Raw genomic sequence first — 54,348 nt, 5'->3', positions numbered from 1 at the left:
GCAGCCGGTCGCCGACGGCCCGCAGCAGGGCGTCACCGGCCGAGCGGCCCAGGGAGTCGTTGACGGTCTTGAAGTCGTCGAGGTCCACGACGAGGACGGCGATGTGCTGGTACGGGGTCCCGCGCCGCTCCAGCGCGTGGTGCACCCGGTCGGCGAGCAGGGCCCGGTTGGCCAGGCCGGTCAGCTCGTCGTGGAACGCCCGGTGGGTGAGCTGGTCCTCCAGGGCCTTGCGTTCGGTGATGTCGCGGGTGGTCAGCAGGTAGCCGCTGACGTCGGCGTCGTCGACGACCCGGCCCACGGTCTCGGTCACGATGTACTGCCCGTTGGCGCGCCGCAGCCGACACTCGATGGGCCCGACCCGGCCGCCCTCGGTGACGGCGCTGCCGAGCAGGACCGTGACCCGGTGCCGGTCGTCGGGGTGGATGAGGTCGGTCAGCGGCGTGCCGAGCAGCGCGTCCGGGTGGTGATCCAGCAGGGAGCGCACCGACGGCGTCACGTACTGGATGGTCGCGTCCCGGCCGCAGATCGACAGCACGTCGGTGACCTGCTCGGTGAGCCGCTGGAACCGGTCCTCGGCGCGCCGCCGCTGGACGTCGCGCAGCGCCGCCATCAGGTCCGCCATGCGGATCAGGACCAGCACGAAGAGCACGCACGACGCGGCGAGGAACACCGCCAGCTCCGCCACCGCCGCCGACTCGACCGTGATCACGGCCGGGATGAGCAGGGCGGCGACCGCGAGCAGCACCGCGAAGCGGCCGCTGGTCAGCCGGGCCGGCCCCGGCGCCACGGGCTCGTCGAGCCGGCGCATGTCCGGGTGCAGGGCGGCGCAGCCGATGCCGAGGTAGAACAGGATCCAGCCGGCGTCGACCCAGCTGCCGGCGTGGAACCGGTCCCGCAGCGACTGCCACGCGAAGATCGCGTCGGTGGCCAGCAGCGCGAGGAGGCTGCCGAGCAGCAGCCAGAACGGCGTGTCGCGGGCGGTCCGGCCGCTGCCGAGCCGGGCCAGGACCGCCAGCACCAGCACGTCACCGAGCGGGTACGCCACCTCCGTGGCCCGCTCGAGCACCGTGCCGCCGGTGGCGTTGCTGAGGTAGGGGGCGATCAGGAACACCCAGGTCAGCAGCGACATGCCGACGGTGATGATGGCGGCGTCGAGCAGTGCGGCGCGGTCGCCGCCCGGGCTGCGCCGCCGGACCAGGATCGCCAGGGCGACCGCGAGCAGCGGGTACATCGCCAGGTAGAACACGTCGGCGAGCGACGGCCCGGGCGGCTGCCGGTGCTCCACCAGCTGCGGCCAGTAGAACAGCGCCTCGCCGACCGTGTACGACGCCAGCCCCGCGGCGATCAGCACCCACGGCAGCGGCCGCGCCGGCCGATGCCGGGCCGCGCCGGCCATGATCGCCGCGACCGCCGCGGCCGAGATCACCGTGTACAGCACGGAGCGCAGCGGCGAGTCGGGCGTGAGGAAGTACGCCGCGCCGAGCGCCACCACGACGCACACATACGCCCGGACCAGCACGGACACCCCCTCTTCCACCCAACTGATCGGCCGCCGCGGGGCCGGGTTTACGAAGTCGCACCAACGCGGCAACCCGGAACGCCGCGCCGCCCGTCCCACAGGGGTGAAGACGTCGGACGAAGCAGAGTTCCGCGACTACGCGGGGCCACGGATGGCCACCTGGCGCCGGACCGCGTTCCTGCTGTGCCGCGACTGGCACCTCGCGGACGACCTCGTGGCGACGGTGCTGGACAAGCTGTTCCGGCAGTGGCACCGCCGGGACTCGATCCACAGCCTCGACGCGTACGTCGGCGGCATGCTCGCCCGCGCCGTCGTCGACGAGCACCGCCGTCCGTGGCGGCGCGAGGTGCCCGGCGACGACCTTCCGGCGCCCGACCCGCCACGGCACGCCGACGCGACCGTCGAGCGGCTGACCCTCGACACCTACCTGGCGCAGCTCGGCCCGCGGCGGCGGGCCGTGCTGGTGCTGCGCTTCTACTGCGACCTCTCCGTCGAGGAGACCGCTGAGATCCTCGGCGTCTCCGTCGGCACCGTGAAGAGCCAGACCGCCCGCGGCCTGGAGACCCTGCGCGCCCTCGCCGCGCCACCGACCCCGACCCCGGTCCCGACCGTCAGGCAGGCATGATGAGCCACCAGCAGCTGTTCGACACCGTCCTCAGCGACGAGCCCCCGGCCCGCGACACCCTCGACACGCTCGTGCGCCGCTCCCGGCGCCGGGTCCGGCACCGCCGCCTCGCGACCGCCGGTGGCGGGGTGGCCCTCGCCGCGTTCGCCGCCGCGTTGATCCTGCCGGGGGCGGCGCCACCGGCCCTGACCGGCGCCCCGCCGAACACGTTTCCGACCGCGCCGGAGCAGACGGCGAGCGGCCTGCTCGGGCTGAAACCGGTCGAGCCCCTCGAGTCCGCCGTCGAGCGGCTCGCCGGGACGGTCCCGGTGGTGGTGGCGCAGGTCGTCCCGGGGGCGCGGGTCGTCGGGCGCCCCACCGTGGAGCGGCGGGTGGTGCCGGCCGCCGCCGGCTCGCTCGAGGAGACCTACGCGTACGTGGTGACCGCCGACGTGACCGCCGGCGGCGTGACGGGCGCGCTGCGGATCACCATGGTGCGGCAGTACGCGGCGTCGGTGACCACCTCGTGCCACCCCACCCCCCGCACGATCACCGTCAAGCCGGACCTGCTGCCGCCGTACACGGCGTACGCGTGCATCCCGGAGGACGGGGTTCCGTCGTACACGACGGAGACCCACCGCGACGAGCGGCCCGGCATGATCCGCAACGTGGCGCGGCACGAACGCGGCGACGGCAGCACCGTCGAGGTGTCCGTCAGCAACGAGCCGTCGCTCGCCGGCGATCCGCCCCTGACCGGCGTCCAGGCCGTCGAGATCGCCCGCGACCCGCGGCTCACCCTGTACCCCGCCTGACCCGGTCGGGTGGACACGGCCGCCACATCAACGGCGTGTCCGGACAAAACGGGCATACTCGTCGCTGTGCAGAGACGCTGGACCCTGCTCGCCTGCGCGCTGGTGCTGCTGACCGCGGCGGCGTGCGGCGGGGCGGACGACACGGACACCGCGGGCGGCCTGCCGGCGAGCGCCGGCGGGTCGCAGGTGTGCGTCCCGTCGGCGGTCGCGCCGCCGGCGGCCCCGTCAGCGACCCAGTCAGGCGCGGCGGACACCCCGGCCACCCCGGCCACCCCGGCCGAGGTGCAGGCGTTCCTGGGGACGCTCACCGAGTCGCAGCGGACCCAGGCCCTGCACGACGACGTCCTGGACGCGAAGCGGTGCAGCTGGTCCAGCCGGCCCGACGGCGAGTTCACCGGGCGCACCGGCCTGCGGCTCGGCGACCTCGGCGACGCGCAGCGGGCGGCCGCGCTCGCCGCGCTGCGCGGCGTCCTGTCCGCCGGCGGCTACGCCAAGGTGCTGCGGCTGATGGACGCCGAGGAGGGAGGGCGGGACGGCTTCCACATCGCGCTGTTCGGCCAGCCGTCCGGGACGCAGCGGTGGACGCTGCAGTTCGGCGGCCCGCACCTCGCGGTGCACGTGACGACGGGCGGCGGCACGGTCAGCGTCTCCCCGTACTTCAGCAGCGCGCCGCCGGCGGCCACCACCGCCAGCGGCCGGGCGGACAAGCCGTCGGCGCGCCGATCGCCGTCGCGGGAGCCGAGCCCGGACGTGTTCGCGCTGTTCAAGTCGCTCACGATCGAGCAGCAGGCCGGTGCCAGGCTGCCCGGCACCTACGACGACGTCGTCATGGGACCCGGCGCCGACACCGGCTATCCGGTGCGGGCGGGCCTGCCGTTCCCGAGACTCGACGCCGGACAGCAGGCCATGGTGCGGGCCGTCATCAAGGGCCTGGTCGGGGACGCCGCCGCCGAGCTGGCGCAGCCGCTGCTCGACCTGTACGCGACGCAGCTGGACCAGACCACGATCGGCTACGCCGGCACGGCCGACCCGAGGAGCGAGAACGCGTACTTCCGCATCGACGGCCCGCGGCTGTGGCTGGAGTGGGCCAGCACGCCCGCGGGCGGGCTGCATCAGCACGCCCTGTACCGCGACAAGGGGCTCGACTACGGCACGGGTGCCGGATGATCCGCCGCCTCCTGCAGGCCGCCGCGCTCGCGGCCGTCATCCTCGTCCTCCAGGCGTTCCTGCCGGCGTCCGCGCACGCGCACGACCCCGGCACGACGCTGCTCTCCGTCGGGTCCTCGGGCGACACCGACCTGGAGATCACGGCGCAGATCCCGTTGTCGCGGATCGACCTGGCCTACCACACCCGGCTCGACTCCGACCCGGCCCCTGCCGTGCGGGCATCCGCGAACTGGCTGGCCACCGTGGTCCGCGACCGGGTCCGGCTCACCGCCGCGGACGGCGCCACCTGGCCGGTCACCGTCGACGACGTCGCCGCGGACCGGCAGCGCGGCCTCAACACCGCCCGGGTCCGGCTCACCGCCGCGCTGCCCACCGCCGCCACCCGGGCCCGCTCCGCCGAGCTGCGGTGGGACGTGGTGACGGACGTCGTCTACTCGCACAAGGTCCTCGTCACCGCCGACGGGCGGACCTCGCTGCTCACCCACCAGACCCCGGTCGTGCGGCTCGCCGTGCCCGCCCCGCCACCGGCGTCCGTGCCGGCGGCGTCGATGCTGCACGCCGGCTTCGAGCACTTCCGGCAGGGCGCCGACCATCTGCTGTTCCTGTGCGTGATCGCCCTCGCGGCCGCCCGCCGCTCGCTGCGCCGCGCCCGGCTGCGGGCCAGGGTCACGCTCATGGCCGGGATCACCGCCATGTTCACCGCCGGGCACTCCGTGAGCCTCGCGCTCGCCTCGCTCGGCTGGGTGTCGCTGCCCACCCGGGTGGTGGACGCGGGCATCGCGCTCACCATCGTCGTGGCCGCCGCCCACGCGGTGCGCCCGGCCCTGTCGGCGCGCACCGAGCTGGCCCTGACCGCCGTCTTCGGGCTCGTCCATGGTCTGGGGTTCGCCGGTGCGTTGCAGCGCCTCGCCCTGACCGGCACCGACCTCATCCTGCCGCTGCTCAGCTTCAACCTCGGCCTGGAGGCGGCGCAGCTGCTCGCGCTGGCGCTCATCGCCGTGCCGGTCGCCGTGCTGGCCCGCTCCCCGGCGGTGTCGGTGACCCTGGCCGCGTCGGCCGCGGCGGTGGCCACCGGCTGGGTCGTGGAGCGGGCGTTCGACCTGACGAACCCGGTCCAGCCGCTCACCGGCATGCTGCTCGGCACCCCGGAACGCCTCGCCGGCGCCCTCTTCGCCGCCGCCGCGGTCCTGTTGATCGCCAGGGCGACCCGCCCGGAGGATGCTCCGCGCGAGCTTCCGTGATCCGGAAGACTTCTGGCCGCCAGAACGACAAGAAGTCTTCCGGATCATGCGGGGTCAGGACGCGAGGCGGTGGAGCAGGAGCGCCGTCATCGCCCGGACGCCGACGCCGATGGCGCGCTCGTCCGCGGTGAAGTCGAGCGCGTGCGGCACGCCCTGCTCGCCGACGCCGAGGTAGAACATCGTGCCGGGCATCCGGTGCAGGAACAGCGCGAAGTCCTCCCCGCTGAACGGCCACGCGGCGTGCATCGTCATGACCGCGTCGACGCCCGGCTGCTCGCGCAGGTGCGCCGCCGCCGCCTCGGTCAGCTCGGGCGAGCAGACCATGGCGGGGAACGGCGGCTCGGGGAACGTGATCCGCGCACCCGCCTCCGTGGCCAGCCGCCGCAGGTCGTCGCGCAGCTCGGGGTGGCGCTCCTCGGGCCAGGCCCGCACCCAGACGTCGGCGGTGACCGGGTCCGCGTCCGCCGCCAGCTGCGACCCGGTCAGGACGAACCGGGCCAGCGGCCCGTCCGGGGTCTGCAGCGCGGCCAGCAGCTCGACGAAGTCCGCGTCGGACTCGGGGCGCCGTACCGTCGACATCGCGGCGATCCGGTCCAGCAGCGCGCGTCCCGCGTCGGCGCCGGGCAGCTCCAGGTGGCACACGTCGAGCCCGGAAAGCCCGGCGCCGGGCATGGCGGCGAACACGCCGACCGGCAGGGGCCCGCAGTGCAGCGCGTACGCCTCCTCCGGCAGGTGTGGCTCCAGGACCCCGTCGTCGAGCATCGCTCTGGCGCCCTCCAGGGTCTCCTCCGCCGGCTGGAACACCACCACGACCCGCCCCGCGAACCGGTCCCGCAGCCCGGCCAGGACCTCGGCCACGCCGACCCCGACCACGGTGTGCACGTCGTGCCCGCAGATGTGCGCGCCGGCAGTGCCCTGCTCGACCGCCACGGCGTCCATGTCCGCCCGGTACAGCAGCGTCCGCCCCTCCCGTGCGCCTTCGACCACGGCGACGACGCCGTGCCCGCCGACCCCGGTCCGCACGTCCAGGCCGGCGGCGCGCAGCCGCTCGGCCACCAGCCCGGCCGTCCGCCGCTCCTCACCCGCCAGCTCCGGCCACCGGTGGATGTCACGCCGCAGCCCGATCAGCGCCTCGTCCAGCGGTGCGGCCGTTGCATCGATACATGCATGATCCCAGTTCCCCGTCATGCGGCCGAGTGTAGATCCGCTCAGCGCTGCGCCTGGGCGATCACGCCGCGGACGTACTCGGGCTGGGAGACGTGCCACAGGACGATCGGGCGCGGTCCGCGGCGACGGCGGTTGACGTTGACGCCGGCCTCGTTGAACGCGTCCGTGAGGCCCGGGAACTCGCCGAACGCGATGCTGCCCGTGCCGCCGCGGGGGCGGTCCCGCACGACCGGCGGGGCGAGGGTGCTCAGATACGCCTCCGTGCGGCGCGTGAACGGCCGCCGCGACACCTCGACGACGCGGCGGTCCGTCACCGTGTACGTGGTGGAGCGCAGCCGCAGCGCCCGCACCACCAGGCGACCGGCGACGAGATACAGCCCGTACAGGATGAACGGGATGCCCCAGAGCACGAAGAACCCCGGCGCCCCGCCCCGCATCGCGGTCCGCTCCCAGAACACGGCGAAGCCCAGGAAGAACAGCGACATCGGCACGAGGAACAGGTCGGACCGGTCGAACAGCGGGTGGTGCTGCGGTTCACCGGTCCACAGGATCCGCTCGCCGGCGTTGAGCGTGATGTCAGCGGTCACGCGGGCATTGTCCGTCAGGTCCGGCCGGCGCGATGTCCCCCGGTCACGGGCCGGTGGCCACCGGACGGTCGGGGTCGGCGATCCATTCACTCCACGATCCCGCGTACAGGCGCGGCGTGAACCCGGCCAGTTCGAGGGCGAGGACCTCGTGTGCGGCGGTCACCCCGGAGCCGCAGTAGGCCGCGACCGGCCGGTCGCCGGTGACGCCCAGCGCCACGAACCGGTCCCGCAGTTGTGCCGGCGGCAGGAACAGCCCGTCGGGGTCGCTGTTGTCGAACGTCGGCGCCGAGACCGCGCCCGGGATGTGGCCGGCGACCCGGTCGAGCGGCTCGACCTCGCCGCGGAACCGGGGCCCGAGCCGCGCGTCGAGCAGCACGCCGCCCTTGAGGAAGTCCGGCACCTCGTCGACGGTCAGCAGGTCGTCGCGGGCGTCGCCGGCGGTGAAGTCGCCGGGCGGGACCGGCACGGGGTCGCCGGACCCGGTCGGCCGGCCGGCCCGGATCCACGCGGCGATGCCGCCGTCGAGGACCCGGACGTCGTCGTGGCCCCAGTGCCGCAGCATCCACCACAGCCGGGCCGCCACCGACGCGTCCCGGTCGTCGTAGACGACCACGGAGGCGCCGGAGTCCACGCCGAGCCGCCGCATCGCCGCCTGGAACGCCGCGGCGGTCGGCAGCGGGTGCCGGCCGCCGGAGCCGGGCGGCGCGGCGAGGTCGGTGTCGAGGTCGACGAACCGGGCGCCCGGCAGGTGCGCGGCCCGGTAGCGCTCCAGCGCTGGAGGCGGCTGCGGGGTCCACCGCGCGTCGAGCAGCAGGACGCCGTCCCCGACATCCTCAACCTGAACGAGTGGACCCATCAGACCGACCTCCGACGTGTAGCGACCAGAAGGTGATCCTATGCGCAGGCGGCGTCGGTGCCGGCCACGTTGACCGCCGTCCACGCCAGCTGCACCGCCTTGTACTCCGCGCCGCAGCTGCCGTACAGGTCGGCGGCGGCCTGGAGGGTGTAGGCGCGGGCGGTGTTGCCCGGGTTCTCGGCGCTGACGTAGCTGGTGTTGGAGATGAAGTACACGTCCAGCGCGCGGTACCAGATCTTCTCCGCCTTCGCCCGGCCGATGCCGGTGACGGCGCCCGCCTTGCCGCAGATCGGCGACGTGCCGAAGGCGGTCTTGCCGGTGCCCTCGGCCAGGTTGAAGTAGAAGTGGTTGCCCACGCCCGAGGACAGGTGCGGGTCGACGTTCGGGGTCTCGGCGGACCAGCAGCTGTGCGACCTGCCGTCCAGCGCCGGGTCGAACATGTAGCGCAGCGGCGTGCCGTTGCCGAAGATGTCGATCTTCTCGCCGATCAGGTAGTCGCCGGGGTCGGCGGGGTTGGCGGCGTAGAACTCGACCATGTTGCCGAAGATGTCGCTGGTCGCCTCGTTGAGCCCGCCGGACTCGCCGGTGTAGGTGAGGTCGCCGGAGACGCTCTTCTCGGTGATGCCGTGGCTCATCTCGTGCCCGGCGATGTCCAGCTGGACCAGCGGATGAGCGTTGCCGCGGCCGTCGCCGTAGGTCATCCGGCCCTTGTCCCAGAACGCGTTGACGTACTCGTCGCCGAAGTGCACCCGCGACGGCACCCCGCGGCCGTTGTTGTTGATCCCGCGGCGGCCGTGGACGGTCTTGAAGTAGTCGTAGGTGGCCGCGGCGCCGTAGGCGGCGTCGACGGCGGCCGAGGCCGGGTCGTCGTTCGTGCCGGTGCCCCAGGTGTTGTCGGCGTCGGTGAAGAGCTTGCAGCTGCCGTTCTCGTCCTCCTGGTGCGCCATGTCGCAGACGGTGCCGCGGCCGCGCGTGGTGTCGGTGAGCCGGAACGTGGTGCCGAACCGCTGGGCGTCGATGCTGACCTTGCCGCTGTACAGGCTGTTGCCGGTGCCGGCGATCGTCTCGACCTCGTCCCAGGAGCGGACGACCCCGCCGGTGTGGGCGTCGGTGAGCACGTGCAGCCGCGACGGGGTCTGCCCGTCCTTGGCGACGCCCTCGACGACGCTCTCCCAGGTGAGCCGGCCGGTGCCGGTGGACGCGTCGACCAGCAGCCGGGGTGCGCCGGCGCCGGCGACCTTGCCGGTGAAGTGCGCCTTCGCCGCGGCCAGGGCGTCGGTGGCGGAGATCCTCGGCGTGACGTCGACCTGCAGCGGCTTGACGAGGCTGTTGGAGGCGCCCTTGTACGTGCCGCCGGGGCCGGTGTGCACGACGATGTCGCCGCCGTAGACGCGCAGCCCGCGGTAGGTGCGGGTGAACCGGACGTGGGAGCCGCCGCCGGCGCCGTCGACGCGGCTGCCGTAGAACGCGAACCGGTCCTCCGGTGTGGCCCGGACGTCGCCGCCGTGCGTGTCGAGGGCCTTGCGGGCCGGCGCGGCGGCGGGGTCCGCGGCCTCGGCCTGGGACGGGTCGACCGACGGCTCCGGGGAGGCCTCCTGCGACTCGTCGGAGGAGGCAGCGGCGCCGGAGGCGCCGGCGGACGGGGTGGACTGCGATGTAGGTGTGCATCCGGCCACCGCGACGGCGGAGACCGCCGCGACGACCGTGAGGAAATGGCGAACAGACATGGGATACAGAACGCAGGTTTCACATTGCCGGTTCGGCCGGGCGCAGGTCTTTGGCACGAAGCCGGGAGTTGCGTCGGGCACCTGTCGGATGGTTGACGCCGCCCGATATGTTCGTGGGCATCATCGAGACGGGGAGATGTGTGTTGGCAACCGCGTGGCGTCGACTCATCCGCCGGGCCGCCACGAGCCCGGGCCGGCTCACCACGCTGACCGCCGCCGTGGTCGTGCTCGCCGTCGCGTTCGGGCTGGCCGGGGTGCTCACCATGCGGGCCGGGGTGGGTCTGGTCAGCGACGTGACCGACCGCAGCGGGCCGCTCAGCCTGCAGGCGCAGGACATCTACCGGTCGCTGTCAGACGCCGACGCGACCGCCGCCAGCGCGTTCCTCGCCAACGGCGTCGAGCCGGCGGAGCTGCGCAAGCGGTACCTCGACGACATCGCCAGGGCGTCGTCGGCGCTGACGGCCGCGCTGCACAACGCCGAGGGGCGCAGCGCGGCGGCGCTCGGCGTCCTGGTCCGGCAGATCCCCGTCTACACCGGCCTGGTCGAGTCGGCCCGCACGTACAACCGGCAGGGCATCCCGCTCGGCGGCGCCTACCTGCGGGAGGCGTCGGCGCTGATGCGGCAGACGATCCTGCCGGCCGCCCAGGACCTGTTCCGGGCCGAGGCCGCGCGCCTCGCCGACGCGCAGCGGGCCGTCGCCCGGTGGCCGTGGACGGTGACCCTGCTCGGGCTGGCGCTGCTGGGCGTGCTGCTGCTGACCCAGCTGTACGTGACGCGCCTGACCAACCGGCGGCTCAACCGCGGCATGGTCCTCGCCACGGTCGCCGCGCTCGTCGCGTGCGGCTGGCTCGCGGTCGCCTCCGCGGGCGCGGCCGGCCACATCAGCGAGGGCCGCGACGCCGGGTCCGAGCAGGTCGGGTTGCTCGCCGAGGCGAGGATCACGGCGCTGCAGGCGCGCGCCGACGAGGGGCTGACGCTGATCGCCCGCGGCGACGGCAAGGCGTTCGAGCAGGACTTCACCGCCATGATGGAGGGGCTGGCCGGGCAGGACGGCCTCCTGCAGCGGGCGCGTGACCAGGCGCCCGACGCGGCGGCCCGGTCCGCGGTGGAGGCCGCGCAGCGGCACGCCGCCGACTGGCTGACCATCCACCGGCAGGTCCGCTCGCTCGACGACGGCAGCCGGCACGCCGAGGCGGTCACCCTGGCCACCTCCGGCGACGCCAGCGCGGCCGCCGCGGCCGGCCGGCTCGACGCGGCCCTCGCCGAGGGGATCGCCGGCAGCGGGCGGCACTTCGACCGGGAGGCGGCCGGTGCCGGGGACGCGCTCGGCGGCGCCGACGTGGCCGTCGCGCTGCTCGCCCTCGCCGTCGCGGCGGCCGCCGCGTTCGGCCTGAACCAGCGGATCGCGGAGTACCGATGAAGAAGCTCGCCGTGGCGGCCGCCGCCGTGCTCGTCCTCGCCGGCTGCGGGCAGACCCCGGCGGCGCCGCAGGCCGACAGCTCGGCCGCCGCGGCGGTGCCCTGGCCGCTGAACGTGCAGGACCCGGCCGTGCCGCCGTCGCCGCCGGCCACGCCGCCGCCGGCGTGCGACCCGCGGGCCAGCCTCCGGCCGCCGGCGACGCTGCCCGCGCCCGGGAAGATGCCGGCCGGCTCGGCCATGGCGACGATCGCCGCGCGGGGACGGCTGATCGTCGGCATCGACCAGAACGCGTACCTCACCAGCTACCGCGACCCGGTCACCGGCCAGGTCGTCGGCTTCGAGATCGACATCGCCCGGGAGATCGCCCGCGCGCTGCTCGGCGACCCCGACGCGATCCAGTGGCGGGCGATCACCACCGCCGACCGGATCCCGGTCCTGCAGCGGCGCGAGGTCGACATGGTCATCCGCACGATGACCGCCACCTGCGAGCGGATGCAGCAGGTCGCGTTCTCCACCGAGTACCTGACGTCCGGGCAGCGGCTGCTGGTCAACCGCGGCTCCGGCATCAAGGACTTCGCCGACCTCGGCGGCCGCAAGGTGTGCGCGACGCGGGGCAGCACCAGCATCGTCACGATCATGAAGCAGCCGTCGAAGCCGGTCGCGGTCGCCACCGACAGCACCCTCGACTGCCTGGTCATGCTGCAGCAGGGGCAGGTCGACGCGGTGTCCACCGTGGACGTGCTGCTGCTCGGCCTCGCCGCGCAGGACCCCGGCACCGAGGTCGTCGGCGCCCGGATCAGCGACGAGCCGTCCGGCGTCGCGATGCCGCTGGAAACGCCCGACCTGGTCCGCTTCGTCAACGGCGTCCTGGACCGCATCCGGGCCAACGGCACCTGGACCACCATCTACAGCACCTGGTTCGCCAAGTACGGCCCGGTGCCGCCGCCGCCGCCCGCGAAGTACGTGGACTGACCGACCATGGTCACCGCCACCGACCGCGCCGTCGCCGACCTGACTGCCGCGCACGACCGGCTCGCGGCCGCGCTGTACACCGTGGACACCCACCCGGCGCAGGTGCTGCGCGACGTGCCGTTGCACGGCGCCACCGCCGCCGCGTGGCCCGGCGCCGACGTCGCCCGGCTGTGGTCCGGGTTCGTCGCCGTCCGCGACGTCCTGGAGCAGCTGCGGGCGCTCAAGGGGCGCTCCCGCGACGTCGCCACCGCCCGCATCCTCACCACACCCGTCGCCACCGACCCGCTCGACGGCCTGCCCTCACTGCCGCCGGCCGCCCTCCTCGCCGACCTCGAACAGCGGTGTGCCGGGACGGTCGCGGTGCTCGACCGCATCGAGGCGGCCCGCACGGCGCTCACCGGCCGGATCATCGAGCTCGACACGGCCCTCGAGGCGGCCGTCGCCGCGCACCATCGGGTCGGCGCCGACCACACCCCGACCACCGGACCGCTCCAGCAGCGGCTGCGGCAGGTGTACGGCGCCGCGCTCGGCGACCCGCTCACGATCGACGAGCCGGCCTGGACGGCGCTGCGCGACGACCTCACCGCCGTGGTCCGGCGGCTCGCCGACCTCGCCGCGCTGCGCACCGCGCTGCCGGCCCGCCTGACCCGCCTCGACACGCTCCTGGACGCGCTCACCGCCGCCGAGCAGCGGGCGCGCCGGGCGTACGCGGCCGCGGCCGAGAAGATCGCCGACCCCGGCCTGCCGGACCCGCCGGACGTCCACGACCGGTTCGCCGGCGAGGTCGCCGCCGCCGTCCGCGCCACCGACGCGCTCGACCTGGACGGCTGGCCGGCCCTCGACCGGCGGCTCACCGCCCTCGACCGCGACCTGACCGCCGCCGTCACCGCCGCCGAGGACCGGGCCACCGCGGCGACCGGCCTGCTCGACCGGCGCCTCGAGCTCCGCGGCCGGCTCGAGGCGTACCGGGCGAAGGCGGTCCGCCTCGACCGCGTCGAGGACCCCGCGCTGATGTCGCGGTATCAGGCCGCCCGCGACCTGCTGTGGACCGCGCCCTGCGACCTGCGGGCGGCGACCAGGGCCGTGTTCGCCTACCAGCAAGCGCTGTCCACCGAAGGGACCACGACATGAGGTGTACGCGTGCCGGCTGCCCGGGCTCGTACGACGAGGACGGCTACTGCGACGAGTGCGGCCACAAGCAGGCCGGTGTCACGGCTCCCGTCACAGCTCCCGTCACAGAGGCCTCGACGCCTTCCGCGCCGAGCTCGTCGTCGGGCCGCACGACCGGCCGCGGGCGGGGCGCGCCCGTGCTGGCCGCGCTGCCCGTCGTGCCGCGCCGCGACCCCGCCGCCGCGGTGCTGCCCGACCCGCAGGTGCCGGAGCACCGCCGGTTCTGCGGCAACTGCGAGCAGCCCGTCGGCCGCGCCCGCGGCGACCGGCCCGGCCTCGTCGAAGGCTTCTGCACGAACTGCCGCACCCAGTACAGCTTCCGGCCGTCGCTCCCGCCTGGCGCGGTCGTCGCGGGCCGCTACGAGGTGCTCGGCGCCATCGCGTACGGCGGCCTCGGCTGGATCTACCTCGCCCGCGACCGCAACGTCGGCGACGAGGTCAGCGACCGCTGGGTCGTGCTGAAGGGCCTCATCGACTCCGGCGACCCTGACGCCACCGCGGCCGCGATCACCGAACGCCGCTTCCTGGTCGAGGTCGACCATCCGTCGATCGTGAAGATCTACGACTTCGTGTCGCACCCCGACCCGCGCAGCGGCGACCGCGTCGGCTACATCGTCATGGAGTACGTCGGCGGCCTCTCGCTGCGCGACATCTTCCTCGCCCGCCCGGTGACCGGCGGGGTCCGCCAGCCGCTGCCGCTGCCGCAGGTCATCGCCTACGCGTGCGAGATCCTGCCGGCGCTGGGTTACCTGCACGAGCGGGAGCTGCTGTACTGCGACTTCAAGCCCGACAACGCGCTGCACACCGACCAGCGGGTCAAGCTCGTCGACCTCGGCGCCGTGCGACGCGCCGACGACGACGTCAGCGCCGTGTGGGGCACGGTCGGCTACCAGGCGCCGGAGGTCGCCACCGCGGGCCCGTCCGTCGCCTCCGACCTCTACACCGTGGCCCGGGCGATGGCGGTGCTCAGCTTCGACTTCCGCGGCTTCACCACCACGTTCGTCGACCGCCTCCCCGACCCGGCGACGGTGCCGTTGCTGTCGCAGCAGGAGTCGTATCACCGGCTGCTGCTGCGCGCCACGGACCCCGTGCCGGGCCGCCGTTTCGGCTCCGCCGCGGAGATGGCCGAGCAGCTCACCGGCGTCCTGCGGCAGGTCCTCAGCGCCGCCGACGGCCAGCCCCGCCCGGCGGTGTCGAGCCAGTTCACCGGCGAACGCAAGGCCTTCGGCACCGCGGCGGGCGTCGTCACGGCCGTTGAGGCGTCCGGCGACGGGCTCGACGGCGCCGAGGTCGTCGCGGCGCTGCCCGTCCCGACCGTCGACCCCGCCGACCCGGGGGCGGCGCTGCTCGCCACGATGCAGACCGCCGATCCCGGGATGCTGCAGGCGGCCCTGGCCTCCGCCGGCGCCGACGGGGTCGAGGTCGCCCTCGCCGTGGTCCGCGCCCGGATCGCCGCCGGCGACCTCGCCGGGGCCGCCGCCGACCTTGACACGATCACCGACGCGATCACCGACGCCGACTGGCGGGTCGACTGGTACCGCGGCATGGCCGCCCTCGCCGGCGGCCGTCCCGCGGACGCCAGGGCCGCGTTCGACGCCGTCTACGCCGCGCTGCCCGGCGAGCTCGCCCCGCAGCTGGCGCTCGCCGCCGCCGCGGAGGCCGGCGGCGACACCGACACCGCCCTGCGGCTCTACGCGGCGGTCTGGCGCACCGACCACGCCTTCGTCAGCGCCGCGTTCGGGGTCGCCCGGATCCTCGCCGACCGCGACGACCTGGCGGGCGCGGTCGCGATCCTCGACGCGGTCCCGGACAGCTCCAGCCATAGCGTGCCGGCACAGGTCGCCGCGGTCAGGGCGCGCCTCGCCGCCCCGGCCGACCGGCTCGCGGAGGCCGACCTGCTCGACGTCTCGGGCCGGGTCGAACGCCTCGGCCTCGACGTCGAGCGCCGCGCCCGCCTCACCGTCGAGGCGCTGCGCGCCGCGCTCACCTGGGTCCAGGCCGGCAACGCGGGCACCGCCGCCGTGCTGACCCACCGGCTGTCGGAGCGGGACCTGCGCCTGGGCTTGGAGCGCGCCTTCCGCGTCCTGGCGAAGGTCGCCCCCGACCGGGACGCCCGCATCGACCTCGTCGACCAGGCCAACCGTGTCCGCCCCCGGACGTGGCTGTGACCGCCCCCTGCCCGTCGTGCGCCACGCCCACCGCCGCTGGCGACCGCTTCTGCGAATCCTGCGGCACTCCGCTGACCGCCGCCGCGGACGCCGCCCAATCGGATGCGTCGGCTGCTCCTGCCGCCACTCCCACGGACGCTGGCCGATCGGATGCGCTGGCTGATTCTGCCGCCACCCCCACAGACGCTGGTCAATTTGATCTACAGCACATTGGTCAGCGTATGTCTGGGCAGCGGTCTGAACCGGCCCTGGGCGCCTCCCACGCAGACGTTGGTCAATTGGACGTGGGTCACATTGATCAGCGTATGTCTGGGCAGCGGTCTGAACCGGCCCTGGGCGCCTCCCGCACAGACGTTGGTCAATTGGACGTGGGTCACATTGGTCAGCGTATGTCTGGGCAGCGGTCTGAACCGGCCCTGGGCGCCTCCCACGCAGACGTTGGTCAATTGGACGTGGGTCACATTGATCAGCGTATGTCTGGGCAGCGGTCTGAACCGGCCCTGGGCGCCTCCCGCACAGACGTTGGTCAATTGGACGTGGGTCACATTGGTCAGCGTATGTCTGGGCAGCGGTCTGAACCGGCCCTGGGCGCCTCCCACGCAGACGTTGGTCAATTGGACGCGGGTCACATTGGTCAGCGTATGTCTGGGCAGCGGTCTGAACCGGCCCTGGGCGCCTCCCACGCAGACGCTGGTCAATTGGACGCGGGTCACATTGATCGGCGTATGGGTGGGGCGGCGGCCGGGGGTGTCTGGCGGTCGTCGAAGGCCGGGGACGGGCCCTGTGGCGCGTGCGGGGGAGCGGTGGGTGAAGACGGCTACTGCGACGCCTGCGGGGCGCGGCGGACGGTCGGCCTCGACCACGCCGAGGACGAACTGCCCGGGGTCGCGGCCGTCACGGATCGGGGGTTGCGCAAGGGGCGCAACGAGGACGCGTACGCGATCGGGGTCGCCGGCGGGCGGCGGGCTGTCGTGGTCTGTGACGGGGTCTCCAGCTCGCCCGACTCCGACACCGCGGCGACCACCGCCGTCGTCGAGGCGATCGGGGTGCTCGTCGGTGGTGGGGACATCGCCGGGGCGTACCGGGCGGCGTCCGACGCCGTCGCACGGCTCGCGGCGGCGTCCGTCGACGCGCCGGCCTGCACGTTCCTCGCGGCCGTCGTCGAGGACGGGCAGGTGACCGTCGGGTGGGTCGGGGACAGCCGCGCGTACTGGCTCGACGCGGACGGCGGGGCCCGCTGCCTCACGGTCGACGACTCCCTCGCCGGGCAGCTCGCCGCCGCGGGTGTGGACGCCGCGGCGCTGCGGCTGTCGGCGCAGGCGGCGGCGCTCACCCGGTGGCTGGGTGCCGACGCGCCCGCCGGGGATCCGCACCTGGTCACCCTGCGGCCGGAGGCGGGAGGCGTGCTGCTGCTCGCCAGTGACGGGCTCACGCGGTACACCACCTGGAGCGACGACATCGACGGCACGATCGGCGCCAGGGAGCTGGCGCGCACCCTGACCACCTTCGCGCGCGACGCCGGCGGCGCGGACAACATCACCGTCGCCGCCGTCCCGATCCACTCAGCAGACCGAGGAGAGGCCCAGCCATGACCGACGTCGTCGCGGAAGTCTTCCAGAACGAGTACCTGCCGGTGGGTGCCACGGTCGCCGACGCGGTCGTCACCGTCACGGTCGGCGGCGGTCTGGGGGTGGCATCCGGTGCCCCCGCCGCCGAGGTGATCATGATTGACTGCTCCGGGTCGATGAGCGGGGAGCGGCTCGTGCAGGCGCGCAAGGCCGCCGCGGTCGCCGTCGACACGCTGCGCGACGGGGTGGCGTTCGCGGTCGTCGCGGGCACCGACTGGGCGCAGATGGTGTACCCGGACCAGCAGACCCTCGCCGTCGCCGGGCCCGCCACCCGCGCCGCGGCGAAGAGCGCGATCAAGCACCTGAAGGCCGGCGGCGGCACCCAGATCGGCACCTGGCTCACCCTGGCCCGCGAGCTGTTCCTCGCCGACCGCGCCGAGATCCGCCACGCGATCCTGCTCACCGACGGCCGCAACGGCGAGTCGGCCCGCACGTTCGACGCGGCCCTGGAGCAGTGCAAGGGCCTGTTCGTCTGCGACAGCCGCGGCGTCGGGCAGAACTGGAGCGCCGCCGAGCTCATCAAGGTCGCCGACGCGCTGCTCGGCACCGCCGACGGCATGAAGGACCCGGCGGGCCTCGAGGCCGACTTCCGCGCGATGATCGAGGCGGCGATGGGCAAGACCGTCGCCGGTGTGACGCTGCGCCTGTGGACCCCCGCCGGCGCCACGGTCCGCTTCGTCAAACAGGTCCACCCGGAGATCCTCGACCTCACCGGCCGGCGTACCGACGTCAGCGCCCGCGTCGGCGACTACCCGATCGGCGCGTGGGGCGCGGAGAGCCGCGACTACCACCTCTCCGTCGAGCTGGACCCCGGCACGATCGGTGTGCTCGGCGAGGAGAAGCTCGCCGCCCGGGTCAGCGTGGTGCGCGGGGAAGAGGTCCTCGCCAAGGGCCTCGTCCGCGCGGTCTGGACCGACGAGGACGAGAAGTCGACCCGCCTCAACCGCCGCGTCGCGCACTACTCCGGCGCCGCCGAGCTGGCCGCCGCGATCCAGGAGGGTCTGGCGGCCCGCGAGGCCGGCGACACCGTCACCGCGACCGCGCGCCTCGGCCGCGCCGTCCAGCTGGCCACCGAGTCCGGCCGCTCCGACACCGTGCAGCTGCTCGCCCGGGTCGTCGAGGTCCAGGACGCCGTGACGGGCACCGTGCAGCTGAAGCGCCGGTCCGAGAACAAGGACGTCGACATCGACGCGGAGATCGCGTCGCTCGGGTCCCGCAAGACGACCCGCGTCCGCCCGAACTGAAGGAGACCACCGTGGCCGTCTGCCCGAAGGGACACGAGTCGGAGACGACCGACTACTGCGACGAGTGCGGCGCCGCCATGAACCCGCCCGCGTCGCCCCCGTCGCCCGCGGTGGATTCGCCGCGGCGGCCGGCGGCGTGCCCCGAGTGCGGCACGCCGCTGACCGGCCGCTTCTGCGAGGTCGACGGCTACGACACCCTGGCGGTCCCGTCCACCGCCCCGCCGCGGGAGGACGCGGCCCCGCGGGAGGAGACGGCCCCGCGGGAGGAGACGGCCCCGCGGGAGGAGACGGCCCCGCGGGAGGAGACGGCCCCGCGGGAGGAGGCGGCGCCGGCGGGGGTCCCGGAGGCGGAGGCGCCGGAGCCGGCGGGCTGGCACGTGGTGGTCTCCGCCGACCGCGCCCACTTCGACCGCGTCCAGGCGTGGAACGGCGCCGACCCCACCATCGCCTACCCCCGCTTCTGCCCCGACCGCCGCTTCCCCCTCACCGGCGACCAGGTCCTCATCGGCCGCCGCAGCCGCTCCCGCGGCAGCTACCCCGACATCGACCTCGCCGGCCCGCCCGAGGACGTCGCCGTCTCCCACCTGCACGCCCTGCTCGTCTCCCAGCCCGGCGGCACCTGGGCGGTGGTCGACCTGCGCTCGGCCAACTGCACGTTCGTCAACGGCGCCGACGACCCGATCCAGCCTGAGCAGCCGGTCCCGCTCGCCGACGGCGACCACATCCACGTCGGCTCGTTCACCAGGATCACCCTGCACGCGACCCCGCTGCCGTGATTATTCGGTCGCCGCGGCCGTCCCGGGCGCGGTAGAACGGGCGGATGACCGAACACCGGCTCCCCGGCGGGCGCAGCTTCGGCGCCGTCCGCGTCGGCGACGAGGTCCGCCGCCCCGCCCAGCCATGGACGGCGACCGTACAGACGGTGCTGCGGCATCTGGAGGACGCGGGCTTCGCCGGTGCGCCACGCACCCTCGGCCTCGACGACCAGGGCCGCGAACGCCTGACGTTCCTGCCCGGCGAGACCCTGGGCGACCCCCGCCCGTGGCCGGCCTGGCTGCGCTCCGACGAAGCCCTCCGCCAGGTGGGCGGGTGGCTCCGGCAGCTGCACGCGGTGACGGCGGCGTTCCGCCCGCCCGCCGACGCCGTCTGGTTCACCGGCCGCCCCTGGCAGCCGGACCTCCTGATCGGCCACCTGGACGCGTCGCCGTGGAATGTCGTCTGGTCCGGCGACACCCTGGCGGGGTTCGTCGACTGGGACACCGCCAGCCCTTGCCAGGCCGAGGACGACCTCGCCTTCTCCGCTTTGACCTGGGTCCCCCTGTTCCCGGCGGACCTCACCGAAGAGGTCGGCTTCCCCACGCCACCCGACCGCCGCCACCGCTTCCACCTGCTTCTCGACGCGTACGGGTACCCCGCCGACCGTTCCCCGATCCGCAGCGCGATCCTCAACCGCGTCGCCCGCAACGTCGCGGTGATCCGCGAGCTCGCCGCCACCGGCGCCCCGCCCTTCCAGGCGATGCTTCCCTGGGCCGCCGACCTGGAACGCTCCGGCGCCGAGACCGCCGCCCTGCCCGACGACTTCTGGCAGCGCCCGGGCCGCTGACGGCCGTCAGCCGAAGGGGAGCCGGGCGGCCCGCGACTCCAGGTAGCGCTGCTCGGGGCGGCTGAGCGTGCGCCGCGCCGCCAGCCGGTACTGCTCCCGCGCCCCGGCCCGGTCGCCGGCCAGGTCCAGCAGGTGGGCCCGCACCGCCACCGTCCGGTGGTGCCGGGCCAGCACCGGATCCCCGGCGACCCGGTCCAGCGCGGCGAGCCCGGCCGCCGGGCCGTCGACCATGGCGAGCGCCACGATCCGGTTCAGCGTGACCATCGGGCTCGGGGCGAGGACGTGCAGCAGCCCGTACAGGGCGACGATCTGCGGCCAGTCGGTCTCCTCGGCCCGCGCCGCCTCGTCGTGCACCGCCGCGATCGCGGCCTGCAGCTGAAACGGGCCGATCGGGGCCCTCGCCAGCGTGCGGGTGATGATCGCGACGCCCTCGGCGATCGCGGCCGCGTCCCAGCGGCGCCGGTCCTGCTCGGCGAGCGGGACCAGGGTGCCGTCCGGTCCGGTCCGCGCAGGCCGGCGCGCGTCGGTGAGCAGCATCAACGCGAGCAGCCCGGCCACCTCGCCGTCGTCCGGCAGGCGCCGGTGCAGCTGCCGGGTCAGCCGGACCGCCTCCCGGGTCAGCTCGACCCGGTTCAGGGCGTCACCGGAGCTGGCGGTGTAGCCCTCGTTGAAGATCAGGTAGAGCACGTGACGGACCGCGGTGAGGCGCTCGCCGAGCTCGCCCGGCTCGGGCAGCTCGAACCGGGTGCCGGTGTCGCGGATCCGCTGCTTGGCCCGGCTGATCCGCTGGCCGACGGTGGCCTCCGGCAGCAGCAGCGCCCGGGCGATCTCCGCGGTGCTGAGCCCGCCGACCGCCCGCAGGGTGAGCGTGACCTGCGCCGGCACGCTGAGCGCGGGATGGCAGCAGAGCAGCAGCAACGCCAGCTCGTCGTCGCCGCGGACCTGCGGCTCGGGCTCGTGCTGGACCGCATCCTCGCGGCGCCGGCGGGCCGTCTCGTTGCGCAGCAGCTCCACCCGCCGGCGGCTCGCCACGGTGATCAGCCAGTTTCGCGGATGCTCCGGCACGCCGGTCTCCGGCCACTGCCCGGCGGCCGCGATCAGCGCCTCCTGCACCGCGTCCTCGCAGGCCTCGAAGTCGCCGTAGCGGCGCACCACGGCGGCCAGGACCTGCGGCGCGCATTCGCGTAACAGGTCCGGCAGCCCGGTCACAGCTCCCATTCGCTCATGTCGAGGACCGGGCGCACCTCGACGCGGGTGTACGCGGCGTCCGGCGCCTTCGCGGCCCACGCGACCGCCTCGTCGAGGTCCGCGACGTCGATCAGGTAGAAGCCGGCCAGGTGCTCCTTGACCTCGGCGTACGGGCCGTCGGAGGTGATCGTCCTGCCGTCGCGCACCGAGACCTGGGTGGCGAGGGCCGGGTCGCCCAGCCCTTCGCTGACCACCAGCACGCCGGCCTCGCGCATCTCCTCGGTCAGCCGCAGGTGACCGAGGCCGAGGTCGGTCCGCTGCTGGTCGGTCAGCGTCTCCCAGACCGCGAGGGACTGCGGGTTCGACTGGATCAGGATCATGTACTTCATGGTTTCTCCCCTTCGCTCTCACCGGGATGTCGAAACCGGCCGGCCCGGCTTCGACATCCCGGGAAAGAGAGAAAGGTAGGACCCGTCATGGACGAGATCCGGGAAGTCATCGAGGGCAAGGCCGCGCTGCTGCGGACAGGTGACGCCAAGGCCATCCTGTCGCACTACGCGCCCGGCTACGTCGAGTTCAGCCTGGCCCCGCCCCTGCGCCAGCCCGGCGACGGCCGCGACCCGGCCGTGGTGGAGGCCTGGATGGCCACCTTCGAGGCGCCGCCGCGCCGCGAGGTCACCCGGCTGGAGATCACCACGGACGGCGACGTGGCGTTCGCGACCAGCCTCGACTGCCTGACCGCCGTGCCACGCGGCTCGACCGAGAGTTTCAGCCTGTGGTTCCGGGTGACGCTGGGGCTGCGCCGCATCGACGGGCGCTGGCTGGTGACGCACGAGCACGAGTCGGTGCCGTTCGAGATGGACGGCTCGTTCCGCGCCTCGACCGGCCTGACCCCCACCGACTGACCGGTGGGGGCCGGGGATCAGGCCAGCTTCGGCAGGACGGCCTCGGCGGTGCGCTGCTCGACCTTGAGGTTGGCGGCGTCGGTCGAGGCGGAGGTGGCGTAGACGTCGACGACCTTGCCGTCGGCGTAGACGTACAGGTGGCCGGCGAGGGAGTAGGCGGCCTCGCCGATGCCGTCGACCTGCTTGGCGTCCTTGTTCTGCACGTCGAACTGGTCGCGGGTCTCGATGTTGACGGTCACGTCGAGCTGGCCGGAGCTGAGCTGCCACTGGCAGTAGCGGGCGCCGGAGGTGGCGCCGCCCTCGTTGGTCATGAGCGTGACCCGCTGGCCGGTGAGCCGGTTGACGTCGGCCTTCGTCAGCAGGGTGCAGATGTCGGGCAGGTTGACGGCGGCGGCCGACTTGGTGGGGGTGGGGGCGCTCGACGCGGCGGCGGCCGCGCCGCCGGTGGGGGTCGGGGTGTCGGTGGCCTTGTCGAGGACGCCGCACCCCGTCAGGGTCGCGGCGGTCAGCAGGGCGGTGGCGGCGGTGACGGCAAGGCGGCGCATGACGGCTCCTCAGGGGACGACGCGAAGGGGCGGCGCTTTCGGTTGCACTTGACCCTGACGGATCAACGATCGCGCCGCCCCCGCATCGGAGCCACCTGGCACTTTTCCGGGACCTTCACGACCTGGCGCGCACCACCGGGTGCTCGGTGAACTCGAAGCCGACCGAGTCCACTGGGGCGATGGTGGCGCCCGTGTCGTCGAATTCCACGGTGTACGAGCGGGTCGCCGGATCCCCGGTGTGGCAGACCCGCAGCTCGAACGTGGTGGGCCCGAGCCAGGCACCCGTGGTGGCGATCGGGTTGACCACGCCGTCCGAGGTGGTCATGGTCGACGAGGTCCAGCGGCCGGGCTCGCACGCGAACCGGTGGACGCCGTGCTCGTCGTGCAGCTCCGCGAGCCAGCCGTTCGCCGCTCGTACAACGGCGAAACCGACAATCCGGGAAGGCTGGTCGATCTCCGGACGATGGTGACGGCGGGGCGGTGCGGGTGGGTCGGCGGTGTGGAAGCGGCCCGGAATGTCCGCGCGCGGCTCGGCGGTGCCGGTGAGCGCGGGCAGCGCCAGGGGCGGCAGGTCCGCGGCGGGCGCCTCCATCAGGTGCGCGAAGACGGCGTCGAGCACGGCCTGCATGTCGGTGGTGCCGGAGGTGACCGCGACGACCGTGTCCAGCCGCGGCGAGACCACGATGAACTGCCCGAACGCGCCGTCGCCCCGGTACGCGTCGTGCCGGCACCGCCAGAACTGGAAGCCGTAACCCTGCTGCCAGTCGAGGGACTCCTGCGAGCCGGTCGGGTCCACGTTGGGGACCTGCTCGGCGGTGGCCGCGTCGATCCACTCGGCCGGCACGAGCTGGCGATCCTGCCAGCGGCCGCGCTGCAGGCACAGCTGCCCGAACGCCGCCAGGTCGCGGGTGCGCAGCGTCAGCCCCCAGCCGCCGGTGACGATCCCGCGCGGGCAGGTCTCCCAGGTGGCGGGCCCGAAGCCGAGCGGCTCGAAGAGCCGCGGGCGCAGGTAGTCCAGCACGGTCTCGCCGGTGCGCCGCTGCAGGATGGCCGACAGCGCATACGTGGCGCCGCTGTTGTAGACGAACCGGGTGCCGGGCTCGTGCACGACCGGGTGGCGCAGGAACCCGCGGACCCAGTCGTCGTCGGGGTCCGCGGCCATCGAGTCACCCGACTCGCTGTCGTGCCCGGTGGTCATCGTGAGCAGGTGCCGCACCCGCATGCCGCGCAGGTCCCCGCCCGGGAGGTGGTCCTCGACCAGGTCGTCGACGGACAGCAGCCCGTCGTCGACGGCCAGGCCGACGGCCGCCGACGTGAAGCTCTTGCTCAGCGAGTAGAGGGTCTGCGGCTGGTCGATCTCGTACGGGTGCCACGCGCCCTCCGCGACCGTCCGGCCGCCGCGCAGCAGCACGAAGCTGTGCACGCCGAGCCGCTCCGCCGCGCCGAGGAACCCTTCGATGGATGCAGTCACCATGAGAGCCTACGATGATCACGATGTCCGCTCTACGACGCGTGACCGTGCCCCGCGCCGACGTGACCCTGTCCGCCCTCGCCGGCGGCGACGGTCCACCGGTGGTCCTGCTGCACGGCCTGGCCGGCAGCGCCGCCGAGCTGGAGCCGACCGCGCTCGGGCTCCTCGACTCGTACACGGTGATCGTCCCGGACCAGCGCGGCCACGGGCACGCGACCCGCCACCCCGCCGACGTGTCCCGCCGTGCCTACGTCGACGACGTCCTCGCGGTCCTCGACGCCTTCGCTCAGGGCCCGGCCGTGCTGGTCGGCCAGTCGATGGGCGCGCACACCGCGATGCTCGTCGCGGCGTGGCACCCCGACCGGGTCCGCGGCCTGCTGATGCTGGAGGGCGGCGTCGGCGGCGACGACGGCGACTATCCGAGCCGCCTGGAGGCGTGGTTCGCGTCGTGGCCGGTGCCGTTCCCGACCAGGCAGGCCGCGGTCGAGTTCCTCGGCGGCCGCTCCCTCGCCGCCGCCTGGGCCGCTGACCTCGAAGAACGCGACGGCGCCTTCTGGCCCCGCTTCGACGGCGCGGTGATGACCGCCGCGATCAGGGGCGTCGCCGGCGAGGCCCGCTGGGACGACTGGGCCGCCGTCACCGCCCCGACCCTGCTGGTCCGCGGCGCGGCCGGCACCGGCCCCGAGGGCGAGGTGGAGCGGATGCTGGCCCTGCGCCCCGGCGTCGACCACGTCGTCGTCCCGGACGCCGGCCACGACGTCCACCTCGACCAGCCCGGCGCCTGGCTCACCGCGCTGCGCTCGTTTCTGCGGCGGCTCGCGTAGCCTCGCGCCGGCGGACCAGCTCCTCGACGGCGGACGGCAGGGTGGTTTCGAAGTCGATGAGCTTCGCCCAGGTCGGGGTGACGACGATGCGGACCATGCCGTCGTAGAGGGAGCGGACCTCGGCCTCCCACTCGACGCGCTGCTCGGGCGTCATCGCGTAGCTGCCGTTCATCTGCAGGTACTCGTCCGGGATGCCGTCGACGACGTCCAGCTCCGTCCGCCCGCGCACGAGCAGGATCCTCGGCGGGTGGACCTCGGTGTCGACGGTCAGGGCGACCATCGGGTTGGCGCGCAGCGCGTGGAGCTTCGGGGCGTTCGTCGAGGTGCACATGACGATCTCCGAGCCGTTCCAGGTGAACGCGATCGGGATGCTGCGCGGCGTGCCGTCCTTGGCGACGTAGGCGAGGCGGCACAGGTCGCGGGCCAGCAGCTCCTGGCTGATCGGCCGGTTCAGGATCTCGGTGATCTCGGCGGGGTGCATGGTGGTGGCTCCTTCGTCGGTGTCGTGCGTCCCCCTGGGACGGAGCCGGTCCGGCCGTTTCGACAAGTAGGGTGGCGCGGTGCGGCAGTGGCGGTACAGCAGCGTCGGGGACGTCGAGGTCGCGCGCACGATCGGGGCCGGGCCGCTGCTGATCGGGGCGCACTTCCACGACGCCGTGCAGGTCACGGTGGTCACGTCGGGGCGGCGGGCGTTCGGCGGTCCCGCCGGCCCCGTCGAGGCGGAGGCCGGGCACGCGATCGTCATCCCGGCGTACCTGGCGCACGCCGCAGCCCCGATGGCCGCGGGGGACGACAGCGTCAACGTGTACCTGCCGGCCGGCGTGTTCGAGGGCGCCGCGCCGGTGGTCGTGCCGGTGCCGCCCGGCGTCGAGCGGCTGCCGCCACCGGGGATGGCGGCGGCGCTGCGCGCGGTGCTGGCAGTGGTGTCGGCGGTGGCGCCGGTCCCGAGCCGCAGAGCCCGGCCGACCGCGCTCGCGGCGGCCGTCATGGGCACGGACGCCGACCTGCGGACGCTCGCCGCGCGGTTCACGCTGTCCCGGGAGGCCGTGATCCGCCGGTTCGCCCGCGAGACCGGGATGACGCCGCACGCGTTCCGCGTGGTAGCCCGGCTGAACGTCGCGCGGCGGCTGCTCCGGGCGGGGATGGCGCCGGCCGAGGCGGCGGCCCGGTCCGGGTTCGCCGACCAGAGCCACCTGGGCCGGCAGTTCCGCGCCGTGTTCGGCACGACGCCGGGGCGCTACCGCACTTTCGTTCCAGACAGCCGGTGACGAAGCGGCCAGGATCGGCGGCATGGAGCTGATCGTGCTGCTGGGGGCGGGACTGCTGGGTGGCGTCGTCAACGCGCTGGCCGGTGGGGCGACGCTGCTGACCTTCCCGGCGCTCATGGCGGCCGGCCTGCCGCCGGTCGTGGCGAACGCGTCCAACGCCGTGGCGCTCTCGCCCAGCCATCTCGCCGCCGCCGTCGCCGACCGGGACAGCCGCCCCGCCGCCGACCGCCGGCTCCGGGGTGAGGTCGCCGTCGCGGTCGCCGGTGGCGCGGCCGGGTCGCTGCTGCTGCTGGTCCTGCCCGCCCGGCAGTTCCAGGCGGCGGTGCCCGTCCTCGTCGCCGCCGGCACCGTCCTGTTCGCCGCCGCACCCCGCCTGCGCTTGCGCGGGGAGGCGGGCCGCCTGTCGTTGTGGGTGGCGTGCGTCTACGGCGGCTTCTTCGGCGCGGGCCTCGGTGTCATCCTCAGCGCGCTGCTCACGATGGGGGCCGGCGCCGACGCGCGGCGGGTCAACGCCCGCAAGAACGTCCTCGCCTCGGCGGCGAGCCTCACGGCGGTGGTGGTCTTCGCCGGTACGGGCATCGTCGCGTGGCCGGAGACCACGGCGATGCTGGCCGGCGCGCTGGCGGGCGGATGGCTCGGCGGGCGCGCCGCCGGAGTCATGCGGGCCGGCGCGGTGCGGGCGGCCGTGATCGCCTGCGGGTCCGTGCTGACGGTCGTCTACGCGCTGCGGTACTGGTGAACGAACCTCAGCCGATGCGGATGACCATGACCTCGTCGTCGGCGACGTCCGCGACGCAGTCGTGGAGCAGGATGATGACGTCGCGCCCGGCGGCGCCCGCGTCGGCGGGGTCGATGTCGATGCGGTCCTCGGCGAACCGGTCGCGGAACTCCGCGTCGCCGAAGGCGTCGGGGTCGAGGCGCGGCAGGAAGGTGCGGTGCCGCGGGGTCAGCAGGACGGTGAACTTGTCGTCGTCCTCGGGCACGTCGTGGAGCAGCTGCTCGTGCTCGGACGTGTGCAGGGTGATGCCGCGGTCGCCGAGCAGCTCCAGCACCGGCAGGATCACGTAGGCCGACCAGTCGAAGGACACGCGCAGCGGCGTGCCGAGCTTCTCCAGCACGGCCGCGGGATCGCGGGTGAACTCAGGGACCGAAGCTGCCTTGAGGGAGTTGAAGGTGGCCACTGCCGACATGGCGCTGACCGTACCGCAGGCCCGGATCGACCCACTGCGGGGGCGTCGCGGAAGCCAGGATCCGGCGGTGCAGCAGGACCGCGCCGACCAGTACCGCGGGCGCCGTGACCAGGTACAGCACGGCGCCGGGCGCGGCGAAGATCTCGGGGATCGGCACGATCACGAGGAACCGCAGCGACAGCACGGGCAGGATCAGCGCGATCACGCTCATCATGCCGAAGCCGGTGACGTAGGAGCGGTGCCGCCACGCGAACCGCAGGTGCTGCTTCGCGCCGTGGACGCCGTGGTGGTGCAGCGACACGGCGAGCACCAGGACCCCGACGAGGAAGCCGTTGAAGAACAGCCCGACCCCGAACGCGACGGCGATGTTGAAGCCGGGCAGCAGCAGCAACGGCAGGAAGACCAGCCAGCCGACGTGCAGGACCACCGTCACGACGGCGGTCTGGCGCAGGCACACCAGCGACGCCCGCCACCAGGACGGCGGGGTGACGCCGCCGCCGGTCAGAGCGACCACGCTGCGGGTCATGAACGGCAGGAAGAACGCGCCGAAGAACATCGTCACCGGCACCGTCAGCGCCGTGATGAGCAGGTGGAACGCGGTCTCGGCCACCCACCGCATGACCCAGCCGAGGGCCCAGCGCAGCGCCGACGGCCAGCTCGCGACGAACCCGAGCAGCCAGTCGACGGCGGCGTTGATCACCATCGAGACGCCCTTCTCGACGCCGAGGAGGCAGACCGCGGTCAGCGCGACCGGCAGCAGCGCCCACAGCCACAGCCGGGGGCTGCGGACGAAGAGCGCGAGCCCGCGCCAGAAGAAGCCGATGCCGATGAAGAACCGGCCGACGCTGCTCGCGGCCCGCTTGGCGCCGGCGACGGTGTGCCGGGTCGCGGTCCCGGCGGCGCCGGCGACCCGGACGGCGGCCGCCTGCGCCGCGGCCTGCGCGGCCTGCGCCGCCTGGGCGGCGACCTGAGCGGCCTGCCCGGCCTGCGCCGCGGCCTGGGCGAGCCGGTCCCCCCGGACCCCGCTGGGCGTTTCCAGGTCCGACGAGGCGCCCGACGGCGAGCCCGACGAAGGGCTGGGCACGAAGGGCGCCGCGTACGGCGCGGCCGGCGGGCGCAGCTGTTCGTCCAAGACGTGCCTCCTCGCTGTCGGCGGGGGAGCGACAAGACGCAGAGCGTAGCGGCTCGCCAGGCCGGCCCGCAGGGTACCTCGTTCGTGTGTACCGCTGAACAGCCATGACTTCGTAAGGTCATCGGGTGGTGACGGACGGCGCGGCAGGGCTCGGCATCGACTTCGGCACCTCCACCACCGTCGCCATGCTCGCCGGCGCCGACGGGGTCGCCCGGCCGCTGCTGTTCGACGCGAGCCCGCTGCTGTCCTCGGCCGTGTTCGCCCCACCCGGCGGCGACCTGCTGACCGGCGCGGACGCGGAGCGGGCGGCGGTCGCGTTCCCCGCCGCGTACGAGCCCAACCCGAAGCGCCGCGTCGACGAGCGGACCGTGCTGCTCGGCGAGCGGGAGGTGACCGTCGTCGACCTCGTCGCCGCCGTCCTGCGCCGGGTCGCCGTGGAGGCCGAACGGTCCACCGGCGTGCCGCCGCCGACCGTGGTGCTGACCCACCCGGCGACCTGGGGACAGACCCGCCTCGCCGTCCTCGCCGAGAGCGCGGATCGGGCCGGCCTCGGCGCCGTCCGGTTCGTGCCGGAGCCGGTGGCGGCCGCCGCGTACCTCACCGGGACCCTGCGGCAGGAGCTCCCGCCGGGACGGTGCCTGGTCGTCTACGACCTGGGCGCCGGCACGTTCGACGTCAGCGCGGTCCGGGCGACCGGCGGCGGCTTCGAGGTCGTCATGTCGGCCGGGATCGCGGACGTCGGCGGGCTCGACCTCGACGCGGCCGTCGTCGGCCTGGCCCGGGAGACCGCGGGGCCCGCGGTGTGGCAGCGGCTGGACCGGCCGCAGACCCAGCCGGACCAGGAGGCCCGCCACCAGCTGTGGCACGGCGCGCGGGCGGTCAAGGAGCAGCTGTCCCGGCACGCGACCGGCGACCTGCGGATCCCGGTCGCGGCCGCGACGATCCACGTGACCAGGGAGGAGTTCGAGGCGGTCGCGCTGCCGTACCTGCGGCGGACCGTCGAGGTGACGCTGCGGACCCTCGGCGCCGCCGGCATCGACACCGGCGAGGTCGCCGGGCTGTTCCTCGTCGGCGGCGGCTCGCGGGTGCCGCTCGCGGCGACGCTGCTGCACCGGGCGACCCGCATCGCGCCGAGCATCCTGGACCATCCGGAGCTCGTGGTCGCCGCCGGCAGCCTGCACGCGCCATCTCCCGAGGACCCGCACACGGACCAGCCTCTGGACCCGCACATTCCCGGCCAGCGGCAGCCGAGCGTGCCCCTCGACGTGCCGCCGACCGCGCCGTTCGACGCGCTGCCGCCGGGGCTCGTGCTGCCGGAGCCCGCGACCGCCGTGCTGCCGGAGCCGCGCCTGCCGATCGACGGGGCGGTGTTCGAGCCGCTGCCGCTGGCGGAGCCCGCCTGGGAGAGCGAACCGGTGATCGACCCCGTCGCCCCGGCCACCCGGCCGGCGCGCACGGTCGCGGACTGGGTGCGCCGCGGCGGCGTGTGGGCGGCCCTCGCCGCCCTCGCCGCGGGGGTCGCCGCGGTCGCCGCGTGGTGGCCCGGCCCGGACCGGCCACGGCCGGAGCCGCAGCACGCCGGTCCCGCCCCCGCGGTAGGGCTCGGGGCCGCCACCGAACTGCCCGGCCACGGCGGCGCGATCCTAGCCCTCGCGTTCGCGCCCGACAGCGCCACGCTGCTGTCCGGCGGCGGCGACTCGGCCGTCCGGCTCTGGGACGTCGCCGGGCACGCCGAGCGGGGCGGCCCGCTCACCGGCCACACCAACCCGGTCCGCGCGGTCCGGTTCGGCCCCGACGGGACCACGTTCGCGACCGGCGGCTACGAGTGCGGCCGCAGGTGGCGTACCGACGCGGCAACCGCGACCGGAGCGACGACGACGGTCCCGGCGACCACCGGTGCCGCGCGCCCGACCGCAGGGATCGTCGACATCGCCTACCAGCGCGGCGGCACCCCGGTCGCGGTCGGCTTCGCCGGCGGGAGCTACCGCCTGTGGGACCTCGCCGCCGGCACCGAGCTCGGCCCGCTCGACCAGCAGCCGGACCTCACCGGCGGCACGATCGCCGGCACGACCGCCGACGCCGTGCTCGACCCCGGTGGCCGGTGGGCCGCGTTCGCCCACGACCGCACCGTCGAGGTCCACACCGTCGACGGCCGCCACCGCCTGGCGGCGCTGACCACCAGCCCTGCGACCCGCCTCGCGTTCAGCCCCGACGGCCAGACCCTGGCGGTCGCCGCGTTCACCGGGGGCGCGGCCGTCGTCGAGCTGTGGGACCCGGCCGCCGGCACGCTCACCGCCACCGCCGGCGACCTCGGCCACACCGCGCGCATCACGTCGCTCCTGTACGACCAGCGCGCCGCACTCATCGCCTCCGGCGACGCCACCGGCCGGGTCGTCCTGCTCGACGCCCGCACCCGCCGGCGGATCGCCACCACCGGCCCGACCGGCGCCCCGATCCAGGCCCTCGCCTTCAGCCCCGACGGCGGCTGGCTCGCCACCGGCGACAGCCGGGGCATGATCCGCCTGCACCCGATCCGCCGCTGAGGTCCGGTGTGCTCCGGGCCCTGCCGGGTCGGGACGCGGCTACGCTGCGCGGGTGCTGCCGGTGCTGTTCCTCGACGTCGACGGTCCGCTGATCCCGTTCGGCGCGGTCGGCGCGCGCTCCGCCCCGGCGCCCGGCGGCGGCAACCCGCTGCTGTCCCGCATCGATCCCGCCCACGGCGCCTGGCTCGCGGCGCTGCCGTGCGAGCTGGTCTGGGCGACCACCTGGATGGACGACGCCAACGAGGTCGTCGCGCCGCGGCTCGGCCTGCCCCGGCTGCCGGTCGTGGACTTCCCCGACGAGGACCCGCCGGGCCGGGTGCACTGGAAGACGCCCGGGCTCTTGGCCTTCGCGGCCGGTCGGCCGTTCGCCTGGCTCGACGACGAGATCGGCGCCGCCGACCGGGACTGGGTCGCCGCCCACCACCCCGCCCCGGCCCTGCTGCACGCCGTCGACGCCCGGCACGGCCTCACCCGCGCCGACGTCTCCACCGTGGCGGCGTGGCTCGGACGCTTCAGCCCGTGAACCGCTCCACGTCGCCCTCCGCCACGGCGGCGTCGAAGGCCTTGGCGTCGACCGATCGCCGCCGGTCGGCTGCCCGGTCGGTCGCCGTTCCCGCACGCTACCGGGTTTTCTGTCGTACCCGGGCGGCATGATGGGGGTATGACCGAGTCGGTGTGGGACTATCCACGGCCTCCCCGGGTCGAGCCGACGGCGCGGCACATCGTCGTCCGGCATGCGGGGCAGATCGTCGCGGACACGCGTGCGGCGCTGAGGGTGCTCGAGACGTCGCATCCGCCGGTGTACTACGTGCCGCCCGCCGACGTGGCGGTGCCCCTCCAGCCGACGCCGCACCAGACGTTCTGCGAGTTCAAGGGCGTCGCCACCTACTGGGACGTCGCGGGGGTGGCCGGCGGCGCATGGTCGTATGAGGAGCCGGCGAGCGGATACGAGGCACTGCGGGGCATGCTCGCGTTCTACCCGTCCAGGTTCGACGAGTGCACGGTCGACGGCGAGCGGGTCACACCCCAGCCGGGCGACTTCTACGGCGGCTGGCTCACCAGCGACATCACCGGCCCGATCAAGGGAGGCCCCGGCACGCTCGACTGGTAGGAGCGCGATCGAGGGCGGCCCCTGGACATGACCTCGGGTGATCCGGTGAGGGCAGTTCTCGCGGTGTCCCTTGGGACAGTGCCGCGGCGTCCGGTGGGGGCAGTTTTCCGCGATGTCCCGTGGAGGGCAGTTGTTCGCGGTGTGCCGTGGGGCGGTCCCGCGGTGTCGGGTGGGGGCACCTTTGGGGGCAGTTCTTTCGCGGTGTCCCGTGGGGCGGTCCCGCGGTGTTGGGCGGGGCAGCTTTTCGCCGTGTCCCGTGGGGCGGCTCCGCGGTGTCGGGCGGGGCAGCTTTCGCCGTGTCCCGCGGGGTGGTTCGCGGTGTCCGGTGGGGGACTGTCCCGCTGCGTCAGGTGGAGGACAGTCCGGCGACCGCCGGGTGGTGGGACCGGTTAGGCTCGCCGACCGTGACAGGTTTCCGGCTCGGGGTCGACTTCGGCACGTCCACGACGATCGCGATGCTGCGGCGGCCCGACGGGCGGGTGCAGCCGTTGCTGTTCGACGGGTCGCCGTTGCTGTCGTCGGCGGTGCTGCTCGGGCCGGACGGGAGGCTGCACACGGGCCGGGACGCCGCGCACCTGGCGCGCAGCGCGCCGGAGCGGCTGGAGCCCAACCCGAAGCGGCGCGTCGACGACACCAGGGTGCTGCTCGGCGACGCGGAGGTCGGGGTCCGGGAACTCGTGGCGGCGGTGCTGCAGCGGGTCGCGACGGAGGCCGCCAGGGTCGCCGGGCCCGTCACGGCCGTCACGCTGACGCACCCCGCCAACTGGGGCGCCGGCCGGCGCGCGGTGCTGGTCGACGCGGCGCGGCAGGTGGGGTTCGCCGACGTGGACCTCGTGGGCGAGCCGGTCGCGGCGGCGACCTACCTGGCCGCCACCCGCGGCGGTGAACTTCCCGTAGGGGCCTGCGTCGTCGTGTACGACCTGGGCGCCGGCACCTGCGACGTCACCGTCCTGCGGCGGTCGCCGCACGGCTTCGAGCCGGTCGCGTCCGACGGGCTCAACGACGTCGGCGGGCTCGACGTGGACGCCACGGTCGTCGCGTTCCTGGAGGCCACGTACGGCACGCTGTGGTCCGACGCGGCCGGCCGCCGGCAGCTGTGGGACGACGTGCGCTCGGCGAAGGAGATGCTGTCGCGGGCCAGCGGCACCGTCGTCATGGTGCCTGCGCTCGGCAAGGAGGTGCCGCTGGGGCGCGAGCAGCTGGAGGGGCTCGCCCGGCCGGTGTTGCGCCAGACGGTCTCGATGACCAGGTCGCTGCTGACCGAGGCGGCCGTGCCAGCGTCGGCGATCGCGGGGCTGTTCCTCGTCGGCGGGTCGAGCCGGATCCCGCTCGTGGCGACCATGCTGCACGAGTCGATCGGGATCGCGCCGATCGTCGCCGAGCAGCCGGAGCTCGTCGTCGCCGAAGGCGCCCTGCACGCGACGGGTAGCCCGGCCGGCGCGGTCCCGGGCTCCCCGGTGTCCGGCCTGCCCGCGACGCCGAACCGGCCAGGCCCGGGCCAGCAGCCGTTCCAGCCGGCGGGGACGCAGCCTACGGGTTCGCCGGCGCACGGTTTCCCGGGAGCGGCGCCGGCCTCGCCCGCACCGGTCGCGTTCCAGCCCGGCCACCAGACCACCGGCGTCCCCGTCTCCGGCACCCCGTTCTCAGCGGCGCCGTTCCCGGCAGGCCCGGCGGCGGGTCCGCCCGCGACAGCCCCGTTCCCAGGACGCCCGACGTCGGGTCCGCCGACGACGGCGCCGTTCCCGGGAGGGCCGACGTCGGGTCCGCCCGCGACGGGGCCGTTCCCGGGACGCCCGACCTCGCCGCCGACGACGGGGATCTACGACACCGGCGCGTACACGGGCGGGATGCCCGCCGCCGCGTTCCCCGACTCCACCGTCGCCGGCGGCATGCGACCGGCGCCGATGCCGGTGTCCGCCAGCCCGTACGCGTCCGCGCCCACGTCCGCGACGCCCGGCGGGCCGCCGTCGGCGACGCCCACCCCGCTGCCACCGGCGGCGCCCGGGTGGCAGCCGCCGGGCCAGCGGCCGGCCAGCAGCGGCAGCCGGGCCGGCGGGATCGCGGTGGGCCTCGGGCTCATCCTCGTCGTCGTGCTGCTCCTCGGCGGCGGCTTGGTCGCGTACGTGCTGCTCAAGAGCGGCGACAAGGGCGGCGGCGGCACGCCGGGCAGCACCTCGACGGGCGGGCAGGCGAGCGGGCCGGGCAGGTTCCAGATGACGAAGCTGCCCCAGAACATCTGCCCCACCGTCGACCTGGGGCCGATCACCAGCCAGTACGAGGAAGCCGTCGGCGACCCGACGCCGTCGCGCAACCTGAACACGTACGCCGGGACCGCCTCCTGCACGGTGAGCCGGATGCACAAGTCGGGCAACACGGTGACGACGGCGTCGGTGATGGCGATACCGACCGTCTACAAGGACCTGGCCTCCGGCTCCGCCGCCGCCAAGCAGCTGCGGGGCTCCGCCGCGCTCAACGGCACCGTCACCGACGTCCCGGGCGTGGGGGAGCAGGCGTTCACCTACGCCGACCTGCAGCAGCCGGCCGCGCCGACATTCACGCTCGTCGGCGTCGACTCGAACCTGGTCTACACCATCACGCTGGTCGCCAGCACGGGCGGCAGGGCCCTCACCGACGCGCAGGTCCGCGACATGCAGAGCCGTCTGATCCAGGTGGGGAAGGGCACGTTCCCGAAGCTGGTGGCGGCGATCTCCTAAGCCCGGTCCTGGATGAGCGTCACCGGGTTGCCGGACGGGTCGGTGACCTGCGCCTTGACGACCCAGCCGTTGTCGGTCGGCGGCATCGTCACGGCGCCGCCGAGCGCGACGGCCCGCGCGACCGCCGCGTCGAGGTCGGCCACGGCCACGCCCACGGTGACCGAGGGCGTCTCGGCGTCGACGAGCGCGCCGCGCAGACCACCCTCGCCGGTGCTCACCTGCGCGTACCCGGGCCCGCGCGGGCTGACCTGCCAGCCGAAGAGGCCGGCGTAGAAGCGGTGCTGCGCACTCTCAGGCGCGGCGCCGTGGATGTCGAAGTGGACGATCGGACTGGTCATTGAAACTCCTCGAACACGGCATTGGGAAAGTCACGCAGCCAGGCGGCGAGGTCCGCCACACGGGCGCGGTCGGTGCTGTACCACCGGAACGTGCCCTCCTTGTGCAGCGTCACCAGCCCGCATTTGCGCAGCACCTTGAGATGCTCCGACACGCTGGCCGCGGCGAGTCCCGACGCGGCCGTGAGCGCCCCCGCCGACTGCCGCTCGTGCCAGCAGTGCCGCAGAATCTCCCGCCGCGCCGGATGGGAGAACGCCCGCAACACCTCATCAGCGTCGTCCTCCGTCACGCCCCGACTATTTCGTCTCAACCCGAAATAGTCAAGCACTCAGCTCCCGCCAGTGTCCTGCCGTCAGCGGAGGAGCCGGGCCTCCGGAGCGACGCCGGGCATGCCGCCCCGAGCGACGACGGCGACCGGATTCCCCGAGTCGCCAAACAGCACGTGCCGGATGGGGCCCGGAGGCCGGTCGGGCCTCCGGGCCGTCTTCGTCAGGGATTCTTCGGGTCCTCTCCGTAGCCGTTGCACTGGCGCCCGCCGTTGATGCAGTAGGTCACCAGGTACGCCTGTCGTGCCGCGTCCCACCCGTTCATGAAGTCGTAGTGGAACGTGTAGCTGGCCCCCGACGAGTACGCCAGGTTCGACGTGTTACCGCCGGGCAGCTTGTACGGCAGCTTGATCTCCAGCATCGGCAGCGGCACCGGGTGCGAGGTCGGGCACACCCCGCTGACCGGCCACGCCATGTGTGACTTGTGGTCGGCGGTGTCGAGGTGCACGCCGTCCCAGCAGCTCGGCGCGGTCATGCGGACGACGAGCGACGAGCCCGACGGGCAGGACGCGGGGATCTCGTTGCCCTTGTACCCCGGGCACTGCCAGTTGCCGGTGAAGTGCGCCGCGTCCGGGGTGCGGGCGTCGCCGACGAGCAGCTTGAAGCCCGCCGGGAACGGTTTGACGGTGCGGTAGTCCTTGACGTCGGACTTGTAGTACACGGTCGGCTTGTCGGGCAGCACGGGGTTGCCGTTCTGCAGCAGGGTCGGGAACCAGTAGCCGGACGCGTCCTCCTGGTCCTCGCAGGAGGTGGCGCCGCCGACCAGCGACGCCGGGGTCGAGTTGGCGTTCGTGGCGGGGTTGCCGATGAACGAGTGGTTGTGGGAGGCGCCGGCGAGCCCCGGGAACACGATGGGGTCGTCGCCGAGCCGGTGGGTGACGGTGCAGTTGGCGTGCATCTCGTGGTACTGGGCGCGCGGCGGATCGTCCGCCGCGGCTGCGGTGCCGAGCCCTCCGACGGTGGCGAGAACCGTCGCCGCGAGGACGACGGTGAGGACGCGCCGCGCCGGACTTCGCAGGGCACGGGGCAGCATGGACCTGATGCTCATGGCAACTCCTTGGCGGTGGAATCGAGCATCTCCAATGGGGATGAAACCCGACGCTAGCAGCGCGTTCTTCACGCCGACAACCGTTTGCCACCGCTTGCCAGATGGATCATCAGTCCACTGTGGACAGCGCCGCGCCGAGGTCGGCGACGATGTCCTCGGGCTCCTCGAGGCCGACCGACAGCCGCAGCATCGTCGCGTCGACGCCCGACGCGGCGAGCTCCTCGGCGCTCTGGTGCGCGAACACGAGCGACGCCGGGTGCGTGATGAGGGTCTCGGGGCCGCCGAGGCTGACCGCGTTGCGGCACAACTTGGTCGCGCGCAGCACCCGTACCGCAGCATCGGCATCCGCCACGGTGAAGGCGAGCATGCCGCCGTGCCCGCGCATCTGCCGGACCGCGAGGTCGTGCTGCGGATGGCTGGGCAGCCCGGGGTGGTGCACTGCCCGCACCGCCGGATGCCCGGCCAGGAACCGCGCGACCGCGAGCCCGTTGGCGTTGTGCCGGGCCATCCGCAGCGGGAACGTCTTGAGCCCCCGGGCGAGCAGCCACGCCTCGAACGGATGGCAGACCGGGCCGAGGACCCGCGCGGTCTCCCACGCCTTCGCGATCAGGGCGGCCGACCCGGTGACGACGCCGGCGGTGACGTCGCTGTGCCCGTTGAGGTACTTCGTGGCCGACTGCACGACCAGATCGACCCCGAAGTCGAGGGGCCGGGTGTTGTACGGCGTGGCGAAGGTGTTGTCGGCGATGATGATCGCGTCGGGGGCGGCCGCCCGCACGGCGCGCAGATCGGTCAGGGTCATCGTCGGGTTGCTGGGCGTCTCGACGTAGACGACCCGGGTCTGCCTGCCGGCCGCGGCGGCGAGCTCCTCCTGCGGCACCAGCCGCACCTGCCTGCCGAACGCGGGCAGCATCTCCTGCAGCAGCGTCAGCGTGCCGGTGTAGTGGCTCTTCTGGGCCAGGATCTCACCGGGCTCGGCGGCCACTGTGGACAGCAGGGCGGCGCTGACGGCCGCCATGCCGCTGCCGACCAGCAGGGCCGCCTCGGCGCCGTCGAGGTCGGCGAGCATCGCCTCGGCCTCGCGGGCGTTGGGCGAGCCATACCGGGTGTAGTAGCCGGTGGGCGCCACCGCGGCCGCGATCCGCGCGGCCTCGTCGGTGCGGGGCAGCTCATAGGTGCTGGTCTGGTGGATCGGCATGACCAGCGGCGCCCCGCCCGCCTGCGGTGCGACGTGCGGGTGCAGCAGCCTGGTCATGCTCGCTTGCTTTTCCATGCGTTCAGCCTGGCACGGGCGGGTGGGTCGCGGCCTCGGGCCTTGGGCTCGCCGGCCTCTAGGTCTTTGGGCCTGGGTCTCGGGCCCCGGCCGACACGGCCGGCAAGCCCCCGCCCCGGCACCGGTGCTCAGCCGTGCACCCGCCACGGCTCGGCGCGCAGGCCACCCCGCTGGTTGATGCCGTCCTTGATGCGGTTGCCGAGGTCGCCGGAGATGCCGGGCGCGAGATAGGCCGGGATCTCCACGGCGTCGGCGGTGTACGCGTCGCCCTCGCCGTTGTACTCGACGCGCAGCGCGACCGGCCCGCGGTCGGTCTCCAGCACGACGAACACGGTGCCGTCGGGGTCGCCGCCCGGCGGGGTGCGCCGGCCGAGCATCATGCAGGAGGCGACCACACCGTAAGGGGCGTTCGCGCCGGCGGTCAGCAGCCCACACGTGCCGGGCTGGTGCGCCGCGAGCGCGTCGGACCGGGCAGGGAAGTCGGTCGCGATCAGGTATCCGGTCACCAGGACGACCGCGCCGACGACCCCGCCGCACCACCACCAGAGACGATTCATGCCCACCTTGGTACCGGACGCCGTCCAGCGATGTAGTACCGGGGTGGTACTGCGATGCAGTCCCGCAGCGTGACGACGGTGCGGGTGTGCCGACCGTAGCGTCGCCGCATGGCTTTGCTCGCCCTTGCGCAGCGCTTGGAAGACAGGACCCCGCCGACCCGTGACCGCGCGGTCGACGGGCTGCGCGCCCTCGCGATCGGCGGGGTCGTGCTCGGCCACTGGATGGTGACGGCGCTGGTCACCGACGGTGGCGTGGTGCGCGGCGCCAGCCCGCTGCGGTTCATGCCCGACCTGGCACCCGTGTCCTGGCTGTTCCAGACGCTCGCCGTGTTCTTCCTCGTCGGCGGGTACACCGCCGGCCGGCCGCGGACGCTGCCCTACCGCCGGTGGCTCGCGGCGCGGCTGACCCGCCTGCTGCGGCCGGTGCCACCGCTGCTCGGGGTGTGGGCGGTCGTCGTCGCGGCGATGCTGGCCGCCGGCGCCGCCGACCGGACCGTGCACACGCTGGTGAAGCTGGTCCTGTCGCCGCTGTGGTTCCTGCTGGTCTTCGCCGCGCTGACCGCCGTCGCGCCGCTGGTGTCGCGGCTGCACTGGCAGTGGCCGCTGAGCGTGGTGATCGCCGTGGACGTGCTGCGCTTCGGGCCGCTCGGACCCGAGTGGCTCGGCTGGGTCAACCTGGCCGCGGGGTGGCTGGTGCCGTTCTGCCTCGGTGCGGCCTGGTCCCGCGGCGCGCTCGACGTACGGCGGACCGGCTGGACGCTGCTGGCCGGCGGGGCCGTGGCGACGGCGGTGCTGATCCGCTGGTTCGGCTACCCCGCGTCGATGGTCGGGGTGCCCGGCGAAGGCCTGTCGAACCTCAACCCGCCGACCCTCGCGGCGGTCACCTTCGGTCTCGCCCAGTGCGGGCTGGCGTTGCTGCTGCTCGAGCCGCTCCGGGCGCTGCTGCGCCGGCCGGTCGCGTGGGCCTGCGTCGCGCTGCTGAACCTGTCGGCGATGACGGTGTTCCTGTGGCATCAGACGGCGATGATCGCGGTGTCGCTGCTGGTCGACGGTACCCGCCCCGGCCTGCACACGATCCCCGACACGCCCGGGTGGATGGTGGCGCGGATCCTGTGGCTACCGGCGTTCGCGGTGGTGCTCGCGGTGTGCTGGGCGGCGTTCCACCGCTTCGAACGCGGCCGCCCGCCCGCTGATGCGAATATTCGGATATGAGGGACATTTCCGAGTATTGCTCGTTATGTTCCGTTGCATGGATGCACCCTGGCTCAAGGCATCAGCCGTCCTCACCACGGCCGTAGCTGCCCTTGCCCCGGCGGCGGTCGCGCACGCGGCGCCGGCTCCCGCCCAACCCGTCGCGCAGACGGTGGTCGTACAGGCGGGAGACACGCTATGGGGGTTGGCACGGCGCAACGGGACCACGGTCGCCGACCTGCAGCGGCTCAACAACCTCGGCACCTCGACTCTGATCAGGATCGGTCAGACGCTGACGATCACCGGCTCCACCCGGGCCGCCCGCGCCGCCACCGCGATCGCCTACGCCAAGGCACAGGTCGGCAAGCCGTACAAGTTCGCGACCGCGGGACCTGAGACCTTCGACTGCTCCGGGCTGGTCATGCGAGCCTGGCAGGCCGCCGGTGTGCAGCTGCCGCGCATCACGTACGACCAGATCAAAGTCGGACAGCGGGTGACCCGGGAAGCCCTGGAACCGGGCGACCTCGTCTTCACCAACAACGGCGGCCACGTGATGCTGTACATCGGCGAAAACCAGGTCGTGAACGCCGGCCACACGGGCGTCTCCGTGCACCTGCAGGCGCTGCCGCGCACGGAGAACGTGGTGGCGTTCGTCCGCCTGCCGTAGCTCCGCGCTACCTGGCGGTCTTCTCGTCGAGGTACTGGAGGAGGTCGTGCGCGGCCAGCTCGACCTCCTTGTGCCGCCACTCCGACGCCCGGTACACGCAGGCGATCAGGCCGGTGCGGTGCAGCCGCCGCAGGTCCCCGTAGGCGAACGCGTAGCGCGCCTTCGTCTCCTCACCGGGGCCGACGGTCAGCCCGAGATGCCACCGCGCGTACTCGTCCCACGTGTGCTTCTCCAGGAACGCGTTGTCGTCGGCCGCCTTGGGCTGCGCCGCGCCCCAGTCGCTGTCCAGCACGTACTGCCGCGCGTCGATCAGCTTCCGCGCGTACGCCACCGCGTCCTCGTTGACCTCATACTGCGCCATGGGTCAGCGATACCCGCCGGCCGCGCCTCCTAAGCGCGGGCATGGCGAAGGCCGGTCACCGTGGTGGTGGCCGGCCTCACGCCAGGGGCTTCGCTTGCTGTTACGCCGAGACGCCGCTGATCTGGGTCGACGAGGCGAACGCGCTGTCCAGGCGGGCCTGCAGGGCCTCGAGCTCGTGGAACTCGCTCGAGGACGCCGACTCGGAGCCCTCCGCGGCGAACACGTGGTCCGTCTCGGCCGCGCTGTGGTCGTAGGAGGTGTAGTCCGACTCCTCGTACTGCGCGCCGGCCGGGGTGGTGTAGGACATGTGGTGGCCCTGGTCGAAGCTGGTGCTCTCGGCGGAGGCGTGGTCCTGCTCGTACACGCCGAACTGTGAGTCGTAGTTCTGCTCGCTGGCGTCGACCTGGTGCAGCTGGTCCAGCGCCTCGTGGTTCTCGCCGGTCTCGACGTGGCCGAAGTCGTAGTCGCTCATCGTGTGCTCCCTGGAAAGTCTGTGTGCTGTTGGAATTGAAGGTAGGCAACTCCGTACGCGGACAAATCCCGGAAACGTGCCAGTGCCTCGACCCTGCTCCGGCGTGCGCCGGCCGTACCATCGGGAGGTGGCGCGGGTCGAGGTCGAGATGATGACGGGTCAGCACAACTACGCGGTGTTACGACTGCCCGGCCGCCGCCACCCCGGCGTCCTGGTGCAGGGTGACTCGCTGTCCGTCCTCACCGGCGAGGTGCAGCGCGCCCTGGACCTGCTGCGCTCCGGCGACACCGCCGCCGCGGAGGAGGAGCTGTCCTACGCCGCGAACCACCTCGCGGCCATCGTCGACGGGTACGTCCGCGTCCTGGACGCCGCCGGCATGCCGCTGCCCTTCGAACGCCCCGCCTGACTCAGACCCGGCGGATCGTCTCGGCGTCGGGGGCGCCGTCGAAGAAGCGGTCGACGACCCGGGCGAAGACGTTGTCCTCCGGCGCGGCGAGCTGGAACAGGGTCATCGACGAGCGCAGCTTCATCGCGTCGATGTCACCGAGGACCTGCCGCGCGGTCGCCTCCGTGTTACCGAGCATCGCCTCGGCGCACTCGTGCAGGCGCGGACCGAGGACCGGGTGCTGCAGGTACGCGCGCGCCTCGTCCAGCGACGAGATCGCGAAGCGCTGCGCCATGTGGCTCGACCCCAGCCCCGCCACCTGCGGGAACACGAACCACATCCAGTGGCTGCGCTTGCGCCCCCGGCGCAGCTCGTCGAGCGCGTCGTCGTAGCTGTCCTCCTGCGCGACCACGAACCTGGCCAGGTCGTACGGATCATCCATCCCAGAATTGTCGTACCCGGGGGGCATGATGCGTGTGACGGGGAGGGGTGTTTCCATGGCGGTGCATGTGGCGAGCAGGCGGCGGGGCGCGGCCTCGCTGGCGGCGGCGTTCCCGGGAGCGACGGTGCTGGACGTGACGTCGCGGGGGCCGCAGCCGTGGGTGCGGCTCAGCCCGTTCTATCCGCACGGCGGCATTCCGGTGCCGTTCAGCCCGGGGACGGACGGGGCGTCGGTCGAGGGCATCTGGCAGGCGCTGAAGGTGTTCGACACCGCCGACGTCGACCCGGCGAAGCTCACGGCGACGGGCATGACCGGGCTGAAGCGGACGGTCCGCCGGTTCGGCCAGGTCCACGGGCACCGGCGCGGCCTGACGGGTGACGCGCTGCTGGACTACGAGACGGCCCGCCGCCAGATCTACTTACCGGTGTATCGCTGGGTGCTGGAGCACCGGGCGGCCGAGCAGGTCGAGGAGCTGCGGCGGCTCGCGGAGGGCGGCGAGGTCGTGCTGCTCGACTACACGACCAACGGCGACGTGACGGACCTGTCGACGCCGCTGTCCCACGCGGCCCTCATCCGCCGCTACGTCCTCGACGACTGGCCCGCCTGACGACTGGCGGCCCGTGCCCGCGCGCGGGGCGAAGCGGGGCCGGCTGGCGGGGCAATCCCTGCGCCGGGTCACCCGGCGCTTCACCAGGGAGGATGACGGAAAGGGCGGGCTCTGGGAGATTGGCCCTTGGCATCCCGCGCCGCGCCGGCACCCGCGCAGCGCGTCGCTAGTTCATGATCCCGAGTCGTTCTGGCGGCTCTGGCTGCCGGAATCGCACGGGATCATGGGGCGCTGGTTTGGGCTGATGGTGTTGGGGGTGGTGGTTAGGCTCGCGGGATGACGGTGGTTGCGGTGCGTGGTGAAGCGGTGCGTGAGGTCGACCCCGAGTTGGCCGAGTTCACGGTGACGGTGGTCGCGCGGGACAAGGATCGGGAGGCGACGCTGACGCGGCTGCGGGAGCGGGTCGAGGCGTTGCGGGGGCTGTTCGACCGGTATGGCGACGGGATCGAGCGGCGGGAGACCAGCGGGCTGCACGTGCACCCGGAGATGGGCAAGAAGGGTGAGCGGGTCACCGCGTACTCCGGCAGCGTGTCGACCACGGTGGTGGTGAGGGACTTCGCGGCGCTGGGGGAGATGCTGCTGACCGTCGCGAACCAGGACCAGACGCACGTGCACGGGCCGGTGTGGTCGCTGCGGCCCGACAGTCCGGTGTTCAAGGAGGTGCGGCGGGACGCGGTCGCCGATGCGATCGTCCGGGGCAAGGAGTACGCCGACGCGCTCGGGGCGCAGGTCGTCGACCTCCTCGAGCTGTCCGACCCGGGGCTGAGCCGCGGCTCGGAGTCGTTCGCGCAGTTCCAGGCGTACGACGCCGGGGCGATGAAGCGGGCGTCGTACGGCGGACCGGCGCCGCTCGAACTGGATCCGCAGCGGCAGCGGGTGCGGGCGGAGGTCGAGGCGCGGTTCACGATCACGGCACCGACGGTGCTGTGAGGCTTGATATGCAAGTAGCTGCTTGCCTATTATGAGTGGGTCATGAGCGAGATGAGTGGCGACGTCTTCAAGGCGCTCGCCGATCCGACCCGCCGCGCGATCGTCGACGAGCTGACCGACCGCGACGGGCAGACACTGTTCGAACTCTGCGGCCGCCTCACCATGAAGCACCACATCAGCTCGTCGCGCCAGGCGATCTCCCAGCATCTGGAGCTCCTGGAGGTGGCCGGGCTGGTCGTGGCGCGCCGGGAGGGGCGGTACAAGTACCACCACCTCGACACGCGCCCGCTGCGGGAGATCGTCGAGCGGTGGCTGATCCCGAGAGAGCCGGAGCAAACATGATCATCAACCTGGCGAGCGTGTTCGTCGACGACCAGGCCAAGGCGCTGAAGTTCTACACCGAGGTGCTCGGCTTCGTGAAGAAGCACGACGTGCCGATGGGGGAGTTCAGCTGGCTGACCGTGGTGTCGCCGGAGCGCCCCGACGGCACCGAGCTGCTCCTCGAGCCGGCGAACCACCCGGCCGTCGCCCCGTTCCGGGCGGCGCTCAACGAGGACGGCATCCCGTTCACGTCGTTCGCCGTCGAGGACGTGCACAAGGAGTACGAGCGGATGCGCGCCCTCGGCGTCGTCTTCACCCAGGAGCCGACGGAGATGGGCCCGGTCACCGTCGCCACGTTCGACGACACGTGCGGCAACCTGATCCAGATCGCGGCCCAGCAGGCGCAGTAAGGAACGTACAAGACGGGGCGAGGACCATGGGAGGCATGCAGCCCGTGAACCTCACCGATGCCCTCGCCTCCTTCGACGACGTCTACAGCCCGCGGATCGTCGCCCGGGTCAACGACTACGACGTGCGGATCGCGCACACCCTCGGCGAGCACGTCTGGCACGTGCACGAGCACACGGACGAGTTCTTCCTGGTGCTCGACGGGCAGTTCGACGTCGCCGTCCGCGACGAGCACGGCGAGCGGGTCGTGCGGCTGCACAAGGGCGACACGTTCGTCGTGCCGCGCGGCGTCGAGCACCGCCCGTCGTCCCCGGGCGGCGCGATCCTCATGTTCGAGCCGACCGGCACCGTCACCACCGGCGACCGCCACGACGGCACGGTCCCCGCCCACGTCGACAGCACCACCGGCCACGCCCTGCGAGAAGACCCCCTGCGAGAAGAGGACGGCGCCACCGGCCACCCGCGATGATCGAGCGGCTCTCAGTGAGCCGCGGGAGTCAGTGAGCCGGGGTGGTCAGCAGGTCGAGGAGGACGGCGAGGGGTGGCCAGGCTCGGCGGCCGAGGCGGGTCACGGCGAACGCGCGCATCGTCACGTCGGGGGAGCGCAGCGGCACCAGCGTGACACCGGGGATCGTGGGCTGGTCGGCGGGCAGGAGGCCGATGCCGAGGCCGGCGACGATCAGGTCCTGGACCAGGTCGAGGCTGTCGGCGCGGTGGGTGATCAGCGGGGTGTGGCCGGCCATCGCCGCGACGGTGTGGACCACGTCGTCGTCGGCGGTGTTGCGGGAGTTGACGAGCCAGTGGGTGCCCTCGAAGTGCCGGAACACCTCCAGCGCGCTGCCCTGAACGGCGCGGCCGGCGCGGCCCGCGGGCACGCCGAGGCTCCACTCGCTGGTCCACAGGGCGGTGGCCTCGACGGTGTCGGGCAGCGGGGCGGGCGCGAGGTTGTAGTCGTACGTGAGGCCGAGGTCGACCCGGTCGCCGGCGAGCAGCTGCAGCACCTCGGCCGGCTCGTGCTCGTGGATGAGGACGCGCAGCGTGGGATGCCGGGACGGCAGGGCGGCGACGATCGGCAGCAGGGAGCGGCGGATCGCGGTGGCGAAGCCCGCGACGCGGACCGTGCCGGCCGGCTCGGCGGACGGGTCCAGGTCCAGCCGGGCGGCCTCGACGGCGGCGAGGATCGTCACCGCGTGCCGGGCCAGCCGGCGGCCCGCCGGGGTGAGGCGGACCCGCCGCCCGTCGGGCTCGGTCAGGGCGGTGCCGGCCTCCTTGGCGAGGACCGCCAGCTGTTGCGACACCGTCGACGTGGTGGTGCCGAGCTCGTCGGCGACCTCCCGCATGGAGCCGAGCCGGGCCAGCTCCGCCAGCAGCAGCAGGCGGTCATTGTTCAGCATTCGCGAACGGTACATCAGCGAATCACACGTGGACGTGGACGATCCGGATGCCGTCTACTTCGCGGTATGTTCGCCGCGATCGCTTCCATGGTCTGCATCCAGATCGGGCTGGCCGCCTCGGTCGGCCTGTTCGACAGCGTCGGCCCGTCGGGTGCCGTCTGCCTGCGCCTCGTCTGCGCCGCGCTGCTCCTGCTCGTGCTGGTGCGGCCGCGGCGGCGGGACTTCACCCGCGCCAGCATCCTGGCCACCGTCGCGCTCGGGGTCGTCACCGCCTGCCTGATGCTGTCGTTCATGGCCGCGGTCGCGCGGATCCCGCTCGCCACCGCGGCCGCCCTGGAGTTCCTCGGCCCCCTCGGCGTGGCGGCGGTCCGTGGCCGGCGCGCGACGCTGGTCTGGCCCGTCCTGGCCGGCGGCGGCGTCGTGCTGCTGACAGAGCCGTGGCACGGCGGCACCGACCCGGCCGGCGTCGCGTTCGCCCTGGCGGCCGCCGCGTGCTGGGCCGGGTACATCCTGCTGACCCAGCACGTCGCTGACCACGTCAGCGGCTACGCGGGCCTCGCCGTCTCCACCGCCGTCGCCGGTCTCGTCTCCACCGCCGTCGCCGGCCCGGCGGTCGTCGCCGGCCTCTCCTGGCCCGTGCTCGCCGCGGGGCTCGGACTGGCGGTCCTGCTGAGCGTCGTGCCGTTCAGCCTGGAGATGTACGCGTTGCGCAAGCTCACCGCCGGCGCTTTCGGCACGCTGATGAGCCTCGAGCCGGCGTTGGCGCTCCTGGCCGGCGCGCTCCTGCTGCACCAGGCGCCCGGACCGGTGGCGGTCGTCGGCGTCGCCCTGGTGGTCACCGCCGGCGTCGGCGCCACCCGGACCGGCGCCCGCACCCCGGAGGGCGTGGACGCGCAGGCCGGCTCACGGGCTGTAGGCGCGCAGGGTGGTGCCGTCGGTGGTCCAGATCCGGCCGCCGGAGACGACGACGTGCTGGACGGCGCCCTCCAGCCGTGCGGCGCCGGGCACGTCCCCGCCCGTGACCGGTGACAGGATCGCGACCGGTCTGCCTTCGACGGTGACGTACAGCAGGCCGCCCGCCCGCACGGGACCCTGCGCCGCGCCCGGCAGGCTCCGCGACCAGAGCCTCGAACCCCGCCCGGCGTGGAACGCGGTGACGCTGCCGCCGCTCGCCGCGTAGACCCGCCGCCCGTCCGTCGCGACCGAGTCCACCGCCTCGGTCCGCTGCCACGCCACGCCGCCCGAGCCGGCCCGGATCGCGACGAGGCCCCCCAGGTCGCCCTGCGCGACCGGGTCGGGGACGGCGAGGAACCGGTCCGCGGTCGCCGCCAGGGGCTTCCACCGCACCTTCGACCGCCACAGCGCCGCCCCCGCGGCCACGGTCACCGCGGTCGTGCCCTTCGCGTCGTGCAGCAGCACCCGACCGGCCGACGAGACGGGGCCGGCGAGCGCGGCACCGGTGCGGTCCCACCGCCGGTGGCCGTCGCGGATGTCGTACGCGATGACGGTGTCCTCGTTGGTCGCCGTGGCCCACCCGGACGTGAGGACGGTGCCGGCGTCGACGACGAGCGCGTTGACCGGCGGCTCCTGCGTCAGCTTCCACCGGCGGGCCCCGGTCGCGGCGTCGAGCGCGACCACGTGCCCGTCGGGGTCGCTGTTGGCGTAGCACGACGTCCCGGTGGCGATGAGCAGGCCGCCGGCGACGACGAGCTGCCGGAAGTCGAGGCTGTCGAACAGCTTCGGGTCCCGCCACAGCCGCTTGCCGGTCGCCGCGTCGAGCGCCGTGACGCCCTCGCCGTCCAGCACGTACACCCGGCCGTCGGCGACCAGCGGCGGCGGCAGCGCGGGCGCGCACCCTTCCGCCCCGGCGGCGGGCCGCACCGACCAGCGCTGCCCGAGCCGGCCGACGCTGCCGGCGTTGACGACCGTCTCGGACGGGTTGTATCCGCTGTTCCCGGCGTCGAACCCGTCGTGCGTCCAGTCGCCCGCGCGCCCGGCCGCTGCCGCCGTGCCCGGTGCTGCCCCGGTGGCGATGATGGTGACGGCGGTGACGGCGGCGCCGACGGCGAGCATCAGCCGGGTCAGCCGCCGCGATGGCATGGTCATGCAGGAGGTCCCTCTCGGTCCGCACCGGGGGAAGCGCTCGACATAACCAGGCGAACATACTTCCAATATGTCCGAAAAGCACGCATTTAACAGCATGAAATGGACTACGCCGCATCCAGGGGAGCCTCCTGCCGCCGGTCGGTGCCGCCCACGACTTCTGCACCGGCGACACTGGTCGGCATGTCAGCAGGTGCCGTCGTCACCGTCCTGGAGCTCGTCGGACTGTACGTGTTCGCGACCTCCGGCGCGCTCATGGCCATCCACAAGGGGTTCGACGTCGTCGGCATCGTGATCCTGGCGTTGCTGACCGCCCTCGGCGGCGGCATCCTCCGCGACGTCATCATCGGCGACACGCCGCCGCCCGCGTTCGCGCACCTCACCTACCTCGGCATCCCGCTCGCCGCCGCGGCCGTCACGTTCTTCATCCACCCGTACGCCCAGCGCCTGTCGTTCACGGTCCTCGTCTTCGACGCCGCCGGTCTGGGCCTGTTCTGCGTCACCGGCACCCTGAAGGCGTTCGAGCACGACCTGGGCCCCATCCAGGCGGTCCTGCTGGGCATCACGACGGCCGTCGGCGGCGGCGTGCTGCGCGACATCACCGCGCGCGAGACGCCCGCCCTCGTCAAGGCCGACACCCACCTGTACGCGATCCCCGCCGCCGCGGGAGCCGTCGCGGTTGCCGCCGCCCACGAGGCAGGCCTGCCCATGCCGCCCGTCGCGGTGGCCGCGGCCGTGTTCGTCTTCGCCTTCCGCCTCGCCGCGATGCTCCGCAAGTGGACCGCCCCCCGAGCCTGGCAACGCCGCCCCCCGGCCGACCCGAGCTGAGCCCGCGCCGCCTGCCTCACGCCCGTTCCGGCACCGCAGTCCTGGCGCGGCGGGCCCGGTTGCGGCCCGCGGCCTTCGCCTCGTACAGGGCGTCGTCGGCGGACTTGGGCAGCCGGTCGAGCGGGTGGCCGGGGCCGCGGGCGAGCGCGATGCCGGCGCTGGCCCCCACGCGGAGGTCGCGGCCGTCGAACGGGACCGGCTCGGCGGCGCGGGCGACCAGGCGGGCGGCGATCTCGTCCGCCTGTGCCGGCGAGTTCAGGGCGGCCAGCACGACGCCGAACGCCCGCTCGGCAGCGCACCCCCGCGACCTGAGCAGAATCGTCAGGCGACGGTCAGGGTCCGGACCACCACATGTACATCCCCAGGTCCGGGCGGGTGACCTCGCGGGCGAGGTCGCGCAGGCCGAGGACGGTGTCGTCGAGCTCGCCCGGCTCCCAGTCGCCGATCCACTCCTCGCACCTGGACCAGACGGCCGCGACGGCGGGGATGCGGTCGTCGGCCAGCCCGGCGAGGGCCCGCACGAACCCGTCGGCGATCCGCAGGACGCCATGTCCGTAGCCGTCGGCCGCCCCGACGATCTCGCCCGCGGCGTCGTAGCGGTCCAGGTCCAGCGGCACGCGGTCACCCTCGGCGGGGACGCCCTCGATGATGGCCCACAGGCTGCTGCCGAGGACCGCCGGCTCGACCCACTTCATCTCCAGCGTCGGCAGGTCGGGCTCGCCCGCCGGGCCGTGCTCCACGACGGCCGCCGCGCGCCCGGCGGTGGCCACGAAGTAGTCGGTCATGATCCCCATGCCGGGAAGCTACTGCACGGCGACGGTCAGGGTGACGGGGAGTTCGCCGCCGCCGCTGAGCTGGGCGGCGAGGGTGCGGGCGTCGGACTCGGTGAAGTTGCCGGTGACCTGGACGTCGCCGGGGATGACGCCGGCGATCTGCGGGGCGGAGACGACGGTGTTGTCCAGGACGATGGCGAGGCGCTCCTGGGCGTCGAAGAGCTGCTTCGACAGGTTGGTGAACTTGGCCTGCGCGTCGGGGCGGAGCGACGCGACCACCACCCACATGCCCTGCTCGGAGCGGGCGGCGTCGGCCGAGGCGATGTCGGCGCCGGTGATGGTGGCCGGGTCCAGCAGCAGCTTGGTGGGGCCCTCGCAGGCGACGACGGGCTCGCCGGCGACGTCTGCGGGGCGGGCCGAGAGCTGCTCGCAGCGGATCTCGGGGATGAGCAGCCGCATCCGGGCCGGGAGGGTCGCGACGTCCGCCGGCGGCAGGGAGGCGAAGGCCGCCCGTACCGAGGCAGGCAGCGCCTGCGCCTCCTGCTCGGTGGTGACCGAGGACGCCGCGGTGTAGGCGTCGCCGAGGGCCGCGGCGACCGGTGGGGTCGACGTCGGCGCGGGGAGGGAGGAGGTGGCGGCGCCGGAGCCGTCGGCGGCCGCGGCGACCCGCCGGAGATGCAGCCGGCCCGGCGCGGTCAGCGCCTTCAGCTGCGCGGCCGTGGCGCCGCGGGCGGTCAGGACGAGCTTGCGGTCGCCGTCGCGGGTCACCGACGGGTCGCGCAGCTTGGCGGCCTTCATCCGGGCCAGGAGCATCGCCCGGGTCACCTCGAGGTCGCCGTCCCCGGTGGCGGTCGCGGTCACGCTCACGGGAGCCCCGCCGCCGACCTTGGCCAGCACCAGCACGATCCCCGTGACGGCGAGGGCGACGGCCGCCACCACCGCCGCGACCAGCACGAGCACCTGCCGACCCCGCAACGCCATGCCGACACTCTAGAGCGTCGATCAAGCGATGGTCCTCCATCGGTGGTTGTCGCGGATGTACGCGTCGTGCCGGCCCGACTCGAACCGGTCGCCGGACCAGCGCCGTGCCGTGACGGTCAGCCGGTCGCCGGTGGCCTCGATCAGGTTGAAGCTGTTCGGTTCGCCCTTGAGGCGGTCGGAGAACGCGGTGCCGGATTGCGCGACGACGAGGCCGTCGACGAGGCCGCTGTACGCGAGGTGCACGTGCCCGCCAAGCAGCAGGTCCGCCCGCCCCCGCAGGTGCCGCAGCGCGGAGCCGGACCGTCCGACCAGGCCGCGGGCGCGCCCGGCGGCGGTCAGCAGGAACGGGTGGTGCGCGACGAGCACCCGCAGGTCGCCGCCGGGCGCCCCGTCGAACGCGGCGGCGACGGCCGCGATCTGCCGGGCGTCGAGCCGCCCGCGTGACCAGTCGTGGTGCGGCCCCCACCGGCGCGCGGTGGTGACCCCGACCGCGGTGACGCCGTCGCCGGCCCAGGTGACCAGGCCGTCCGGGTCGGTGCCGAGGTGGCGGCGCCACGACCGCCACGGCCGGGCGAACCGCGTCCACACCCGCCAGCCGGGCAGGTCGTGGTTGCCGGGGACGACGACCGCCGGGGCGGGCAGCTCGTCGAGGAACGCGCGGACCGCCCGGAACTCCGCGTCGCTCGCCGTCTGGGTCAGGTCGCCGCACACCGCGACCAGCGCCGGCGCGGCGGCGCGCAGCTCGGCCAGCACGGCCTGCGCCATGGCCGGGACGTGCCGGCCGAAGTGCAGGTCGGAGATCTGCGCGATCGTCGTCACGGCCGGTCCCTCGGGGCGAGCACGGCGAGCGCGCGCCGCCGGAGCTCGTAGTGCAGCGGCACCGTCAGCTGGGCGATCTCGCCGTCGCTCATGACGCTCATCATCGCCAGCGCCGGCGTCCTCACGCGCACGGTTTCGCCGATGTACGTGTGGACCCCGGGATCCCGCTGCCAGGTGCCCCGCACGAGCTTGCCGGCGACCCGCAGGAGGTCCCAGCCGGTCCGGTCCTCGGTCACGTAGACGGCGAGCGTGCCGGCGTCGAGCCGGTGCCGGCCCGGCATCGGGGCCGGTCCGGCGTCGAGAGGGTTGCAGGAGACCACGACGGCCCTGGTGCGCGCCTCGTATACGCGCCCGTCGACGTCGATCGTCAGCCGCAGCCGGGGGTACCGCCGCAGCAGCCGCCAACCGCGCCCGAGCAGCCGCACGCGGGCGGCGCCGCGCCGCCCGCGCGCGTGCTCCCGGAGCCGCCCGAGGTGCGGCATCATCGCCAGCGTCGAGCTGCACAGGAACGGCACGCCGTTCACCGTCGCCACGTCGATCCGGCGGACCGGCGCCGCCAGGAGCGCCCCGATCGCGCGGTCCAGGTCCTCCGGCACGCCGAGGTCGCGGGCGAGCACGTTCATCGTGCCGGCCGGCAGCACCCCGAGCGGGACCTCGCCGCCCAGCATGCGCTCGGCGACCGCCCGGACGGTGCCGTCCCCTCCGGCGACGAACACCGCGTCGGGCTCGCCCTTCAGCAGCTTCTCGACGTCGGCGGCGAGGGTCTCCGGGGCGAACGCGCGCACCTGCGCCGTCACGCCCGACTCGCCGAAGCGCCGGACGAGCCGCTCCTCCGGCGGGTCGCCGCCCAGGAACGCCCCGGACCGGCCGTTGTACACCACCGCGACGCGCTCCACGGGCGGATCGTACGAACCTTGCCGGGCCGGCCGCTGTCGCGCGGGTGGCCGTTGGCTTTCGTGAATATTGATAAGGACTGTTGACAGTTTGCGTGCGGAATTGTTTGCTGATGTCGAATCCGTCGGCCCTTCCACCGCCATGGGGAGCCCAACGTGACATCGATGCCACACGCGTCCCGCCGGGACGTCCTCCGGCTCGCCGCACTCGCCGGGCTGGCCGGCGCGGCCGGGGTCACCCTGGACGCCGAGGCGGCCGAGGCGTTGGCGGCGTCCACGTTCAGCCCGATCCGGCCGCCGGCGACGCCCCTGGCGGTCCGGTCGCCGTACCTGTCGACGTGGCTGCGCGCCGACACGCTGCCCGGCAACTGGCCCACGTTCTGGGCCGGCGCCGCGACCGCGATGACCGGCATCGTGCGGGTCGACGGCCAGCCGTTCGTGTTCATGGGCTCGCCGAGCGGCGGCTGGCCCCTCGCCACGCAGACCGCGCTCGTCGTCACCGCGACCCGCTCCACGTTCACGATCACCGCCGGCGCGGTCCGCCTCGAGGTCGAGTTCCTGTCGCCGGTCGACCCCGCGAACCTGCGCCGCCAGTCGGTGCCGATGAGCTACCTGAGCGTCACCGCGACCGCCACCGACGGCGGCAGCCACGCCGTCAGCGTCTACCTCGACATCTCCGGCGAGTGGGCGCACGGCGACCGGACGAAGCAGATCGGCTGGAGCACCGCCGTCGTCGGCGACCAGCGGGTCCACACCTGCGCACCGACCAGTCCGACGGTCCTCGGCGAGGTCGGCGACCAGGCGTCCTGGGGCACCGTCGTCTTCTCCACCGACGAGGTCGCCGGGCTCACCTGGCAGACCGGCGCCGACGCGACCGTCCGCGCCCGCGGCGCCGCCAACGCCACCCTGCTCAATACGGCCGACACCAACCAGCCGCGGGCCATCGACAACGCGTGGCCGGTCCTCGCGTTCAGCCGGGACCTCGGCCAGGTCGGCGCCGCCGGCAGCCCCGCGGTCGTCTGCGTCATCGGGCACGTGCGTACGCCGGCCGTGTCCTACCTGGGCGCCAATCTCGACCCGTACTGGCGGACCCAGTGGGCGACCTGGCAGGACATGCTGCGCTGGTTCCGCGCCGACCGCGACGCGGCCCGGGCCGGCGCCGCCGCGACCGACGCCGCCGTCACCGCGGCCGCGCAGCAGGCGGGCGGCACCCAGTACGCGGCGCTGTGCTCGCTCGTGCTGCGGCAGGCGTTCGGCGGCACCGAACTCGTCAGCCGCGGCGGCGCGCCGTGGGCCACGCTGAAGGAGATCTCGTCCAACGGCGACTTCAGCACCGTCGACGTCATGTACCCGGCGTTCCCCGCGTACCTCGCGCTGAGCCCCCGCTACCTGGAGCTGCTGCTCGCGCCGCTGTTCGACTACACCGAGCTGCGGGGGTTCGACAAGCCGCACGCGCCGCACGACCTCGGCGTCTACCCCAACGCGTTCGGCCGGATCGGCACCGACGAGGAGGACATGCCGGTCGAGGAGTCCGCGAACATGCTCATCATGGTCGCCGCGCTCATCGCCCGGATGCCCGCCGCGAAGGCCACCGCCTACGCCACCGCGCACCTGGCGAAGCTGCGGCAGTGGGCCGACTACCTCGTCGCGAACCTGCCCGACCCCGGCAACCAGAACCAGACCGACGACTTCACCGGCTTCATCGCCCACAGCGTCAACCTCGCGCTGAAAGGCATCGTCGGCATCGCCGCGATGGACTCGATCGCCCGCGCCGCCGGCGTCACCACCACCACCTACGCCGCCACCGCGAAGGTCTACATCGGACAGTGGGCGACGATGGCGCAGAACGGCGGCCGCGCCCACCTGAAGCTCACCTACGACGGCGCCGACACCACGTGGAGCCTGAAGTACAACGGGTTCGCCGACCGGCTGCTCGGCACCAACCTGGTCCCGCCGGCGATCGCCGCGGAGGAGGCCGCCTGGTACCTGTCGCAGCAGCACGCCTACGGGGTGCCGCTCGACCCGCGGCACGGGTACACGAAGGTCGACTGGGAGCTGTGGACCGCCGGCTTCCTCGCCGCGCAGCCGGCCGCCCGCGACGCGCTCATCGCCAAGGCGTACCTGTACGCCAACACCACCACGTCGCGGGTGCCGTGCTCCGACTGGCACGACACCGACTCCGGCAACCAGCAGGGTTTCGCGGCGCGACCCGTCATGGGCGGCGCCCTGGCGCTGATGTCGCTGCGGTCCGTGCCGAACGGCCTCACCGGCGCGTGGCCCTTCACCACCGGGCCGTCGGACGCCAGCGGCAACGGCAACGACCTCGGCGCGGGCGGCACCGTCAGCGGCGGCGCGCTGAACCTGACCGGCTCGGCGGCTCCGATCACCGCGCGGCAGGTGGTGCGCACCGACACGAGCTTCACCGTGATGGCCCGGGCCAACCCCGGCAGCCTGGCG

Annotated in this window: 57 protein-coding genes and 1 pseudogene (2 of these 58 cut by a window edge); 31 read left to right on the top strand and 27 right to left on the bottom strand. The window is 74.0% G+C overall.

Translation table 11 applies throughout. From position 1 onward, the window contains the following. On the bottom strand, positions 1-1,525 hold the 5' portion of the coding sequence (locus ACQEVZ_RS49880) for a putative bifunctional diguanylate cyclase/phosphodiesterase (RefSeq protein ID WP_433382065.1). It extends 1,088 nt beyond the left edge of the window; only the first 1,525 of its 2,613 coding nucleotides appear in the window; the start codon lies at positions 1,523-1,525; the stop codon falls past the left edge of the window. 97 nt (positions 1,526-1,622) lie between these two features. On the opposite strand from ACQEVZ_RS49880, the gene ACQEVZ_RS49875 reads away from it, so the two are divergent. From ACQEVZ_RS49875 to ACQEVZ_RS49860, 4 genes are all read left to right on the top strand, one after another. Then, positions 1,623-2,144 (top strand): SigE family RNA polymerase sigma factor, encoded by a 522-nt coding sequence (locus ACQEVZ_RS49875; RefSeq protein ID WP_344499528.1) that lies wholly within the window; start codon positions 1,623-1,625, stop codon positions 2,142-2,144. After that, positions 2,141-2,935 (top strand): hypothetical protein, encoded by a 795-nt coding sequence (locus ACQEVZ_RS49870; protein WP_433382061.1) that lies wholly within the window; start codon positions 2,141-2,143, stop codon positions 2,933-2,935. Before ACQEVZ_RS49875 ends, ACQEVZ_RS49870 begins: the two co-directional genes overlap by 4 nt. A gap of 66 nt (positions 2,936-3,001) precedes the next feature. Further along, positions 3,002-4,102 carry a DUF3500 domain-containing protein gene (locus tag ACQEVZ_RS49865; protein WP_433382058.1) on the top strand — a complete coding sequence of 367 codons (1,101 nt, stop codon included), beginning with the start codon at positions 3,002-3,004 and terminating at the stop codon, positions 4,100-4,102. Further along, positions 4,099-5,343: a HupE/UreJ family protein gene (locus ACQEVZ_RS49860; RefSeq protein WP_433382055.1), complete on the top strand. Its 1,245-nt coding sequence runs from the start codon at positions 4,099-4,101 to the stop codon at positions 5,341-5,343. Before ACQEVZ_RS49865 ends, ACQEVZ_RS49860 begins: the two co-directional genes overlap by 4 nt. 54 nt (positions 5,344-5,397) lie before the next feature. Here the strand turns inward: ACQEVZ_RS49860 and ACQEVZ_RS49855 are convergent, their stop codons facing one another. The 4 genes from ACQEVZ_RS49855 to ACQEVZ_RS49840 are packed head-to-tail and all read right to left on the bottom strand — an operon-like array spanning position 5,398 to position 9,680. Then, positions 5,398-6,531, bottom strand: a complete 1,134-nt coding sequence (locus tag ACQEVZ_RS49855; protein WP_433382052.1) for a M20 metallopeptidase family protein — start codon at positions 6,529-6,531, stop codon at positions 5,398-5,400. Positions 6,532-6,551: 20 nt separating this feature from the next. After that, positions 6,552-7,097 (bottom strand): hypothetical protein, encoded by a 546-nt coding sequence (locus tag ACQEVZ_RS49850; protein ID WP_433382049.1) that lies wholly within the window; start codon positions 7,095-7,097, stop codon positions 6,552-6,554. Positions 7,098-7,140: 43 nt separating this feature from the next. After that, complete coding sequence (locus tag ACQEVZ_RS49845; RefSeq protein ID WP_354896179.1) at positions 7,141-7,953, bottom strand: sulfurtransferase; 813 nt, start codon at positions 7,951-7,953, stop codon at positions 7,141-7,143. Between the two features lie 38 nt (positions 7,954-7,991). Then, positions 7,992-9,680 (bottom strand): M4 family metallopeptidase, encoded by a 1,689-nt coding sequence (locus ACQEVZ_RS49840; RefSeq protein ID WP_433382046.1) that lies wholly within the window; start codon positions 9,678-9,680, stop codon positions 7,992-7,994. 143 nt (positions 9,681-9,823) lie between these two features. Here ACQEVZ_RS49840 and ACQEVZ_RS49835 point away from each other — a divergent pair, with 143 nt between their 5' ends. From ACQEVZ_RS49835 to ACQEVZ_RS49800, 8 genes are all read left to right on the top strand, one after another. After that, positions 9,824-11,101, top strand: a complete 1,278-nt coding sequence (locus tag ACQEVZ_RS49835; RefSeq protein WP_433382043.1) for a hypothetical protein — start codon at positions 9,824-9,826, stop codon at positions 11,099-11,101. Beyond that, positions 11,098-12,072, top strand: coding sequence for a glutamate ABC transporter substrate-binding protein (locus tag ACQEVZ_RS49830; RefSeq protein ID WP_433382040.1), 975 nt, complete (start codon positions 11,098-11,100; stop codon positions 12,070-12,072). The genes ACQEVZ_RS49835 and ACQEVZ_RS49830 overlap by 4 nt, the downstream gene beginning before the upstream one ends. A gap of 6 nt (positions 12,073-12,078) precedes the next feature. After that, positions 12,079-13,203 (top strand): hypothetical protein, encoded by a 1,125-nt coding sequence (locus ACQEVZ_RS49825; protein WP_433382037.1) that lies wholly within the window; start codon positions 12,079-12,081, stop codon positions 13,201-13,203. Beyond that, complete coding sequence (locus ACQEVZ_RS49820; protein ID WP_433382034.1) at positions 13,200-15,410, top strand: tetratricopeptide repeat protein; 2,211 nt, start codon at positions 13,200-13,202, stop codon at positions 15,408-15,410. The genes ACQEVZ_RS49825 and ACQEVZ_RS49820 overlap by 4 nt, the downstream gene beginning before the upstream one ends. Before the next feature lie 803 nt (positions 15,411-16,213). Then, on the top strand, positions 16,214-17,002 hold the full coding sequence (locus ACQEVZ_RS49815; protein WP_433382031.1) for a PP2C family protein-serine/threonine phosphatase: 789 nt from the start codon (positions 16,214-16,216) through the stop codon (positions 17,000-17,002). Further along, a complete protein-coding gene (locus ACQEVZ_RS49810) occupies positions 16,999-18,282 on the top strand; it encodes a VWA domain-containing protein (RefSeq protein ID WP_433382028.1) in 1,284 nt (427 codons plus the stop codon). Before ACQEVZ_RS49815 ends, ACQEVZ_RS49810 begins: the two co-directional genes overlap by 4 nt. An 11-nt stretch (positions 18,283-18,293) precedes the next feature. Further along, positions 18,294-19,058 carry an FHA domain-containing protein gene (locus ACQEVZ_RS49805; RefSeq protein WP_433382025.1) on the top strand — a complete coding sequence of 255 codons (765 nt, stop codon included), beginning with the start codon at positions 18,294-18,296 and terminating at the stop codon, positions 19,056-19,058. Positions 19,059-19,102: 44 nt separating this feature from the next. Next, positions 19,103-19,885 carry an aminoglycoside phosphotransferase family protein gene (locus ACQEVZ_RS49800; protein ID WP_433382022.1) on the top strand — a complete coding sequence of 261 codons (783 nt, stop codon included), beginning with the start codon at positions 19,103-19,105 and terminating at the stop codon, positions 19,883-19,885. A 6-nt stretch (positions 19,886-19,891) separates the two neighbouring features. Here the strand turns inward: ACQEVZ_RS49800 and ACQEVZ_RS49795 are convergent, their stop codons facing one another. Together ACQEVZ_RS49795 and ACQEVZ_RS49790 are read right to left on the bottom strand one after the other, a co-directional pair. Then, positions 19,892-21,103 carry an RNA polymerase sigma factor gene (locus ACQEVZ_RS49795; protein WP_433382019.1) on the bottom strand — a complete coding sequence of 404 codons (1,212 nt, stop codon included), beginning with the start codon at positions 21,101-21,103 and terminating at the stop codon, positions 19,892-19,894. Further along, positions 21,091-21,462: a YciI family protein gene (locus ACQEVZ_RS49790; RefSeq protein WP_433382016.1), complete on the bottom strand. Its 372-nt coding sequence runs from the start codon at positions 21,460-21,462 to the stop codon at positions 21,091-21,093. Before ACQEVZ_RS49790 ends, ACQEVZ_RS49795 begins: the two co-directional genes overlap by 13 nt. Before the next feature lie 87 nt (positions 21,463-21,549). Between ACQEVZ_RS49790 and ACQEVZ_RS49785 the strand changes: the two genes are divergently transcribed. Next, positions 21,550-21,978, top strand: coding sequence for a YybH family protein (locus ACQEVZ_RS49785; protein WP_433382013.1), 429 nt, complete (start codon positions 21,550-21,552; stop codon positions 21,976-21,978). A gap of 17 nt (positions 21,979-21,995) precedes the next feature. Here ACQEVZ_RS49785 and ACQEVZ_RS49780 read toward each other — a convergent pair whose 3' ends face one another. Both ACQEVZ_RS49780 and ACQEVZ_RS49775 read right to left on the bottom strand, forming a co-directional pair. Then, the gene (locus tag ACQEVZ_RS49780) at positions 21,996-22,523 is read right to left on the bottom strand and encodes a DUF3558 family protein (RefSeq protein ID WP_433382010.1); all 528 of its coding nucleotides are present in this window, start codon (positions 22,521-22,523) and stop codon (positions 21,996-21,998) included. A 115-nt stretch (positions 22,524-22,638) separates the two neighbouring features. Beyond that, entirely contained in the window at positions 22,639-23,997 is a 1,359-nt protein-coding gene (locus ACQEVZ_RS49775) for a serine hydrolase domain-containing protein (RefSeq protein WP_433382007.1), read from the bottom strand. Positions 23,998-24,017: 20 nt separating this feature from the next. Here ACQEVZ_RS49775 and ACQEVZ_RS49770 point away from each other — a divergent pair, with 20 nt between their 5' ends. Then, positions 24,018-24,818, top strand: a complete 801-nt coding sequence (locus tag ACQEVZ_RS49770; RefSeq protein WP_433382004.1) for an alpha/beta fold hydrolase — start codon at positions 24,018-24,020, stop codon at positions 24,816-24,818. Here the strand turns inward: ACQEVZ_RS49770 and ACQEVZ_RS49765 are convergent. After that, a complete protein-coding gene (locus ACQEVZ_RS49765; RefSeq protein WP_433382001.1) occupies positions 24,781-25,299 on the bottom strand; it encodes a pyridoxamine 5'-phosphate oxidase family protein in 519 nt (172 codons plus the stop codon). The genes ACQEVZ_RS49770 and ACQEVZ_RS49765 overlap by 38 nt on opposite strands. Positions 25,300-25,378: 79 nt before the next feature. Between ACQEVZ_RS49765 and ACQEVZ_RS49760 the strand changes: the two genes are divergently transcribed. Then, positions 25,379-26,086 carry an AraC family transcriptional regulator gene (locus ACQEVZ_RS49760; RefSeq protein ID WP_433381998.1) on the top strand — a complete coding sequence of 236 codons (708 nt, stop codon included), beginning with the start codon at positions 25,379-25,381 and terminating at the stop codon, positions 26,084-26,086. A gap of 22 nt (positions 26,087-26,108) precedes the next feature. Next, positions 26,109-26,825: a sulfite exporter TauE/SafE family protein gene (locus ACQEVZ_RS49755; protein WP_433381995.1), complete on the top strand. Its 717-nt coding sequence runs from the start codon at positions 26,109-26,111 to the stop codon at positions 26,823-26,825. 7 nt (positions 26,826-26,832) lie between these two features. Here ACQEVZ_RS49755 and ACQEVZ_RS49750 read toward each other — a convergent pair whose 3' ends face one another. Further along, complete coding sequence (locus ACQEVZ_RS49750) at positions 26,833-27,276, bottom strand: hypothetical protein (RefSeq protein WP_354896134.1); 444 nt, start codon at positions 27,274-27,276, stop codon at positions 26,833-26,835. Next, entirely contained in the window at positions 27,227-28,408 is a 1,182-nt protein-coding gene (locus ACQEVZ_RS49745; RefSeq protein WP_433381991.1) for an EI24 domain-containing protein, read from the bottom strand. Before ACQEVZ_RS49745 ends, ACQEVZ_RS49750 begins: the two co-directional genes overlap by 50 nt. 125 nt (positions 28,409-28,533) lie before the next feature. On the opposite strand from ACQEVZ_RS49745, the gene ACQEVZ_RS49740 reads away from it, so the two are divergent. The 4 genes from ACQEVZ_RS49740 (at position 28,534) to ACQEVZ_RS49725 (ending at position 34,776) form a co-directional block, all read left to right on the top strand. Further along, positions 28,534-30,951 carry an Hsp70 family protein gene (locus ACQEVZ_RS49740; protein WP_433381988.1) on the top strand — a complete coding sequence of 806 codons (2,418 nt, stop codon included), beginning with the start codon at positions 28,534-28,536 and terminating at the stop codon, positions 30,949-30,951. A gap of 61 nt (positions 30,952-31,012) precedes the next feature. Next, positions 31,013-31,474, top strand: a complete 462-nt coding sequence (locus ACQEVZ_RS49735; protein ID WP_433386131.1) for an HAD domain-containing protein — start codon at positions 31,013-31,015, stop codon at positions 31,472-31,474. 138 nt (positions 31,475-31,612) lie between these two features. Then, a complete protein-coding gene (locus ACQEVZ_RS49730) occupies positions 31,613-32,062 on the top strand; it encodes a DUF427 domain-containing protein (protein WP_433381985.1) in 450 nt (149 codons plus the stop codon). A gap of 404 nt (positions 32,063-32,466) precedes the next feature. Next, positions 32,467-34,776, top strand: coding sequence for an Hsp70 family protein (locus ACQEVZ_RS49725; RefSeq protein ID WP_433381982.1), 2,310 nt, complete (start codon positions 32,467-32,469; stop codon positions 34,774-34,776). Here the strand turns inward: ACQEVZ_RS49725 and ACQEVZ_RS49720 are convergent. From ACQEVZ_RS49720 to ACQEVZ_RS49700, 5 genes are all read right to left on the bottom strand, one after another. Beyond that, on the bottom strand, positions 34,773-35,114 hold the full coding sequence (locus ACQEVZ_RS49720) for a VOC family protein (RefSeq protein WP_354904466.1): 342 nt from the start codon (positions 35,112-35,114) through the stop codon (positions 34,773-34,775). The genes ACQEVZ_RS49725 and ACQEVZ_RS49720 overlap by 4 nt on opposite strands. Continuing rightward, positions 35,111-35,401, bottom strand: coding sequence for an ArsR/SmtB family transcription factor (locus ACQEVZ_RS49715; RefSeq protein ID WP_433381968.1), 291 nt, complete (start codon positions 35,399-35,401; stop codon positions 35,111-35,113). The genes ACQEVZ_RS49720 and ACQEVZ_RS49715 overlap by 4 nt, the downstream gene beginning before the upstream one ends. Before the next feature lie 200 nt (positions 35,402-35,601). Continuing rightward, positions 35,602-36,486 carry a DUF1996 domain-containing protein gene (locus ACQEVZ_RS49710; protein WP_433381965.1) on the bottom strand — a complete coding sequence of 295 codons (885 nt, stop codon included), beginning with the start codon at positions 36,484-36,486 and terminating at the stop codon, positions 35,602-35,604. A 109-nt stretch (positions 36,487-36,595) separates the two neighbouring features. After that, a complete protein-coding gene (locus ACQEVZ_RS49705) occupies positions 36,596-37,759 on the bottom strand; it encodes a trans-sulfuration enzyme family protein (RefSeq protein WP_433381962.1) in 1,164 nt (387 codons plus the stop codon). A 128-nt stretch (positions 37,760-37,887) separates the two neighbouring features. Continuing rightward, positions 37,888-38,316, bottom strand: coding sequence for a hypothetical protein (locus tag ACQEVZ_RS49700; protein WP_433381959.1), 429 nt, complete (start codon positions 38,314-38,316; stop codon positions 37,888-37,890). A 108-nt stretch (positions 38,317-38,424) separates the two neighbouring features. Between ACQEVZ_RS49700 and ACQEVZ_RS49695 the strand changes: the two genes are divergently transcribed. Together ACQEVZ_RS49695 and ACQEVZ_RS49690 are read left to right on the top strand one after the other, a co-directional pair. Beyond that, a complete protein-coding gene (locus ACQEVZ_RS49695) occupies positions 38,425-39,528 on the top strand; it encodes an acyltransferase family protein (RefSeq protein ID WP_433381956.1) in 1,104 nt (367 codons plus the stop codon). A gap of 37 nt (positions 39,529-39,565) precedes the next feature. Then, on the top strand, positions 39,566-40,174 hold the full coding sequence (locus ACQEVZ_RS49690; RefSeq protein ID WP_433381953.1) for an NlpC/P60 family protein: 609 nt from the start codon (positions 39,566-39,568) through the stop codon (positions 40,172-40,174). A 7-nt stretch (positions 40,175-40,181) separates the two neighbouring features. Here the strand turns inward: ACQEVZ_RS49690 and ACQEVZ_RS49685 are convergent, their stop codons facing one another. Further along, entirely contained in the window at positions 40,182-40,535 is a 354-nt protein-coding gene (locus ACQEVZ_RS49685; RefSeq protein ID WP_344499598.1) for a hypothetical protein, read from the bottom strand. A gap of 100 nt (positions 40,536-40,635) precedes the next feature. Continuing rightward, positions 40,636-41,007, bottom strand: coding sequence for a hypothetical protein (locus ACQEVZ_RS49680; RefSeq protein ID WP_433381950.1), 372 nt, complete (start codon positions 41,005-41,007; stop codon positions 40,636-40,638). 127 nt (positions 41,008-41,134) lie between these two features. On the opposite strand from ACQEVZ_RS49680, the gene ACQEVZ_RS49675 reads away from it, so the two are divergent. Beyond that, positions 41,135-41,413: a DUF6959 family protein gene (locus ACQEVZ_RS49675; protein ID WP_344499602.1), complete on the top strand. Its 279-nt coding sequence runs from the start codon at positions 41,135-41,137 to the stop codon at positions 41,411-41,413. 1 nt (position 41,414) lies between these two features. Here ACQEVZ_RS49675 and ACQEVZ_RS49670 read toward each other — a convergent pair whose 3' ends face one another. Further along, complete coding sequence (locus tag ACQEVZ_RS49670) at positions 41,415-41,834, bottom strand: DUF1810 domain-containing protein (RefSeq protein WP_433381947.1); 420 nt, start codon at positions 41,832-41,834, stop codon at positions 41,415-41,417. Between the two features lie 55 nt (positions 41,835-41,889). Here ACQEVZ_RS49670 and ACQEVZ_RS49665 point away from each other — a divergent pair, with 55 nt between their 5' ends. From ACQEVZ_RS49665 to ACQEVZ_RS49645, 5 genes are all read left to right on the top strand, one after another. Further along, positions 41,890-42,441 (top strand): DUF6939 family protein, encoded by a 552-nt coding sequence (locus tag ACQEVZ_RS49665; protein ID WP_433381944.1) that lies wholly within the window; start codon positions 41,890-41,892, stop codon positions 42,439-42,441. Between the two features lie 276 nt (positions 42,442-42,717). Then, entirely contained in the window at positions 42,718-43,371 is a 654-nt protein-coding gene (locus tag ACQEVZ_RS49660; RefSeq protein WP_354904443.1) for an SIMPL domain-containing protein, read from the top strand. Between the two features lie 42 nt (positions 43,372-43,413). After that, complete coding sequence (locus ACQEVZ_RS49655) at positions 43,414-43,713, top strand: ArsR/SmtB family transcription factor (protein ID WP_433381940.1); 300 nt, start codon at positions 43,414-43,416, stop codon at positions 43,711-43,713. Further along, positions 43,710-44,102: a VOC family protein gene (locus ACQEVZ_RS49650; protein ID WP_354904440.1), complete on the top strand. Its 393-nt coding sequence runs from the start codon at positions 43,710-43,712 to the stop codon at positions 44,100-44,102. Before ACQEVZ_RS49655 ends, ACQEVZ_RS49650 begins: the two co-directional genes overlap by 4 nt. 35 nt (positions 44,103-44,137) lie before the next feature. Beyond that, the gene (locus ACQEVZ_RS49645) at positions 44,138-44,569 is read left to right on the top strand and encodes a cupin domain-containing protein (RefSeq protein WP_344499614.1); all 432 of its coding nucleotides are present in this window, start codon (positions 44,138-44,140) and stop codon (positions 44,567-44,569) included. Between the two features lie 28 nt (positions 44,570-44,597). Here the strand turns inward: ACQEVZ_RS49645 and ACQEVZ_RS49640 are convergent, their stop codons facing one another. Beyond that, positions 44,598-45,494 (bottom strand): LysR family transcriptional regulator, encoded by an 897-nt coding sequence (locus tag ACQEVZ_RS49640; protein ID WP_433381935.1) that lies wholly within the window; start codon positions 45,492-45,494, stop codon positions 44,598-44,600. 66 nt (positions 45,495-45,560) lie between these two features. On the opposite strand from ACQEVZ_RS49640, the pseudogene ACQEVZ_RS49635 reads away from it, so the two are divergent. Continuing rightward, a pseudogene (locus ACQEVZ_RS49635) lies at positions 45,561-46,325 on the top strand (EamA family transporter); the annotation flags it as partial. 72 nt (positions 46,326-46,397) lie between these two features. On the opposite strand, the gene ACQEVZ_RS49630 reads toward ACQEVZ_RS49635, so the two are convergent. Next, positions 46,398-47,600: a PQQ-binding-like beta-propeller repeat protein gene (locus ACQEVZ_RS49630; RefSeq protein WP_433381932.1), complete on the bottom strand. Its 1,203-nt coding sequence runs from the start codon at positions 47,598-47,600 to the stop codon at positions 46,398-46,400. A gap of 180 nt (positions 47,601-47,780) precedes the next feature. On the opposite strand from ACQEVZ_RS49630, the gene ACQEVZ_RS49625 reads away from it, so the two are divergent. After that, on the top strand, positions 47,781-48,425 hold the full coding sequence (locus ACQEVZ_RS49625; RefSeq protein WP_433381929.1) for a trimeric intracellular cation channel family protein: 645 nt from the start codon (positions 47,781-47,783) through the stop codon (positions 48,423-48,425). Between the two features lie 16 nt (positions 48,426-48,441). Here the strand turns inward: ACQEVZ_RS49625 and ACQEVZ_RS49620 are convergent, their stop codons facing one another. From ACQEVZ_RS49620 to ACQEVZ_RS49600, 5 genes are all read right to left on the bottom strand, one after another. Then, complete coding sequence (locus tag ACQEVZ_RS49620; protein ID WP_433381926.1) at positions 48,442-48,696, bottom strand: diguanylate cyclase domain-containing protein; 255 nt, start codon at positions 48,694-48,696, stop codon at positions 48,442-48,444. Between the two features lie 61 nt (positions 48,697-48,757). Then, positions 48,758-49,219 (bottom strand): hypothetical protein, encoded by a 462-nt coding sequence (locus ACQEVZ_RS49615; RefSeq protein WP_433381923.1) that lies wholly within the window; start codon positions 49,217-49,219, stop codon positions 48,758-48,760. Between the two features lie 9 nt (positions 49,220-49,228). After that, positions 49,229-50,179 carry a SecDF P1 head subdomain-containing protein gene (locus tag ACQEVZ_RS49610; protein WP_433381920.1) on the bottom strand — a complete coding sequence of 317 codons (951 nt, stop codon included), beginning with the start codon at positions 50,177-50,179 and terminating at the stop codon, positions 49,229-49,231. A gap of 21 nt (positions 50,180-50,200) precedes the next feature. After that, positions 50,201-50,998: a metallophosphoesterase family protein gene (locus ACQEVZ_RS49605; RefSeq protein WP_433381918.1), complete on the bottom strand. Its 798-nt coding sequence runs from the start codon at positions 50,996-50,998 to the stop codon at positions 50,201-50,203. Further along, positions 50,995-51,894, bottom strand: coding sequence for a diacylglycerol/lipid kinase family protein (locus ACQEVZ_RS49600; protein WP_433381915.1), 900 nt, complete (start codon positions 51,892-51,894; stop codon positions 50,995-50,997). The genes ACQEVZ_RS49605 and ACQEVZ_RS49600 overlap by 4 nt, the downstream gene beginning before the upstream one ends. 162 nt (positions 51,895-52,056) lie before the next feature. On the opposite strand from ACQEVZ_RS49600, the gene ACQEVZ_RS49595 reads away from it, so the two are divergent. Beyond that, on the top strand, positions 52,057-54,348 hold the 5' portion of the coding sequence (locus ACQEVZ_RS49595) for a glutaminase domain-containing protein (protein ID WP_433386129.1). It continues 396 nt past the right edge of the window; the window shows 2,292 of its 2,688 coding nt (coding positions 1-2,292); the start codon lies at positions 52,057-52,059; the stop codon falls past the right edge of the window.

Source organism: Dactylosporangium sp. CA-152071, from assembly GCF_050936335.1.
Taxonomy (GTDB): domain Bacteria; phylum Actinomycetota; class Actinomycetes; order Mycobacteriales; family Micromonosporaceae; genus Dactylosporangium; species Dactylosporangium maewongense.
This window is presented reverse-complemented; position numbering and strand designations above follow the sequence as displayed.

Coding starts and splice junctions, on each gene's coding strand:
- ACQEVZ_RS49870 (WP_433382061.1), top strand. CDS start 2,141: ATGATGAGCCACCAGCAGCTGTTCGACACCGTCCTCAGCGACGAGCCC.
- ACQEVZ_RS49860 (WP_433382055.1), top strand. CDS start 4,099: ATGATCCGCCGCCTCCTGCAGGCCGCCGCGCTCGCGGCCGTCATCCTC.
- ACQEVZ_RS49855 (WP_433382052.1), bottom strand. CDS start 6,531: ATGACGGGGAACTGGGATCATGCATGTATCGATGCAACGGCCGCACCG.
- ACQEVZ_RS49845 (WP_354896179.1), bottom strand. CDS start 7,953: ATGGGTCCACTCGTTCAGGTTGAGGATGTCGGGGACGGCGTCCTGCTG.
- ACQEVZ_RS49840 (WP_433382046.1), bottom strand. CDS start 9,680: ATGTCTGTTCGCCATTTCCTCACGGTCGTCGCGGCGGTCTCCGCCGTC.
- ACQEVZ_RS49830 (WP_433382040.1), top strand. CDS start 11,098: ATGAAGAAGCTCGCCGTGGCGGCCGCCGCCGTGCTCGTCCTCGCCGGC.
- ACQEVZ_RS49825 (WP_433382037.1), top strand. CDS start 12,079: ATGGTCACCGCCACCGACCGCGCCGTCGCCGACCTGACTGCCGCGCAC.
- ACQEVZ_RS49820 (WP_433382034.1), top strand. CDS start 13,200: ATGAGGTGTACGCGTGCCGGCTGCCCGGGCTCGTACGACGAGGACGGC.
- ACQEVZ_RS49810 (WP_433382028.1), top strand. CDS start 16,999: ATGACCGACGTCGTCGCGGAAGTCTTCCAGAACGAGTACCTGCCGGTG.
- ACQEVZ_RS49800 (WP_433382022.1), top strand. CDS start 19,103: ATGACCGAACACCGGCTCCCCGGCGGGCGCAGCTTCGGCGCCGTCCGC.
- ACQEVZ_RS49795 (WP_433382019.1), bottom strand. CDS start 21,103: ATGGGAGCTGTGACCGGGCTGCCGGACCTGTTACGCGAATGCGCGCCG.
- ACQEVZ_RS49790 (WP_433382016.1), bottom strand. CDS start 21,462: ATGAAGTACATGATCCTGATCCAGTCGAACCCGCAGTCCCTCGCGGTC.
- ACQEVZ_RS49785 (WP_433382013.1), top strand. CDS start 21,550: ATGGACGAGATCCGGGAAGTCATCGAGGGCAAGGCCGCGCTGCTGCGG.
- ACQEVZ_RS49780 (WP_433382010.1), bottom strand. CDS start 22,523: ATGCGCCGCCTTGCCGTCACCGCCGCCACCGCCCTGCTGACCGCCGCG.
- ACQEVZ_RS49775 (WP_433382007.1), bottom strand. CDS start 23,997: ATGGTGACTGCATCCATCGAAGGGTTCCTCGGCGCGGCGGAGCGGCTC.
- ACQEVZ_RS49770 (WP_433382004.1), top strand. CDS start 24,018: ATGTCCGCTCTACGACGCGTGACCGTGCCCCGCGCCGACGTGACCCTG.
- ACQEVZ_RS49765 (WP_433382001.1), bottom strand. CDS start 25,299: ATGCACCCCGCCGAGATCACCGAGATCCTGAACCGGCCGATCAGCCAG.
- ACQEVZ_RS49755 (WP_433381995.1), top strand. CDS start 26,109: ATGGAGCTGATCGTGCTGCTGGGGGCGGGACTGCTGGGTGGCGTCGTC.
- ACQEVZ_RS49750 (WP_354896134.1), bottom strand. CDS start 27,276: ATGTCGGCAGTGGCCACCTTCAACTCCCTCAAGGCAGCTTCGGTCCCT.
- ACQEVZ_RS49730 (WP_433381985.1), top strand. CDS start 31,613: ATGACCGAGTCGGTGTGGGACTATCCACGGCCTCCCCGGGTCGAGCCG.
- ACQEVZ_RS49720 (WP_354904466.1), bottom strand. CDS start 35,114: ATGACCAGTCCGATCGTCCACTTCGACATCCACGGCGCCGCGCCTGAG.
- ACQEVZ_RS49710 (WP_433381965.1), bottom strand. CDS start 36,486: ATGAGCATCAGGTCCATGCTGCCCCGTGCCCTGCGAAGTCCGGCGCGG.
- ACQEVZ_RS49705 (WP_433381962.1), bottom strand. CDS start 37,759: ATGGAAAAGCAAGCGAGCATGACCAGGCTGCTGCACCCGCACGTCGCA.
- ACQEVZ_RS49700 (WP_433381959.1), bottom strand. CDS start 38,316: ATGAATCGTCTCTGGTGGTGGTGCGGCGGGGTCGTCGGCGCGGTCGTC.
- ACQEVZ_RS49695 (WP_433381956.1), top strand. CDS start 38,425: ATGGCTTTGCTCGCCCTTGCGCAGCGCTTGGAAGACAGGACCCCGCCG.
- ACQEVZ_RS49690 (WP_433381953.1), top strand. CDS start 39,566: ATGGATGCACCCTGGCTCAAGGCATCAGCCGTCCTCACCACGGCCGTA.
- ACQEVZ_RS49685 (WP_344499598.1), bottom strand. CDS start 40,535: ATGGCGCAGTATGAGGTCAACGAGGACGCGGTGGCGTACGCGCGGAAG.
- ACQEVZ_RS49680 (WP_433381950.1), bottom strand. CDS start 41,007: ATGAGCGACTACGACTTCGGCCACGTCGAGACCGGCGAGAACCACGAG.
- ACQEVZ_RS49670 (WP_433381947.1), bottom strand. CDS start 41,834: ATGGATGATCCGTACGACCTGGCCAGGTTCGTGGTCGCGCAGGAGGAC.
- ACQEVZ_RS49665 (WP_433381944.1), top strand. CDS start 41,890: ATGGCGGTGCATGTGGCGAGCAGGCGGCGGGGCGCGGCCTCGCTGGCG.
- ACQEVZ_RS49660 (WP_354904443.1), top strand. CDS start 42,718: ATGACGGTGGTTGCGGTGCGTGGTGAAGCGGTGCGTGAGGTCGACCCC.
- ACQEVZ_RS49655 (WP_433381940.1), top strand. CDS start 43,414: ATGAGCGAGATGAGTGGCGACGTCTTCAAGGCGCTCGCCGATCCGACC.
- ACQEVZ_RS49650 (WP_354904440.1), top strand. CDS start 43,710: ATGATCATCAACCTGGCGAGCGTGTTCGTCGACGACCAGGCCAAGGCG.
- ACQEVZ_RS49645 (WP_344499614.1), top strand. CDS start 44,138: ATGCAGCCCGTGAACCTCACCGATGCCCTCGCCTCCTTCGACGACGTC.
- ACQEVZ_RS49640 (WP_433381935.1), bottom strand. CDS start 45,494: ATGCTGAACAATGACCGCCTGCTGCTGCTGGCGGAGCTGGCCCGGCTC.
- ACQEVZ_RS49630 (WP_433381932.1), bottom strand. CDS start 47,600: ATGACCATGCCATCGCGGCGGCTGACCCGGCTGATGCTCGCCGTCGGC.
- ACQEVZ_RS49625 (WP_433381929.1), top strand. CDS start 47,781: ATGTCAGCAGGTGCCGTCGTCACCGTCCTGGAGCTCGTCGGACTGTAC.
- ACQEVZ_RS49615 (WP_433381923.1), bottom strand. CDS start 49,219: ATGGGGATCATGACCGACTACTTCGTGGCCACCGCCGGGCGCGCGGCG.
- ACQEVZ_RS49610 (WP_433381920.1), bottom strand. CDS start 50,179: ATGGCGTTGCGGGGTCGGCAGGTGCTCGTGCTGGTCGCGGCGGTGGTG.